The sequence below is a fragment of the Altererythrobacter litoralis genome (genome assembly GCF_036324225.1).
GTDB classification, from domain to species: Bacteria; Pseudomonadota; Alphaproteobacteria; order Sphingomonadales; family Sphingomonadaceae; genus Erythrobacter; species Erythrobacter litoralis_A.
Map to the genome: position 1 here is coordinate 1 of NZ_JAZDQV010000006.1, position 55,274 is coordinate 55,274.

The following is a 55,274-nucleotide window of genomic DNA, read 5'->3' on the forward strand; positions in this document are numbered from 1 at the left end:
TAAAACCCCTTACGAAGCCCTCCGCGAAAAGCTATGAAATGATGTCCGCCGTGTCTCGCCGGTCACCCGATGCTACAGTGACCGCTTTCCACCCAATCGGAGACATTCAAAGCAATAAGCGGATGTGTTGTTAGCGGACATGGGAAATCTCGCGCTCGCACGAGAACAGACCCAGCGATTGAAGCGGATCCGTATACCGGTTTCCAAGCGGAGAATCCTTGCGATTCACCCTGCCCTACTCATGTCGCAGATATGTTGCATGGAGCCACTGGAATTCTCCGGAACGCAACGAAAATTGGCAGAAAACCTTGCAACACCGTGCAACAAACTGCTTCAGGCACTCAAACCAGAAAACAACATAATATCTAATAAAATCGGATATATAGTTGGTAGCGGAGGAGGGACTCGACCCCCCGAAACGTGGAGTGTGATTTACCAAACACGCCATGCTACGGCCCAATAGCTGACGCCTCAGTCGGCAGCTCTTTTCTTGGCTCTCACTTGTGCCACGCAGCTTCGCTGCACTACACCGCAGCAATAGGAAAGAGGGACCATATCATGTTCAAGCGTCTAATCATCCTTGCAACTCCGCTCTTCATTGTGGCTTGCGTGACCGATCGCGATGCGACCACGCTCTCCGAAAGCGCAGCCGAAGGCAGGGCCTTTGCGCAGCAGAACTGCGCCGGTTGTCACGCTATTGATGATGGTGCTTCGCCCAATCCGAACGCCCCCAGCCTTCGTCGAGCGGCCCACCGTTTGCCGGACTGGGCGGTCGAGGCGTCATTTGAGCGTGGAGTCCAAGTCGGCCATACGATGGAAATGCCCGTCTTCGTATTTGAAAATGGCGATGTCGCTAATCTGCTCGCCTATCTCGAGACGCTTAGGGAAAAGGATTGAATGGTAGGCTTCGATTTGTCGGGCAGAGAGGCGCCGAACCAGCTTAGCATACCCCGCGGCTCGTTCTTGATCCGACATTCGAAAAGCTGTTCCCCCCGGAGGGGAGTGCACGCAATAGGTGGAATCGATGCTCGAGTTCGTATGCGCCGTTTTGATGTAGCCGCGGCTCGGCATCGCCCAGGCTTAGGGCGCGTTGAAAGCGCTGCAAATGACACAATATTGAGCGCCATGAAGCACCAATTAACCGTCTGGTATGATGGCGCTTGCCCTCTCTGCTTGCGAGAGATCGCCCTGATGCGGCGCCTGGACCGGCGCGATACAATCGAGTTTGTAGACGTTACACGCTCAGCAGCGGAGAACTGCCCGATCGATCAGGCGCAACTGCTCGAACGCTTTCATGCGAGCGAGGATGGCAAGCTGTTGTCCGGAGCCGAAGCCTTTGCCGCGATGTGGCGTGCGATACCGCTATTGCGCCCACTTGGACTGCTTGCGCGTAATCGAAGGGTGCTACAAGCGCTTGAGCTCCTCTATACCCTGTTCCTGCGGCATAGACCAAAGCTTCAACAATGGGTTGCTCGGCGGAAATAGTGCGTAATTGAGCGGGAAGCTTGATCTGGAAAATGGTAGCGGAGGAGGGACTCGAACCCCCGACACGCGGATTATGATTCCGCTGCTCTAACCACCTGAGCTACTCCGCCCCAAAGGGCATGCCGGGGCAAAAGCCCGCTCGGCAGGCGGCGCATTTAGGGCCGAGCTTCGCCCCGGTCAACCGCTATTGCCCCCGAAAGGCGCAGCGTTTCACAAACTCCCACGGCCCGCCGCGATAGATGTGCAGTTCCAGCGCCGGAAAGGCAAAGCCGCGCGGTTCGATCCTGTCGCGCAGATCGGCCTGCAGCGCCCTCGCCTCTTCCTTGCTCACCTTGTTCTGGATGGTGATGTGCAGCCGCGGCTCATGCAGGTCCTGGTCGGTCAGCGAGCCATGGAAATGGTCGGCTGTCCGCGCCCGCACTTCGAGCAATTGCGGGCTTTGCAGCGCGATGGCGGTTCCCTTGCCCAAATCCATCAGGCCCGCGATCCGGCCTTCGGGCGGCGGAAAATCCTTCGCAACGCGCGGCAGGAAGTCGCGCAATTCCTCGAACAGCGTCGGCGCGAAGGCATGGAACAGAGTGACATGCGCGTGCAAATGATTGCGCTCGGGCGGGAAATATGCGCGCCGCAGCGCATCGGCCCAAGCGAATATGTCGTCGGGCAATGCGGCTGTGACGATAAAGGGCGAACTTCCCATTGCCCGCGACTCCTGCCTGCTCACTTGTCGTTGCCCCACTTATCGAGCAGTCTGCCTGCGAGACAAGGGAGAGGGACATGAGAATCGCCATGCTTTGCGGCCTGTTGGCCGGTGTGTCACTTGCAGCAACGGCAAACGCGCAGGAAGGGGCCAAGCCCGCCTCCCCCGCGACGATCGAGGCCCTGCGCGCCGCTGCCGCCGAATTGCCGCCCGATGGTTCGCGCGACGCCGATTTCGCATCGCGCGGCTTCCTGACCACACGCGCCGATCCGCTGATCCGCAATGCGAAGGGCGATCCCGTGTGGGACCTCGATGCCTATGCCTTTGTCGACGGCGACGCCCCGCCCACGGTCCACCCCAGCCTTTGGCGCCACATGCGCTACCTAAGGCAACACGGCCTGTTCAAAGTGGCCGAGGGTGTCTGGCAGGTGCGCGGGTTCGACCTTTCGAACATGACCGTGGTGCGCGGCAAGACGGGCTGGATCCTGATCGACCCGCTCACGACGCAGGAAGTCGCCGCGGCGGCGCTGGAACTGGTCAATCAGACGCTGGGCGAGCGGCCGGTGAGCGCGGTGATCTACAGCCACAGCCATGCCGACCATTTCGGGGGTGTGCGCGGCGTCGCCAGTGCAGCGGATGTGGCCGCCGGGAAAATCGCGATCATCGCGCCCGAACATTTCATGGAAGAGGCCGCGTCCGAAAACGTGATGGCGGGCGGCGCGATGCAGCGGCGCGCCAATTTCCAGTTTGGCATGGGCCTGATGCCGGGGAACAGCGGCCAGATGGGCAGCGGCATCGGCTCTGCGGTCTCGCGCGGCACGATAACCTTGCTTGCGCCGAGCGACACGATCACCCGCACCGGCGAGAAGCGCACGGTGGACGGAGTCGACCTCGAATTCCAGATCGTATCGGGCAGCGAAGCCCCGTCTGAGCTCAACGTCTATGTCGCGCCCGCACGCACCTTCCTCACCGCCGAAATCGCGACCTGCACCCTGCACAACATCCTGACTCCGCGCGGGGCGAAGGTGCGCGATGCGCGCGCCTGGGCGCAATTCCTTGATGAAGCGGTGCAGCGCTTCGCTCCCAAGAGCGATGTCGTCATTTCCAGCCATTGCTGGCCCCATTTCGGCAACAAGGAAGGGACAAGCTGGCTCAGCGCGCAGCGTGACAACTACCGCTTCCTGCACGACCAGACGGTGCGCCTGATGAACCAGGGCGCCACCATGGCGGAAATCGCCGAGGCCGTCGCCCAGCCACCGCAGCTGGCGCAAGAATGGTCGACGCATGGATATTACGGCACCTACAGCCACAATTTGAAGGCGATCTACCAATACTACCTCGGCTGGTAAGACGCCGTACCAGCCAACCTCCATGCGCATCCGCCGGTTGCGCGGGCGCAGCGCATGATCGACGCGATGGGCGGCGCGGACCGGGTGATCGCGCTGGCGCGCAATGCCATGGCGAGCGGCGACTATCGCTGGTCATCCGACCTGCTGCAACAACTCGTCTTCGCCGCGCCCGACAATGCCGAGGCCGCATCGCTGCTGGCCGACAGCTATGAGCAGCAGGGCTACCAGTCCGAAAGCGCAATCTGGCGCAACCAGTTCCTGGTCGCCGCCAATGAGTTGCGCAACGGCAGGCCCTACGCTCCTTCAGCGCAGAGCCCAGACCTGATCGCAGCCGTGCCCACCAGCCTGCTGCTCGATTCGGCCGCAACGCGGTTCGATCCCGCCAAGTTCACCCGCGATCATGCCACGCTGCAGGTCAACCTAGTCGATCGCGGCGAGACCGCAGTGATCGAAGCCAATGGCAATGTGATGATCGGGCGCGTCGACGATGCGGCTTCTGCGCCCGATGTCACCATATCCGGCCCGCGCCAGTTCATGCTGGGGCTGCTGTTCCTGAAACTGCCGCTCGCGCAGTTGCAGGCTGCGGGGCTCAAAGTGGAAGGCGATGCAGCCGCGCTGCAAGCGATGCTCGATGCGCTCGATCCCCTTCCGGGGAGCTTCGATATCGTGAAGCCCTAGGCCGGCGAGGCTACGCTAGATCTCGCCGCGCGCGCGGCGGATCTGGCGCCATTTCGCAACATTGGCTTCATGCTCGGCATAGGTATCGGCGAAGGCGTGGCCTCCGCTGCCGTCGGCGACCATGTAGATCGCGCTGGTGCGCTCTGGATCGAGCACCGCCGCAATGCTTTCGCGCCCCGGATTGGTGATCGGCCCTTTGGGCAGGCCCGCCATCGAATAGGTGTTGTAATCATTGATCGCGTCGATCTCCGACCGGCGGATGCGCCGCCCGAGCGGCTTGCCCTTGGTGATCGGGTAAATGATCGTCGGGTCGGCCTGCAGCCGCATCCCGATCTTCAGCCGGTTCGAATAGAGCCCCGCCACCATGCGCCGTTCGGAGGGAACGCCGGTTTCTTTCTCGACCACCGAGGCAAGGATCAACGCTTCGCGCGGAGTGCTAACGGCTATGTCAGGCCGGCGCTTCTCCCATGCCTCGGCGAGATAGGCCGCCATCGCTGCCTGCATCCGGTCGAGCACCGCCTGCCGGCTTTCGCCGCGCTCGAAATCATAGGTGTCAGGCAGCACCGAACCCTCGGCTGGAACCGCAACTTCGCCGGTCAGCAAATCTTCGGCCATCAGCCGTTCGTGCACGAGAATCGAAGGCATGCCTTCGGGGATCGTGACGAAGCGGCGGATCACGTCGCCTTGCTGGAATGCGCGCAGCATGTCGGTCTGGCTCATGCCCGGCTCAAGCTGGAACTCGCCCGCCTGGATCGGAGTACTCCCGCCCAGCAGCCTCGCGCGCAGCACGAAACCGTCGGCCGAGCTGATCAGCCCTTCGTCCTCCAGCTTCTCCGCGATCGCGGTGAGCGAAGAACCCGAGGGGATAACAAAAGAGGTTTCCTCTTCGACGCTGGCAGAGCCGAAGAGGAGCGAAACCGCCAGTGCCCCGGCGATCAGCAGAGCTGCAATGGCCGCAACGAGGCAGCCGAGCCGTTTCACGTCAGTCGACCTGCTTCATCACCAGCGAAGCATTGGTGCCGCCAAAGCCGAAGCTGTTGTTGAGCACGGCGCGCACCTTGCGCTTCTTCGCCACCAGCGGGACCAGGTCGACACCTTCGGTGCCTTCGTCCGGATTCTGCAAATTGAGCGTCGGCGGGACGATCTGGTCGCGCATCGCAAGGATGCAGAAGATCGCCTCGACCGCACCGGCGCCTCCCAGAAGGTGGCCGATGGCTGACTTGGTCGAGCTCATCGACGCGCCCGAAAGATCGTCACCCAGCACGCGCTTTACCGCGGCGAGTTCGATCGTATCGGCCATGGTGGAAGTGCCATGCGCGTTCACATAGTCAATGTCGCCGCGGCCAAGCCCGGCTTTGCGCAGCGCCATTTCCATGGCTAGCTGCGCGCCCTTGCCTTCGGGGTGTGGCGCGGTGACGTGATAGGCGTCGCCCGACAGGCCATAGCCGACCACTTCGGCATAGATCTTCGCGCCGCGCGCCTTGGCATGCTCATATTCCTCGAGCACGACAACGCCTGCGCCTTCGCCCATCACGAAGCCGTCACGATCCTTGTCATAGGGGCGACTGGCTTCGGTCGGGCGATCATTCATGCTCATATTGAGCGCCTTCGCCTGAGCGAAGCCCGCCACGCCGAGCGGATTGATGGTCGATTCGGAACCGCCCGCCAGCATCACGTCGGCATCGCCGTCCTTGATCATGCGCGCAGCGTCACCGATCGAGTGTGCGCCGGTCGAACAGGCGGTCACCACCGCATGGTTCGGACCCATCAGCCCGTATTTGATCGAGACCTGGCCGCTGATCAGATTGATCAGGCGCCCGTGGACGAAGTGCGGCGACACGCGGCCCGGGCCGCGCTCGTGCAGATTGACCGATTCGAGTTCGATCCCCGGCAGGCCGCCGATGCCCGAACCGATCGAGCAGCCGGTGCGCAGCTTGAGATCGTCGTCCATATCGACGAGGCCGGCGTCTTCAAGCGCCTGGCCAGCGGCATCGACGCCGTACACGATGAAGGGATCGACCTGGCGCTGGACCTTGTGGTCGACGCGCTTGTTGGGGTCGAAGCCGTATTCGTGATCCGCCGGCTTCACTTCGCAGGCGATCTGGCACTTCTGGTCCGACGCGTCAAAGCGCGTGATCGGCCCCGCGCCGCTCTTGCCCGCGATCAGGTTCTGCCAGGTCGTTTCCACATCGCCGCCCAGCGGGGTGACGAGGCCAAGACCGGTTACGACAACACGACGCATTCGTTACTCTCCGAAAAATGACACAGGCCCGGCCCGCTGACGGGTCGGGCCTGTCCGTTACCGCCGCACAGGGCGACGGTCCCTAGCCACAAGGGTGTTAGCCCTTGTTCTCTTCGATATACTTGGTGGCGTCACCGACGGTGGTGATCTTCTCAGCCGCATCGTCGGGGATTTCCACGCCGAATTCTTCTTCGAACGCCATCACCAGTTCGACGATGTCGAGGCTGTCTGCGCCCAGATCGTCGATGAAGCTGGCTTCCTGGGTGACCTTGTCGGCCTCTACACCAAGGTGCTCGACAACAATCTTCTGCACGCGGTCGGCAGTATCGCTCATAATGATCCCTCTGTTCCTGGGGTTTTGAATATCGGCCTGCTAATGAACGGATTGGCACAGCGCAAGAGGCATAGGTGACCCGGCCTCCTGCGATACGCGTCGTCAATTCGTGCTTCCGGGCGCCTTCTCCGGTTCAACTACGCGCAAATGCAGTTCGCGCAGCTGCCTGGGTTCGGGACTGCTCGGCGCGCCCATCAGCAGGTCCTCGGCCTTCTGGTTCATCGGGAAGAGCGTGATTTCGCGCAGGTTCTGCGCGCCGCACAGCAGCATCACGATTCGATCGACACCGGCAGCCATCCCGCCATGCGGCGGCGCGCCGTACTGGAACGCGCGGTACATGCCGCCGAATCGCTCTTCCACATCGGCCTTCGACAGGCCGACGATCTCGAAGGCCTTCACCATCGTTTCGGGCTTGTGGTTACGGATTGAGCCCGATGCGATTTCATAGCCGTTGCAGACGAGGTCGTACTGATAGGCGTTAATCGTCAGCGGATCCTGCGTTTCCAGCGCTTCCAGCCCGCCCTGCGGCATTGAGAAGGGGTTGTGGCTGAAATCGACCTTCTTCTCGGTCTCGTCATATTCGTAGAACGGGAAATCGACGATCCAGGCCAGTTCGAAGCGATCCTTGTGGATCAGTTCGAGCTGTTCGCCCACGCGAATGCGCGCCGCGCCGGCCAGCTTGGCCGCGTCGGCTTCCTTGCCCGCTGCGAAGAAGCAGCCGTCGTTTTCGCCCAAGCCCAGCTCGGCATAGAGCGCTTCCATGCCTTCCTGCCCGTGGTTCTTGGCGATCGGGCCACCGAATTCGCCGCCCTTGCGGGTGACATAGCCAAGGCCGGCAAAGCCTTCCTTGCGCGCCCAGTCGTTCATGTCATCGAAGAACTTGCGGCTCTTCTCATGCGTGCCAGGCGCGGGGATCGCGCGGACGACACCGCCCGAACCGACGATCTTCTCGAACAGGCCGAAGCCCGACTGCTCGAAATGCTTCGACACGTCGGTTATGACCAGCGGGTTGCGCAGGTCCGGCTTGTCGCTGCCGTATTTCAGCATCGCTTCGGCATAGGGAATGCGCGGGAAGCTGCCCGAAGGTGTGACATGCCGCCCTTCGGCGAAAGCTTCGAACGTACCGGCAATCACCGGCTCCATCGTGTCCCACACCTCTTCCTGCGTGACGAAGCTCATCTCCAGGTCGAGCTGGTAGAACTCGCCCGGCAAGCGGTCGGCGCGCGGGTCTTCGTCGCGGAAGCACGGCGCGATTTGGAAATAGCGGTCGAAGCCCGCCACCATCAGCAGCTGCTTGTACTGCTGTGGGGCCTGCGGCAGCGCATAGAACTTGCCTGCGTGGATGCGGCTCGGCACCAGGAAGTCGCGTGCGCCCTCGGGCGAAGACGCGGTGAGGATCGGGGTCGAGAATTCGTTGAAGCCCGCCGCCTTCATCCGCTCGCGCATGTCGGCCACGACCGCGACGCGCGTCATGATATTCTTGTGCAGCGTCTCGCGCCGCAGGTCGAGGAAGCGGTATTTGAGGCGGATATCCTCAGGGTATTCCTGCTCACCCGCCACCGGCAGCGGCAGCTCCTCGGCCGCGCTTTGCACGATCACGCCTCGCGCAAACACTTCGATCGCGCCGGTCGAAAGATTGGCATTCACCGTCTCGGCACTGCGCGCCTTTACCATGCCATCGATCGTCACAACCGATTCGACTCGCGTAGCTTCGAGCACCGCCAGAGCGGGCGAATCCTCGTCCGCCACGATCTGGGTGATGCCATAATGATCGCGCAGGTCGACAAACAGCACCCCGCCGTGGTCGCGCTTTCGGTGAATCCAGCCCGAAAGGCGCACGGTTTCGCCGACCTGGGCTTCACCAAGCTGTGCGCAATTGTGGGTACGATAGGCGTGCATCTAAAATCTTTCCATTTTCGGGTGTATGGCGCTAAGGGCGCGCCCGACAAAAGGCGCGCGAACCCGTGTGCGGTATCAAGCGCGCGCTAACAGGGGAAGAGGGTGCTTTTGTCAAGGCTCCCGAACCAATCTGGGCCTCACGGCCCGAGGGCGGCACTCCGCCCGACACGAAGAAAAGACGAATGAAAATACATGATCTGATTACCACGACCGAGGCGCTGGAACAGCTGTGCACCCGCCTTGCCACTTCAGAGTTCGTCGTGGTCGACACCGAATTCATGCGCGAGAACACCTATTGGCCCGAACTGTGCCTGGTGCAGATCGCCAATGAGCAAGAGGCCGCGGCGATCGATCCGCTGGCCGACGGGATCGACCTTGCGCCGCTGCTCGAGCTGCTGACCGCCAATGAAGACGTGCTCAAAGTGTTCCATGCCGGCGGGCAGGATGTCGAAATCATCGTCAACCTGACCGGCAAGACGCCCTATCCCATTTTCGACACGCAGATCGCGATGATGGCGATCAGCCAGTCCGAACAGATCGGCTATGCCAACCTCGTCGAAAGCTGGCTGGGCCTGACCATCGACAAGGGCGCGCGCTTCACCGACTGGAGCCGGCGCCCGCTGACCGACCGGCAGATCGAATATGCCATCGGCGACGTGACGCACCTGTCGAAGATCTTCCCCAAGATCCTCAAGCGGCTGATCAAGACCGGGCGCGGCGCGTGGCTCGACGCGGAAATGGAAAAGCTCGGCGATCCGTCCAACTACCTGACCGATCCGGGCGAAGCCTGGCGGCGGATCCGCCAGCCGGGACGCAACCCGCAAGTCCTCGGTCGGCTGAAGGCGCTCGCCGCGTGGCGCGAAAGCGAAGCGCAGCACAAGAACATCCCGCGCGGCCGCATCATGCGCGATGAGACGCTGGCCGATATCGCCAGCCACCCGCCGCGCCAGCAGGCCGACCTTGCCAAGGTGCGCGGGCTGTCGAGCGCCTGGCGTGACAATGACATCGGCAAGCGGTTGATGAAGGTGCTGGAGAAGGCCGAGCCGCTCGACAAGGACAACATCCCGGAGAAGATGAAGCGCGGTGCCCCGCTGGGCAAGGAAGGCGTGCTCGTGGCCGATCTGCTCAAGCTGCTGCTCAAGATTCGCGCGCGCGAGATCGACGTGGCCGCGCGCCTGCTGACCCGCGCAGAGGAAATGGAAGCGCTCGCCGCCGGCGTGCGCGACCTGCCCGTGTTGCAAGGTTGGCGCTATGAGATCTTCGGCCGCGAAGCACTCGACCTGGTCGAAGGGAAGGTGGCTTTCGCGGTCAAGAATGGCAAGCTGACCATGACGCATATCGACGACGTGCAGGCAATCATGGAACAACCGCAGGCCGCGGAGTAAGCTGCGCCTCGTGAGCACCTACCTCCCCACGATCAAGCAGCTGCAATATCTCGTCGCGCTGCACGAGCACGGGCATTTCGGGCGCGCAGCGGAAAGCTGCTTTGTATCGCAATCGACGCTGTCGGCGGGCATCCGCGAGCTCGAATCGCTTCTGGGCGTGACTTTGGTCGAACGCAGCCGCCGCGTGGTGCGTTTCACCACGCTGGGCGAGCAAGTGGTGGAGAAAGCGCACCGCCTGCTGCGCGAGGCTGAGGAACTGTCCGACCTCGTGCAGGCCTCCGGCAAGCCGCTGGCGGGCACGGTCAAGATGAGCGTGATCCCCACGATCGCGCCCTTCCTGCTTCCGCGCATTTTGCCGCGCCTGCGCCGCGAGCGGCCGGAGCTGAAACTGCTGCTGCGCGAGGAGACCAGCCACGACGCAGTCGAATCGCTGCAGCACGGAAGGGTCGATTGCGTGTTGCTCGCCCTGCCTTTCACCACTGGCGAAGTGGAGATGGAGCACATTGCAGACGACCGGCTGTTTGTCGCTTTCCCCAAGGACGATCCGCGCGATCCGCCCGCCAGCATTCCCCCGGCGATGATCGATGAGGGACGGTTGCTGCTGCTCGAAGACGGGCATTGCCTGAAGGAGCACGCGCTGGCCGCCTGCAACCGCCCCGAACTGCGCGCTTCGGCCACCATGATCGGCACTTCGCTGCACACGCTGGTGCAGATGGTGAACAATGACCTGGGGCTGACGATGCTGCCTGAAATGGCGCTGGACGCAGGCATCCTAAACGGCACTGATGTAGTGGCGCGCCCGCTCAAATCCGCCAATGCCAAGCGCGAGATCGCGCTGATCTGGCGCAAGAACAGCCCGCGTTCCGAGGAATTCAAATTGCTGGCGGAAGAACTGCGAGCGGGCTAGTGGCCCTGCTTGCTCAAGCGCTGCAAGAGCGCGCGTTAGGCGGCTTTGAGCAGTTTCGCGTCGGCGAATTTCTGGATCTTCTTCGAGCGGCACCACCACCGACAGCGCGATGCCCACGAGCGAACAGAAGCCGATCCACAGAGCCATCCACGAGCCGCCCGCCATATACATGGCGTAAAGCACCGGCACCGCCATCACGGCACCACGCACTTCGTTGAAGATCAGGGCTACCCAGCCGATCTTCAGGAATGCGGCAAGCAAGGTGGAAAGTGTTGCGCTCATGGGGCCTGAATACCCCGCAAGACTTTCAAAATGGTTGATGCACGCCAGTATGGCTGCTGCTGCAGGCAACCGAAAAACGGACATAATGCCAACCTATCCGGGCGCACTGGCCCATCCGTGCGTGGCTACTCAATCCATGTGCTTGAGGCCCACGCGGAGGTAATCCCACCCCGTCATCAGCGTCAGGATCGCCGCGGCCCACAGCGTCGTAAGGCCGACGGTGTGGGGCACATTGGCGACGATGCCGCCGATGGTCATGGTCCAGTTGGGAAGTCCGCCGCCCAGGATCAAGCCGCCCAACGCCACAAGCTGGAAGGTCGTTTTCCACTTGGCCAGCGTGGTCACCGGAACCGAGACCTGCAGGCTGCCGAGGAATTCGCGCAGGCCCGAAACCGCGATCTCGCGGACGAGGATGATCAGGCCCGCAATCACATGCATGTCGCCGACATAGGGCCCACGCAGCACGCCCTGCGCGGTAAGGACGAGGATCACCGCCGCCACCATGATCTTGTCCGCAATCGGATCGAGAAAAATGCCGAGCTTCGACACCGCGCCGCTCGAACGGGCGAGATAGCCGTCGAAATAATCGGTGATCCCCATCAGGCAGTAGAGCCCGAAGGCGAGCAGATAACCCAGCTCCCAATCCGGCCACCACAGCAGGAAAGCCAGCAGTGGAATTGCGGCAATCCGCGACAGGGTGAGGAGATTGGGAAGAGTCAGCATCTTGTCGCCTTGTCTAGCGCTTCGGCGCACCGGGCAAAAGATGGCGCGCAGTCTTGTTCACTACGCCGCGCAGCCTTAGGGTTGGTGAACGGGAGCAGCAGCAAGGCAGATTGGATGACCACTTCAACGCAACTGCTGCGCCAGCGGCGCTTCCTTCCGCTCTTCTGCACCCAGTTGCTCAACGCCTTCAACGACAATCTCTACAAGACCGCGATGGTGCTGTTCGTGGTCTACAGCGTCTATAATGACGAAAGTTCCGAAGGGATGTTCAGCGCGGTCGCATCGGCGCTGTTCATTTTCCCCTTCTTCGTGCTGTCGGCGCTGGCCGGGCAATTGGCCGACATGCGCGACAAGGCGCGGATCATCCGGATCGTGAAGATGTGCGAGATCGGCCTGATGCTGATCGGCGCCAGCGGGCTATACCTCGCATGGCGCGGCATTGCGGTCGACACGCTGGCGATTCCGCTGTTGCTGCTGGCGCTGTTCCTCACCGGCGTGCAGTCGACTTTCCTCGGGCCGATCAAATACGCAATCCTGCCGCAGCACCTTGAGCGGAACGAAGTGCTGGCAGGGACCGGCCTCGTCGAAGCGGGGACCTATATCGCGATCCTGGCGGGAACGATCCTGGCCGGGTGGATCCCGGTCGAATGGGCGGCGGGCGGCATCATAATCACATCGGTGGTCGGTTACCTCACCAGCCGTCAGGTGCCCGCGGCGCCGCCGATCGCGAAGGTGGAAAAGCTCGACTGGCACATCATCCGCGCGTCGATCGCATTGGTGCGCAACACCATGAACGACCGCCAGATATATTACGCGATCCTGTCGATCAGCTTCTTCTGGACCATCGGCGCAGTGCTGTTCATCCAGTTCCCCCCGCTTGCAAAGAACACTCTGATGGCGAGCAAGGAAGTGGCTAGCCTGTTCCTCGTGATCTTCTCGGTCGGGGTCGCAATCGGATCGGTTTCGGTCAATGCCTTGCTCAAGGGCACTGTGTCAGCGCGCTATTCGCCCGCTTCCGTGATCGCGATGGGGATCTTCGTGGTGGCCTTCTATGTCGTGTGCCGCTTGTGGCAGGCCGACCAGCCGACCGAGCTGCTCACCGTCAGCGAATTCCTCTCATGGCCGCTCGCCAGCGTGATCATGCTCTGCCTGCTGGGAATAGCAGTGGCGGGCGGCATGTTCGTGGTGCCGCTTTACGCCTTTCTCACCACGCGCTGTTCGCCCGATGCAGCCGCGCGCACGATTGCCGCCAACAACATCATCAATTCGGGTGCGATGGTGGCAGGTTCGCTTGCAGCCATGGCGCTGAGCGCACTGGGCGTGCCAGTGGTCGAGCAATTGCTGTTGAGCGCGGCGATGTGCCTGTTTTCGGCATGGCTCGGGCAGCGGCTTCACCGCGCCGAGCTCGAAGCGGGGCCGCTTTAGGAAAAGAAGACCAGCGCCGCTGCGAAAGTGGCGAAGTAAACCGTGGCAAAGCCGCGCACGTCCTCGCGCGTCAGCTTCCACAGCACTTCGGCCGGAGCCTCATATTCATTGCTGCGGACATGTGCCGGCAACACCGCCCGGAAGGGGTGCCGTGCTCGCTCGTCGGTCAGGACCAGGTTTCTACGCATGCTGCTTCTTAACCCGATGCTAACCATCGTGCGCGGCAGAAATCCGCGCTGTCGCAGCGCGGGACATTAAGCATCACTGTTCATGCTGGGCTGTGGACAGATTGCCTCTCTTCGGCGGCCCAGCTAAGCGCATCAGCATGACTGCACGCCCCACTCCCGATGCCGCGAAACTGCTGGTCGACTGCCTGATCGAACAGGGCGCGGACCGCATCTTCACCGTCCCCGGCGAAAGCTTCCTGCAGGTGCTCGACGCGCTGCATGGCCGCGACGAGATCGAACTGGTCACTTGCCGGCAGGAAGGCGGCGTCGCCTTCATGGCCTGTGCCGACGGCACCATGACCGGGCGCCCCGGCATTGCCTTCGTCACGCGCGGCCCGGGTGCGACCAATGCCAGCATCGGCGTGCATGTGGCGCACCAGGATTCGCAGCCGATGATCCTGTTCGTGGGAGACGTCGACCGCTCGATGCGCGAGCGCGAAGGCTTCCAGGAAATCGACTTCCCCGCCTTCTTCGGGCCGATCTGCAAATGGGCCGCGCGGATCGACAGCGCCGACCGCATCCCAGAATTCGTTGCGCGGGCCTATGCCACCGCGATTTCCGGCCGCCCCGGCCCAGTGGTGTTGGCGCTTCCCGAAGACATGCTCAGCGATGCGACGCAAGCGACGCCCCGCCCCTTCGTCAGCCGCCCGGCGCAGGCTGCTTGCCCTAACGCGATGATGGCGCTCATGGCGATGATCGGCGATGCGGCCAGTCCGATTGCGATCATCGGTGGCGCCGGATGGAACCCGAAGGCGCGCGAGAACTTCCAGCGCTTCGCCGAACGGATCGGACTGCCGGTAGCGACCGCGTTTCGCAGGCAGGACGCCATATCGCCCTCTTCGCCGGTCTATGCCGGCAATCTCGGCTATGGCCCCAACCCCAAGCTGGTCGAACGCGTGAAACAGGCCGACCTCGTGCTCGCGATCGGCGCGCGGCTGGGCGAAGCGACCACCGATGGCTACAGCTTCCCTGCGCTCGACCGCGAGGACCAGTTGCTGGTCCACATCCATCCCGATCCGGAGGAGCTGCACCGCGTCTATCGCACCGATTTCTCCATGTGCTGCGCGATGGACGAATTCGCCGAAGCGGCGGCGCTGTGGGAAGACCGGTCGATCATTTCCTTCGATGCGGGCGCCGAAGCCCATGCCGAATGGGAAGCCTGGGCAACGCCCAAGCCCTCGCAATTCGCGCTCGACCTTGGGCAATGCGTCGCCTTCATGCGCGAGACTTTCCCGGCCGACACGATCATCTGCAACGGCGCGGGCAATTTCTCGGGCTGGTGGCACCGCTATTGGCGGTACGGTGGCTTCCCGACCCAGCTCGCCCCCACCTCGGGCGCGATGGGATATGGCGTGCCAGCCGCGGTGGCCGCGGCACGTCGCTTCCCGGACCGCACCGTAGTGGCGCTGGCCGGCGACGGCGATTTCCTGATGAACGGGCAGGAACTGGCAACCGCGGTCCAGCATGGGTGCGACATGATCGTGCTGGTGATCGACAATGGCGCATACGGCACAATCCGCATGCACCAGGAGCGCGAATTCCCCACCCGAGTTTCGGGCACGGAGCTCGCCAATCCGGACTTCGCGGCGCTGGGCGCGGCCTACGGCGCGTGGAGCGCGCGGGTGGAAACGACGGATCAGTTCAAGCAGGCGCTGTCCGAAGCGCAGGGCCTGCGCGGCCTGCGCCTGATCCATTGCGTGATCGAAGTCGAGCAGCTTGCCGCCAGCGGCGCAACCGTCAGCGGGCTGAGGTCGCGCTGATCAGCGCTTTGCCAGCCCGCCGCCAAGTTCGAGGATCACCTTCCATTCCTCAGGCGTGACCTCGGCCACCGAAAGCCTGCCCAGCCGGATCAGCTCGCACTCTGCCAGGCGCGGATCGGCCTTGATCTGCTGCAGCGTAACAGGCTGCTTGAGCTTTGCCTTGGGCTTGATCTTCACCGCCGCCCATTTGCCTTCGGGATCGGTCGGATCGGTGATGCCTTCGACCGAAATCGTGACCACGCCCACGATCTCCAGCCCTTCGCGCGAGTGATAGAAGAAGGCTTCCTCGCCCACCTTCATGGCAGCGAGGTTGTTTCTCGCGCGGTAATTGCGCACCCCGTCCCACGTGCCTTCCTTTTCGGCGACAAGATCATCCCAGCTGTATTTGAACGGTTCGGACTTCATCAGCCAATAGCGCGGCAATTTTCTGCTCCCTGCAATCCGGTGGAGGGCCTCCCTAACGCCCGCTTGCCGGTTTCGCCAGAGCCCGTGCGTAGGCCGCAATTAACCTGATCTTTAGCACAATCAGGGATAGCGGCGACGTGTGAGCAACTCAGGGGGCAGGCCTCAAACGCCTGAATCGAAGCCGAAGTGGTCTAATCAGAAAACCCGAAATCCCTGGGCAAGGCAGAGCGCGACCTTGTTGCGCTGGGGATCGCGGCTGCCGCGATCCTGCTTTTCGTCGCCACCGGCGGCTCGGTTTTGCAGAGCATCGTACGTTCGACCTTCGGGTCCGGCACCGGCCCCGATCACTTGCTGGTCAACGCCATGCTCCTGAATATTGCGCTGATCATCTTCGGCTGGCGGCGCTATCGCGACCTGACGAAGGAAATCGCGGAACGGCGCAAAGCGGAAGAGACTGCGCGCAAGCTCGCCGAAACCGACCCCCTGACCGAATGCCTGAACCGCCGAAGCATGGAACGCACCACCAATGAGTTGCGCCGGGTCAGCAATGACTATGGCCAGGCCGTCGCATTCGTCATGATCGACCTCGACAATTTCAAGCAGGTCAACGACATGAACGGCCACGGGATCGGCGACCGTGTGCTTACCTCGCTCGCGGAGCAATTGCGCCAATGCCTGCCCGGCGGGACGCCACTGGCGCGGCTCGGCGGCGACGAATTCGCCTTCGCCATATCCTATGACCCGTCGAATCCTGCTCGGGTCGACGACATTGTCAGCAAGCTGTTCGAAAGCGTTTGCGGCGGGATCGACCTCGACGGCACCACCATCCACTGCACCATGTCGATCGGGATTGCTTCGGACCATTCCAGCCAAAGCCGGAACGACGCGATTACCGACGGCGAGAAGCTGATGCATCGCGCCGACATCGCCATGTACCAGGCAAAGAAGAGCGGCAAAAACCGCCATTTCTGGTTCCAATCGACCGTGGAGAACGAGCTGCGCTTCCGCAACGAACTGGAAGCCGGGATACGCCGCGGCGTCCGCAATGGCGAGTTCGTGCCCTATTACGAACAGCAGATCGACCTCGACAGCGGCGAACTGGTCGGCTTCGAAATGCTGGCGCGCTGGAACACGCCCGACATGGGTGTGGTCAATCCGGAGATATTCATCCCGATCGCCGAGGAAATCGGCGTGATCGGCGAATTGTCGGAGCAGCTGATGGTGCAGGCCTTTGACGACGCAAAGGAATGGGACCCGAAGCTGACGCTTTCGGTCAACATCTCGCCCGTCCAGATGCGCGATCGCTGGTTCTCGCAGCGGCTGCTCAAGCTGCTGTTCGAGCACAATTTCCCCGCGCAGCGGCTTGAGATCGAGATCACTGAAACCTGCCTGCACGAGAATATCGGCCTGGTGCGTTCGATGATATCGAGCCTGCGCAACCAGGGCGTGAAGGTGAGCCTGGATGACTTCGGCACTGGCTACGCCAGCCTGTCGCAGCTTCGCACCTTGCCCTTCGACCGGATCAAGATCGACCGCAGCTTCGTTCGTGAGTTGAACTACAGGGATAGCAGCAAGATCGTCGATGCGATCGTGTCGCTCGGCAACGGGCTGGAAATGCCCATCACAGCCGAAGGGATCGAGAACGAGGCGATCCTCGAAACGCTGCGCCGGATGGGGCAGCTCAAGGGCCAGGGCTATCTCTATGGCCATCCCGAGCCTGCCGTCCGGGTGATTGAGCGCCTGCGCGGACAGGGGCGGCTAAGCAAGGCTGGAGAAAACCGCAATGACAGCGGCGCTGTCACTGACGAGCTTGCCGACCAACGGCGCGCATAGGCCGGAGCCCAGGGCCTGACCCCATCAACTCTGCGAAATGCTGGACGCCGAAGCCCGGCGCGCATAGAGCGCGCATCGACATGCGCGTCCCCTTCACCAAGATGCACGGCCTCGGCAATGATTTCATTGTCCTCGACGGGCGGGAAACGGCCCTGCCCGCGATCTCGGGACGTATCGCGGCTGCATTGGCCGATCGCCGCGAGGGTATCGGCTGCGACCAGTTGATCCTGCTCGAACCCGCGCCTGATGTTTCCGCCGATTTCCGCATGCGCATCTTCAATGCCGACGGCGGCGAAGTCGAAGCTTGCGGTAATGCCAGCCGCGCCGTGGCGCTGCTTCATGGAAGGCCAGCCAGGGTGCTTACCGATGGCGGCGTGATCGCGCTCGAACCCGCCATTGGCGGCGCCCGCGTAGACATGGGCGTGCCCCGTTTCGGCTGGGACGAGATCCCCCTCGCCTATGCGATGGATACGCTCTCCATGCCGGTCGGCTGGGAAGAGCTTGAGAACCCCTCGGCAGTGAATGTCGGCAACCCGCATTTGATCTTCTTCGTCAGCGATTGCGACGCAGTGGAACTCGACAGGCTCGGTCCCGAGATCGAGCGAGACCCGCTGTTCCCCCAGCGGGTCAATGTGAACGTCGCGACGATCGAAGCGCCCGGTCGCATCCGCTTGCGCGTGTGGGAACGCGGCGCGGGGCTTACGCGCGCCTGCGGTACCGGTGCCTGCGCCACTGCGGTTGCGGCGGCCCGCCGTGGCCTCACCGGCCGCGATGTGACGGTTACCCTGCCCGGCGGCCCGCTCGATATCTCATGGCGCGATGACGGCCGCATATTGATGACCGGCCCCGCCACCGAGAGCTTTCGCGGCAGCTTCGAGTGGGAGGACTACGCCAAGGGCGAAGCCGAATGAGCGGGCCCGAAGTGATTTCGCTCGGCTGCCGGCTCAACCTTGCCGAAAGCGACCGCATTCGTGGGATGTTGGGCAATTCGGACGAGATCGTTGTAATAAACAGCTGCGCGGTCACTGCCGAGGCCGTCCGCCAGACGCGGCAGGCGATCCGCCGGGCACGGCGCGCGCGCCCCGACGTGCGCTTGCTGGTGACCGGCTGCGCAGCCGAGATCGAGCACGCCCAGCTCGCCGCAATGCCCGAAGTCGACGGGCTGATCGCCAATCACGCCAAACTTGATCCGCGCGCTTGGAACCTTTCGGTTGAGGCCCCGCAGGTGGCCCGCAGCCGCACCCGCGCCTTCATCGCGGTGCAGAATGGCTGCGACCATGCCTGCACCTTCTGCGTAATCCCGCAAGGGCGCGGGCCGAGCCGCTCGCTCACCATTGACCAGGTGCTGCGCGAAGTCGAAGCGCATCTTGCGCAGGGCGCGGCCGAAGTGGTGCTGACCGGCGTCGACGTCACCAGCTGGGGCCATGACCTGCCCGACAAGCCGCCCCTGGGAAGCCTCGTTGCAAGCATCCTGGACCGCTTTCCCGAGCTCACACGACTTCGCATGTCTTCGCTCGATGGCATTGAAGTCGATGAAGAATTGGTCAAACTCTTCGTAAGCGAGCAACGCCTGATGCCGCATCTGCACCTGTCGTTGCAGCACGGCCATGACTTGATCCTCAAGCGCATGAAGCGGCGCCACCTGCGCCACCACGCGATCGAACTGGTCGGGCGCCTGAAGCAGACTCGCCCCGATCTGGCAGTCGGTGCGGATTTGATCGCAGGCTTCCCGACCGAAAGCGAGGAGCACCACCAGGCGAACCTTTCGATCATCCGCGAACTCGATATCGTCCACGGCCATGTCTTCCCCTATTCGCCCCGCCCCGGCACGCCAGCCGCGCGCATGCCCCAACTCGACCCAGCAACGATCCGCCAGCGCGCCATCGAATTGCGCGAAGCGGTGAGCGATGTGCGCCGCGCATGGATTGAAGCGCATGTAGGGTTAGAGCTTTCGGTGCTCGCCGAAGCCGACGGGACCGGCTATGCACCCGATTTTGCGCGTGTGGCGGTGCCCGAAGGCACGCCGGCCGGTCGGATCGTTCGGGTCCGGCCAACGCAGATAAAGGAAGGACTGCTCGTATGAGCGAGGCGGATGCGCCCAAGAAATCCTGGGCCGATCGGCTGTTCGGCGGGTTCCGCAAGACCTCCGAACGGTTGAGCGAGAACCTCACCAGCGTGGTCAGCACGGCCAAGCTGGACGATGCGACGCTCGACAGCGTCGAAGATGCGCTGATCATGTCCGATCTCGGCCCATCGGCTGCCGCGCGCATTCGCGAGCGGCTGAAGGAAAAGCGCTTCGGGCTGGAGATCAGCGAGCGCGAACTCAAGGAAGCCGTCGCCGAAGAAATCGCCGAAATCCTGCGCCCGGTGGCCAAGCCGCTCGAAATCACCGCTTTCCCGCGCCCGCAAGTGATCCTGGTGATCGGCGTCAATGGCAGCGGCAAAACGACCACCATCGCCAAACTCGCGCATCTGTTCCAGGAAGACGATTACGGCGTGATGCTTGCGGCAGGCGACACTTTCCGCGCCGCGGCGATCGGCCAGCTCGCGACCTGGGCCGAGCGGATCAACGTGCCGATCGTGCGCGGCCCCGAAGGCGGCGATCCCGCCAGCATCGTGTTCGATGCAGTGAAAGCGGCGACCGACAAGGGGATCGACGCGCTGATCGTCGACACCGCCGGCAGGCTCCAGAACAAGCGCGAACTGATGGACGAGCTAGCCAAGATCCGCCGCGTGCTCGGCCGCCTCAACCCGGAGGCGCCGCATGACGTGGTGCTGGTGCTCGATGCCACCAATGGCCAGAACGCGCTGAGCCAGATCGACGTGTTCAAGGAAGTGGCGGGCGTCACCGGCCTGATCATGACCAAGCTCGACGGCACGGCGCGCGGCGGCGTGCTGGTGGCGGCAGCCGAGCAATATGGCCTTCCGATCCACGCAATTGGCGTGGGCGAGAAAATCGATGACTTGCGCCCGTTCGACCCGGATCTGGTCGCGCGCGTGATTGCAGGTGTGGCTTGATCACCTGCACAGCATTTCCGTTCGTGGTGAGCCTGTCGAACCACGAATGTCGCGCAAGGTTCGCCCTTCGGCAGGCTCAGGACGAACGGATAGGTAATGACTGAAAAGGAAACCAAGAAAGCCGGCAGCAGCTGGATCAACGTGGCGGTCGATTACGGCCCGCTGCTGGTGTTCCTTGGCGTCTATCGCTGGTTCGCGCCCGAACAGGCCGAACCGATCGGCGAACTCGCCGCAGTGATCAAGGGCACGATGGCCTTCATGGTCGCCGCCGTGGTTGCTCTCGCGGTTTCCAAATGGCGGCTGGGCAAGGTCTCGCCCATGTTGTGGTTCTCGACCGCGCTGATCGTGGGCTTTGGCGCGCTGACGGTGTTCTTCGGCGACCCGGTGTTCGTCCAGCTCAAGCCCACCATCATCTACACCGTGTTCGGCGTAGCCCTGCTGGTCGGCGTGTGGCGCAAGCGCGCGCTGCTGCAGATCCTTCTCGAAGCGGCGTTCGAAGGGCTGTCGCAGGAAGGCTGGCTCAAGCTCTCGCGCAATTGGGGCGTGTTCTTCCTGCTGCTTGCGCTGCTCAACGAGGGGATGCGCGCGAACATGACCTTCGAAGGCTGGCTGTGGGCCAAGCTGTGGGTGTTCCTGCCGCTGACCTTACTGTTCACCTTCAGCCAGATTCCGATGCTGCTGAAGCACGGCCTCACCATCGAAGGCGTCGATGAGGAAACGCGCAATCCTCCACCGGCCTGAATAATCCGGGCTTGCCAACCCCTTCAATTGTGACCAGTGTCCGCGAGGAGCGGACGGGGGCGAACCGCCTTGCGCTCCTCAGGGCCTTCAAAGGGGGATAACGATGGCAAAACTCTTCGGAAATCTTCATCTCGTGCTGGCGATCGGCCTGGTCGCCGCGCTCGCGCTGATGTTCGGCTTTGACGCTTATGCGACGGTCGATTCCAACTCGGTCGCACGCTGGCTGCACCTCTTCTTCGGGGTGCTGTGGATCGGCCTGCTCTATTACCTGAACTTCGTCCAGGTTCCCACAATGCCCGCCATCCCGGCGGAGCAGAAAGGGGCGATCACCGGGCATATCGCACCCAAGGTGCTGTTCTTCTTCCGCTGGGCCGCGCTGCTCACGGTAGTGACCGGCCTGTGGATCTCGATGGTGAGCGGCTACATGGTCGACGCCTTGACCTTCCGCGGCGAAGGCGCGGTCGATTTGATCGGCGCAGGCATGTGGATGGCACTGGTGATGGCCTTCAACGTGTGGTTCATCATCTGGCCCGCGCAGAAGAAGGTACTGGGCATCGTGGAAGCGAGCGCCGAGGAAAAGGCCGCTGCCGCACCGCGCGCATTGATCGCGAGCCGCCTCAACACGCTGCTCTCGATCCCGATGATGTATGCGATGGTGAGCGCGAATTTGGGCTGACCGGCCCGGATCGGCTTACGCCAGGAAAAGAGGCGCTCCGGGCAACCGGGGCGCCTCTTTCTTTGCCAGTTCGTGATGGTCCGAAACCAATCCGGTTTTCCTACATGGCTGCGATCTGGTAAGAGCACAGTGCTCTTTGCCATTGTCGCATCGCACTAACGCTCCATCCCTCGTATCGTCATTGCGAGGAAGCGCAGCCGACGTTGCAATCCACCTTGGCTCGCGTGTGCATGGATTGCTTCGCTACGCTCGCAATGACGAGCCGAGAGTTTTCTTCTTTAGGACTATGTCGCATGTGTCGCATCGGACCGCAAAACGATGCGCAGTAATGAGCGGCTTTGCGCCGCAAGCAGAGGTCAGATCTCGACCTGGCTCCCCAGCTCAACCACACGGTTCGTCGGCAGCTTGAAGAAGTCCATCGCGGTTGCCGAATTGCGCAGCATCCATGCGAAGACCTTCTCGCGCCAGATCGCCATGCCGGGCTTTTCTGAAGGCAGCAGCGTCTGTCGGCTCAGGAAGAAGCTGGTCTGCATCATGTCGAATTCGCCGCCACACTTCTTCATCTGCTTGAGGCCGGCAGGCACGTCGGTCGCTTCCATGAATCCGTAATGCAGGATCGCGCGATAGAAGCCGTCACCCAGATCGTGATATTCGCACCGCTCGCCCGGATCGACATAGGGCACTTCGGCGATGTCGACCGTCAGGATCACCACGCGTTCGTGCAGCACTTTGTTGTGCTTGATATTGTGCAGCAGCGCCGAGGGCACCCCAGCCGTGCTCGAAGCCATGAAGATCGCCGTGCCGGGCACGCGCAGCGCCGAATTCTTCGCGGACTTGGCGAAGATCTCCATCGGCAGCGCCACTTCGCTCATCCGGTCGCGCATCAGCTTGCGCCCGCGCGCCCATGTAGTGAGCAGCGTGAAGGCGATGAGGCCCACCACCAGTGGGAACCAGCCACCATCGGGCACCTTGGTGAGGTTGGCCGCGAAATAGGCGCCGTCGACGATCAGGAACAGCAATACGAGCGGCGCAGCATACCACCACTTCCACTTCCACACGCCGACCAGCAGCACCGCCATCAGCAGCGTGTCGATCGTGACCGCGCCTGTCACCGCGATGCCATAGGCCGAAGCGAGGTTGGACGAGTTTTGGAACGTCAGCACCAGCACGATCACCGCGATCATCAGCGCCCAATTGACGATCGGAATGTAGATCTGCCCGCCTTCGGTCTCGCTGGTGTGGCGGATCGAAAGACGCGGGATATAGCCCATCTGGATCGCCTGGTGGGTGATCGAGAAGGCGCCGGAGATCACCGCCTGGCTGGCGATGAAAGTGGCCGCCGTGGCAAGGAACACCAGCGGCAGGCGCCATTCCTCGGCCGCAAGGAAGAAGAACGGATTGCGAATAGCCTCTTCGGCAATTTCCTCGGGCAAGCCGACGATCATCGCGCCCTGCCCAAAATAGTTGAGCAGGAGGCAGGGCATGACGAAGCCGAACCACGACAGCCGCATCGGACCGCGCCCGAAATGGCCCATGTCGGAATAGAGCGCCTCTGCACCGGTTACAGCGAGCACCACCGAGCCGAGCGCGAGGAAGGCGAACCAGCCGTCGAGAATGAAGAAATTGATCGCGTACCAGGGGTTGAGCGCCCACAGGATTTCCGGCGTCTGCACGATCTGCCAGATGCCCATCCCCGCGATGACGGTGAAATAGACGATCATCACCGGAGCGAACAGCGCCCCGACCTTGGCCGTTCCTCGCTTCTGCAGGATGAACAGGAACACCAGCAGGCCCAGCGCGATCGGAATGACGAAGGGGTCCATCCGGTGGTCGACGACCGTGAGGCCCTCGACCGCGGACAGCACGGAGATCGCGGGCGTGATCATGCTGTCGCCATAGAACAGCGATGTCGCAAACACGCCGAGCAGCACCGCCACCCAACTGTATTTCGTCTTGCCGATGCTGCGCGAGATCAGCGCCACCAAGGCAAGGCTGCCGCCCTGCCCCTTGTTGTCGGCCCACATCAGGATCGTGACATACTGGATCGCGACGACCAGCGTCATCGACCAGAAGATCAGGCTGACGACGCCCAACACATGCAAATCGTCGATCGGCAGGTGGTGCGCGCCGCGAAAGGTTTCACGGAACGCATAGAGCGGGCTGGTGCCGATATCGCCGAAAACGATGCCAATCGCCCCAACCGCCAAGGCAGCCTTCGACGCGCTATGCCCCTTGCCAGGGACGCCGTGAGGCTGGTGCACTGGGGTTGATGCTTCGCTCATAGTCAAAGGATTTCCCGATTGTCCCCGGTACTGCCCGAGCGCCCGAAAAGCGCCGCTCCAAATGGCTGCCGCAAACGTCCCGACAGCAAAACGCCGGCGCCCTTAGCACCGCCATATGCCCGCTGCAAGTCGCGCCTCAGGGGCGCTCCTCCATCGCGGGTGCAGCGGGCGCAGTGCGCTGTGTTTCCATCATTTGCCGCATGCGCTCCATCTGAGCAATCAATTCGTCGAGCCCTGCAATGCGAAACGCCAAATCCTCGCGCCAGGGTGCGTCCGCAGGCGAGCGCTCAAGCAGTTCCACCCACACCTTGCGCGCCTCAACCGGCTTGCCCGCGCGAAGGCAAGCCATGCCGAGGAAATAGCCCGCGCCCGGATGCGCCGGAAACGCATCTTGCGCGCGCTCGAAGGCATAGAGCGCAGGCGGCGTGAGTTGCCCGTCGGCATGCTCTACCAACGCGATCGCCAGTGCCAGCCACCCTTCGGCATCGCCAGGATTGGCATCGACGCCCTGCCGCAGCAGCGCAGCGGCCTCGGCATAGCGGCCCTGCCGCGCAAAACCGTCGGACATCACCAAGTAATGCGGCGGAGGCGTTCCATCGTCGAACAGGCCACGACGCGCCGAGACCAGCGCTTCGCCCGATTGCGCGGCCTTGGTCACGGCCTGCTTGGGAGCAGCCGGAAGGCCCGGTGAACCATGCACGCCGTAGCCGGCCAGGCCGAACATCAGCACTGCGCCGAACAGCATCCACCCCTGCCGCGGCAAGCGCAGCACCAGTATCGCCGTGAGCATGGCGAACAAGCCCAACAACAGGATCGGCACCCACACCATCAGACGTCCGCCTCATCGTATACTTCGCCAGACCCGCCTTCCGGACGCCGGCCGATGCGCTTCCACAAGATTGCGCCGGCAACCAGCAGCAGCAAAAGCGGGATCGCAAACAGCGGCCAGGCCGAAGCAGTCATGCGCGGCTCGTAGCTGACGTAGTCGCCATAGCGGTCGACCAGCCACTGGCGGATCGCCTCTGGATCTTCGCCAGCGGCGATGCGGGTGCGGACCTGGTGGCGCATGTCACCTGCCATCGGGGCATCGCTGTCGGCAATCGACTGGCTCTGGCACTTGAGGCAACGTAGCGTGTGCATAAGCGCCATCGCCTTGGCTTCCTGCGCGGGATCCTCAAGCTGCTGATAGGCGTAGGGCGCCGGAGGGAGCGAATCCTGTGCCGCAAGCGGCAGAGCCAGCAAGGCGGCCAGGAACAGCGCCAGCGCCCTCATTGGCCCGCCTCGCGGAGCTTCTCGATCAGTTCGGGTACGTTCTCCGCACGCACATCGCCGATATGCTGGTGGCGAATGATCCCCTGCCCGTCGATCACGAAGGTTTCGGGCACGCCCGACGAACCGATTTCGAGCTGGATCGCGGAGATGTCATCGGCCCCGATGCGCGAATAGGGATTGCCATGCGTCTCAAGGAACCGGTCGACATCCTGCTGCTTGTCGCGGATCGCGACGCCGACAATCTCGACTCCGGCTTCGCGCAGCGCTTCGAGATGCGGCGCTTCGGCGATGCAAGGCAGGCACCAACTCGCCCAGATGTTGAGCAACTTCGGCTTGCCGTCGCGGAAATCGGCGGTCGACACGCCCGGAAGCGCGCTGCTCGCCGGTTTCAATTCGAACTCGGGCAATGGCTTGCCGATCATGGTCGAATGGATGAACTCGTCCTTCGGCTGGCTCAGTTGGTAACCGGCCAGCCCGACGAAGAAAGCGAACAGCAGCAGCGGAACCCACAGCGTCCAGCGCATCACACGATCTCCCCGTTTGCGGCGGGAGTGGAAGCATCGGCCCGCAGTGCCGCCATTTCCTCGCGTTCCTCGGCTTCGCGCCGGTCGGCGTGGCGACGGCGCAGGTCGCCGACCAGCCGCCCGATGATCGCCAATGTACCGCCAAGGCAGATCAGCAACCCGCCGAACCAGATCAGTGTGACCAGCGGTTTCCACCACAGCCTCAGCTGCCAACGGCCATCGTCGGCCTGATTGCCCACCACGGCGTAAAGCTGGCCGTCCCAGCGCGTGAGCAAGGCGCTCTCGGTCGTTTCCTGCGCCGGTGCCCAGAAGCTGCGCGATTGCGGGGTAAGCACATGCAGCTTGCCCTCTCCGCGCTGGGCGCTGATTCGCGCTTCCATTGCAGTCCAATTGGGCCCGGCAACGGGTTCCACGCCTTCAAGCGTGATCCGGAATCCGCCAAGCTCGGTGGTTCCGCCCGGTGCAACCGCGACCAGCTTCTCCTTTGTGAAGGCGCTTTCGCTTGCCATGCCCAACAGCGAAACAGCTACGCCGAAATGGGCGAGCACCATGCCCCATGTCGCCAATGGAACGCGCAGGATGTTGCGCCCGCGCAGCGGCATGAAACTCGCGACGCCCAGCCCCACCGCCACGGCAAGGCCGAGCAGTGGCAATATGCCGATGTCACTCTTCGCCAGCACAGTGAACAGCGCCGTGGTGACGATCAGCGCAATGAAGATCGCTATCGGCGCGCGCACCCGCTCGATATCGTCCTCGCGCCAGCGCAGCAACGGCCCCACCGCCATCACCAACAGCATCGGGATAGTGAAGATCGCCCCAACCGGGTTGAAATAGGGCGGGCCGACCGAAACGCGCACATCGAACGCTTCGGTGAGCAACGGATAGAGCGTGCCGAGCAGCACGATTCCGAGAATGGCCGAGAGCATCACATTGTTGAACACCAGCGCGCCTTCACGGCTGGTCGCGGCGAAGCGCTGCCCTTCGGAAACCGTGCTGGCGCGCAAGGCGAAGAGCAACAGGGCGCCGCCGATGTAGATTGTCAGAAGTGCAAGGATGAACGAACCGCGTTCGGGATCGACCGCAAAAGCGTGGACGCTGGTGAGGATGCCCGAACGCACCAGGAAAGTGCCGAGCATGCTCATCGAGAAGGCCACGACACCCAGCATGATTGTCCATGCGCGCAAGGCATCGCGCGCTGCCAGCACGCTGGCCGAATGGAGCAGAGCGGTCGCCGCCAGCCATGGCATGAGCGATGCGTTCTCGACCGGATCCCAGAACCACCAGCCGCCCCAACCGAGCTCGTAATAGGCCCAATAGGAACCGGCAGTGATCCCCATCGTCAGGAACACCCAGGCGCCCAGCACCCAGGGCCGCATCACGCGGGCGAATTCGGGAGTCACTTGCCGCGTCACCAGCGCGCCTACCGCGAAGCTGAACGCGACCGACAGCCCGACATAGCCCATGTAGAGCGTGGGCGGGTGGAAGGCCAAGCCGATGTCCTGCAACAGCGGGTTGAGGCCGTTGCCTTCAGGCACGGGCACGGGCAGCCGCTCGAACGGGTTCGAGCTGAGCAGCAGGAAGGCGTAGAAGCCCAGTGCGACAAAGCCCTGCGCCGCCAATGTCGCCTGCATGGTTTTTTCGGGCAGGCGCTTCTCGATCCAGGCGATCAGGGCGCCCGCCAGCGCCATCACCGTGACCCACAGCAGCATCGAGCCTTCGTGGTTGCCCCACGCACCCGACAGCTTGAAGATCATCGGCTTCATCGAATGCGAATTGGCAGCCACCAGCTTCACCGAAAGATCGGTAATCGCGAAGACCCACAGCAGCATTCCGAAGCTGAACAGCGCCAGGAAGCCCTGCAGCATCGCCGCCGGTCGAACCAGCGCGGCAAGAGGAGCGTAGGGATCGCGCTGGGCGATTGCGCCGCCTGCGAGCTGGAGTACCGCGAGCGCTGCGGCCATCCACAGCGCGGCAAGGCCTAGTTCAGCGCTCATTCGTAGCCGACCACGGTGTCCTGCGGGCCGGGTTCACTCTGGTGTTCGGCCATGTCCTGCAATTCGCGCGGCACGTAATTCTCGTCATGCTTGGCCAGCAGGTGATCGGCGACGAAGACGCCGTCGGCGCCGAGGCTTCCCTCTGCCACCACGCCCGAGCCCTCGACGAACAGGTCAGGCAGGATGCCGGTGTAGCGTACCGGCACGCGCGCATCGCCCTTGTCGGTGACGACGAAGGCGACCGTCACCCCGTCTTCCAACGTCTCGATTGACCCTTCCGCCACCATGCCGCCGAGCCGTACTGCCTGCCCCACAGCGGGCGGGTCCGCCATCATCTGATCGGGCAGGTAAAAATAGTTCGCCTGGTTGCGCAGTGCCCATGCCGCCAGCAGCCCGGCAGCGATGATCGCCACCAGCGCCAGGCTCACGAGCACCAACCGCTGGTGCTTGGGCTTGATCGAACTCATTTTCTTTTCACCTTGTCTCGGCGCGCTTCCGCCCGGCGCATGTCCCACCATGCCCATGCGACCATCGCGAATGTCCCGAACATCCCAACGGCATAGGCCGCGACTACGAAATCCCATTGGTCGAGTGCTTCGCGCATCACGCAGCCTCCAGCGCCATCCGGCGCAAGCGCGCCTCGGCCTGCACTTCCGCCAGCAAGGCACGCATCCGCGCCAGAACTACTCCGCCGAACAGCAGCGAAAAACCGAGCACGGCCACCATCAAGGGGACAAGGAATGCGGGATCGATCGCGCTCTTGCCCATGGTGATGCTGGGCGGCTGGTGCAGCGAATTCCACCACACGACCGAACGGTTGATGATGGGGATATTGATCGCCCCGACCAGCCCGAAGATCGCCGCGATACGCGGCGAAACACCCTCGCGCGCCACAGCCTGCGACAAGGCGATATAGCCGAAGTAGAGAAACAGCAGCACCAGCATGCTGGTGAGGCGTCCGTCCCATTCCCACCAGGTTCCCCAGGTCGGGCGGCCCCAGATCGAGCCGGTGGCAAGGCAAATCGCGGTAAAGACCATACCCGGTACCGCTGCCGCGCGCGCGGCTATCGCCGCCAGCGGATGCTTCCACACGAGATAGGCCAGGCTCGAAATCGCGATCGCGCTCCATCCGCCCATGCCGAGCCACGCGGCGGGAACATGGATGAACAGGATGCGCACTGTGTCGCCCATCAACCGGTCGGGCGGAACCTTGAACAGGCCCCACCACAGGCCGCCGGCAACCAGCACCATACCCGACACCAGCAATAGCGGTGTCAGCCAGTTCGCAAGCTTCAGGAAACGCGTCGGATTGGCAAAGCCATGCATGAAAGAACGGGTCCTTTTGCGGAGGGTATTACAGTGCCCCCCGCTCCCTGCAAGACTGCAAAAACCTCAAGTGTCGGTTGCGTTCAACGCCCGATCAGGCGCTGCGCCATCCGGTCGGCGACCTCGGCCGGGGTTGCGCCAGTGGCTGCGCTTTCCTGCCACACAGCTTCGAGCCGATCGGGAATGCGATCGATCCTAGCGTTGATTTCGTCATCCCCTGCACTGTCGATATGGCGCAGCACGCTGATGATACCGCCCGCGTTGATGACATAGTCAGGCGCATAGAGAATGCCGCGATCGACCAGCAGGCGGCCCTCGCTGCCGGTTGCGAGCTGGTTGTTGGCACCGCCGGCAACCGCCTTGGCCTTGATCGAAGCGATCGATTCCTCGGTCAGGATCGCGCCAAGCGCACAGGGGCTGACGATATCGGCATCGGCGGAAAGGACCGCTTCGGTACTGACCGAGATACCGCCCAGCTCTTCGGCCAGTGCCGCGGCGCGGGCTGCGTCGATATCGGCCAGGATCAGTTCGGCGCCCGCTTCGGCGAGATAGCGGGCGAGACCGCCGCCAACGCTGCCGACGCCCTGGATCGCCACGCGGACGCCCTTCATGTCATCGGTGCCCAGCGCGCGCTTGGCAGCCGCCTTGACGCCGAGATAAACGCCGCGCGCAGTATAGGGACCGGGATCGCCGCCGCCCTGCCCGGGCAGGCCTGCGACGTGTGTGGTGCGCTGCGACAGGCTGACCATGTCGGCTTCGCTCATGCCCACATCCTGCGCGGTGATATACTGGCCGCCAAGCCCGTCGACCGCACGTGCGAAGGCGGCCAGCATCTCGGGCGTCTTCGTGCGGTTCGAATCGGCGAGGATAACCGCCTTGCCGCCACCAGCGGGGAGGCCGGCCATGGCGTTTTTGTAGCTCATTCCGCGGCTCAGGCGCAGCGCATCGCGCATACCAGCCGAAGGTTCGACATAGTGCCAGAATCGCGTCCCGCCCGCAGCCGGGCCAAGGTGGGTCGAATGAATGGCGATAATCGCGGAAAGCCCCGAGGCCGCATCGCGCACGAACACTACCTGCTCGTGATCGTCAAAATCGGGTTGGTTCCAGAAAGCCGTCATTGCCCATCCTTTGTTGGGCGGCCTTTTTGACAGCACTGACAGGGAGAAAATGGGGCGATCGACGGGGTTCGAACCCGCGACCTCCGGTACCACAAACCGGCGCTCTAACCAACTGAGCTACGATCGCCACATGCCCCGTCCCGCATCCGCAAGTCGAGCCGCGCAAGCGGGGCTGATACGCGCTGCCGCGGCGTGGTCAAGGCCAGCCGCAACGGGCGCGAGCCTGTTGCATAGCTTGGCCCGTTTTGGAAGCGAAAACTTCGCAATCGCAAGCGCCACGCAAGATTATTTCGCGCTTTGCCGAATGCGCCAGACTGGCTATCGTGACGCCGATGTCCCGACCCGGCGAATCTTCGGCTGAACGTCTGCTCCGGCACACAGCAATGCAGCGCGTTCCGAGTCCCCGGCTGGAGCTTTTTCAGTGCCGCGATTTCCTGCCTGACGACTTGCGACAAGAACTGACTGCGCTGATCGAAACCAACCGCCGCCCCAGCACCATCGCCGATGACAATGGCGACCGTTATTTCCGGACCAGCGAGACCTGCGATCTGGATGCGGGTGAACCCGCAGTCCAGCGGCTGGAAACAATGTTGGCCGATCTGTCAGGTATCGAGCCCGCATATGGCGAACCGATCCAGGGCCAACGATACGAACTGGGGCAGGAGTTCAAACCGCACACTGACTATTTCGCGCCCGAGGGGGCGGATTTCGCGAAGTTCTGCTCTGTCGCGGGCCAGCGGACCTGGACTTTCATGATCTATCTCAATGACGTCGAGGCAGGCGGTGCGACAAGGTTCAAAGTGATCGGAAAGACCTTCCAACCCGAAGCCGGCAAACTTCTTTGCTGGAACAACCGGCGGCCGGACGGCAGCGTCAACCCGAACACGCTCCATCACGGGATGAAGGTGCGCAAAGGCCTGAAATATGTGATAACCAAATGGTATCGTGAAAAGGAATGGGGATGGGAATGACCGACTGCAGCGACATCGCGACGCAACTCAAGGCGCGACTTGCGGACTTGCTTGAGCGCACCGAAGTGATCGAAGACGATTTGCGCCATCCGCTCGATGCCGATTGGGAAGAGCAAGCGGTCGACCTTGCCGATGACGAAGCGCTCGAAGGCGTGGACGATGTGCTGCGTTCGGAGATCCAGCAGATCAGGCTCGCTCTGCTGCGGATCGAGAACGGAACCTACGGCACCTGTGCAATCTGTGGCGAGCCGATATCCTTGGAGCGGCTCAAGGCTCGTCCGATCGCCACGCGCTGCATCAAATGCGCATAGGCGTCGCTGCCTGATGCGAAGACGGGGCTAAAATGAAAAAGGCGGCCCCGTCGGACCGCCCTTCCCTTCGCGGCCTTGCGACCGCTTAGCTTGTACAATCGCTTACTTCTTGAGCGTAAGCCCGCCGAAGCGCTTGTTGAAGGCAGCAACGCGACCACCTTCGGAAACCTGCTGACGGCCGCCGGTCCAGGCCGGGTGGCTGGTGGGGTCGATTTCGAGCGCCAGGACGTCGCCTTCGCTGCCCCAGGTCGAACGGGTCTGGAATTCGGTGCCATCGGTCATCTTGACCGTGATCATGTGGTAGTCGGGATGCCCTTCGGCCTTCATGTCAAATATCCTTTGTAGCGTTGCGCCGGTTCCGACCGGCGGTGCTGTGATCTCGGAAAGCGGCGCCACTAGCGGCAAACGCCGGGCAATGCAACCACTCTCGGTGGCTCAATTGCTCCCGGCCTCGTCGCCACCAGCCTTGGCCGGCGCCACCAGCTTGGCATATTCGGCCAGCTTGCGTTCCTGCGCGGCAAGGTCGCCAGCGCTTGACGCCTTCCGCAGCGCATCAACCAACAAGGTCCGGTCATAGGGCTCCATGGTTACGCCACCTTCATTCGGGAACCGATACTGCGTGCTGTAAATCTGGGGCTGGCCGATGCTCTGGAGATAGCGATCGAGCGTGGCCGCCGCGATCCATTGCGCATCCCTGTGCCCAAGGGCAGCAGCACGTACAGCCAGCACATGCGCCAGCAGGTAGTCGCGCGGTTCGTTGCCGTGCTGGAAGATGAAAGCAGCTCCGAAGTAATCGGCCCCAGTCTTCAACTCGCCTGCCTCGAACAGCTCGCGTATGTGCATGCGCCGCTGCTCGTCGGCCCGCGCTGCTGCCTCGTGATCATCTGTATCTGCCATGCGCTGCGACTGGTCTGCCGCGAACATGGCCGCCACTTCGGCGTTGTCCTGCGGCACCTCCTGCGCAGTCGCAGGGGCAGCGATTGCCAGTGCCAAGGCGATGGCAAAGCCAAAACCTCTTTTCATGTTGCGTCCCTAATTTTCTGTTATTCGGCAGGCGTTCAATCGGAGGGCGGATCCGCGATCATCGCCGTGAATTCGCACTCGGTGGTGGTCTTGCCTTCGACGCTGGCGCGCCCCTTGAACTTGTAGACCCGGCTGCGCTTCTGGAGGAACTCGACTTCAAGGTCGAGCAGGCAACCCGGCGTCACGGGCGAGCGGAACTTGGCGCCGTCGATCCCCATGAAGAACACCAGCTTGCCGGTGCCCGCAAGCTCGAGCGTCTCGATGCCCAGGATCGCCGCAGCCTGCGCCAGCGCCTCGATCTGGAGCACACCCGGCATGATCGGTGCCCCGGGAAAGTGCCCCTGGAAGAAGTCTTCGTTGAAGGAGACCGCTTTCACCGCATGGATGCGTACACCAAGTTCGATCGACCTGACCCGATCTACCAGCAGCAACGGATAGCGGTGCGGCAGGGCTTTGAGGATCCGCTGGATGTCATAGGCGCCTACGCCCGTCGCTTCACTCATGGCCCTGCCCCCTTTTTTCGTTCTTAGCGGCCGCTCGGCGCCTGCGGGTTCGGCTGCTGCGCCGCCTGTTGCTGCGCCTGGATAGCCTGCGCCGCCATAAGTGTCTGCTGGATCTGCTGATAGATCGCGACCGCATTGCGGGTCGGGCGCCAGTTCTGCGGCGGGACGATCGCCACCGAAGGCACCTTCGCATTGACCGCAGCGGTAACTTGTTGCGTGATATTGGCTTGCTGCGGCGCATAGACCACGACGTCGGGCGTCAGCACCACCTGGATGCGCAGCTGCTGCACCACTTCCTCAAGCGCCGGGCGGTACTGCGCCAGGATCTGTTCGATCGCATAGACGCGAGCAGCCTCGACCTGGTCGGTCAGCTGGGCAACTTCCTGTTCGATTGCCTGCAAGCGCGTCGCCTGCGGCGAATTTTGAGCAGCCTGCTGCTCGGCTTCGTCGAGCTGGTTGTCCTTGTTGGTATCGAGCTGCTGCAGCAGCGTCTGGCTTTCCTGCTGGCGAGCCTGGATCGTGTCCAGCTGCGGCTTATAGGTCGTCGCGATCTGCTGGTAAGCCGTCGTGAAAGCGTTCGAATTGATGACCACGGCCGGCGCATTCACCGTCGCAATGTTGCCCTGCACCTGGGCTGCTGCGGGAACGGCAACCAGTGCCGCCGTCGAAAGGCTCGCTGCCGCGAGCAAGGACGAGATAAGTTTCATCAGAATTGAGTTCCTACGTTGAACGAGAAGCTTTTGGTGTCATCGCCCGGCTCCTTGCGGAGCACGCGGGAGAAGTCGATCCGGAAGGGACCGAATGGCGAATTCCAGTTGACCCCGATGCCGATCGAAACGCGCGGCATTGCCGAGTCGCCCAGGAAGATTTCCTTGAAGCGGCTGTTCGGGATGATCGAAGCCGTATTGGCGGTGATGCCATCGGCGGCCAGCGGATTGGTCGTGATGACATTCGAGAACGTGCCATCGGTATTCGCAACCCGCTCGATATACAGCAGGTTTCCATCCGTGTCGCGCTGCTGGAGCCCATTCGGGTTATCCTGCAGCTGAGGCCTGGTGACGGAGAAGAGCGCGCCCGCATCGACGAAGATCGACGGCCGCAGGCCCATTTCGCGAGCGCCGGTGCCGAGCGGAATCTCAAGCTCTGCGCGTCCGAGATAATACATGCGGCCACCCAGCGCATCGTCGATCACACGCTTGCGATCGGTGATCAACACGGGATCGCCATTCTCGTCATCGACATATTGCTGGCGCAGCACGCGCGGGCCTACGCCGCGAATGTCGAAGCCGCGAATCTGCGGCTCGCCAAGCTGGAAGCGATCGGTCAGGATCACGCCGTCGGTGCCAGGCTCCTCATTGCCGCCAAGCGAATGGATGGCGCCGCCTTCTGCCGCGACCGAGAAGATGAACCCGCTGCCCATCGGCCAATATCTGGCGGCCTTGCCGCGAACACGGGCATATTTCACCGAACCGCCGAGGCCGGCGAACTCCGTGATCAGCGACATATTGCTGCCGCGGGTCGGGCGCAGGCGGCTATCGAGCGAATTGTACACGAGGCTGACCCCGAGGATCGAACTCGTACGCTTGCCCACTGCCTCGCACAGATAGCGCCCGGCATAGAGCGGCTCGCAAGTGCGGATGCCGTCGCCGTCGAAGTCGGAGAAATAGACGTTCGGATCGAGGCTGATGTCGTCGAAGTTCAGCGTGTAGCTACCGATCAGAGAGATATATTCGGTGAGCGGCACACCTGCGCGCAGCGAGAAACCTGTCGTCGATTGCTCGAAGGTGCGGTTGCGGTTGCTGCTGTAGTAATTGAAGCTGTTGAAGTCGCGGCGGTAAATGTCGAGCCCGGCCGAAATGTTCCTGTCGAACAGGTAAGGCTCGGTGAAGCTGACCGACGCTGCGCGGCTGTAGCGCGACCAGTTGACGCTGAAGCCAACCGTTTGGCCCCGACCGCGGAAGTTGCGCTGGCGGATCGACGCCGAAAGGATGAAACGCTCGAGCGACGAGAAGCCAGCCGACAGCTGGAGTTCGCCGGTCGGCTGTTCTTCCACATTGGCTTCGAGCACGATGCGGTCAGGTTGGCTACCTTCGGCCTGGGCAACTTCGAAGTTCTCCTGGAAATAGCCAAGCGAGTTGATGCGTGCCGTGGTGCGCTTCACCTGAAGCGAGTTGAACGCGTCGCCTTCGGCAATACGGAATTCGCGCCGGACCACCTTGTCCTGCGTCAGCGTATTGCCGTTGACGTCGACACGCTCGACATAGACGCGCGGTGCATCGCGGATCACGAAATTGACCTTCATGGTCAGGTCTTCGCGGCTGCGGTCGAAGCGCGGCTGCACCTCTAAGAAAGCATAGCCGAAAGTGCCCGCGAGCTCGGTCATCTGCTCGACCGTGTCTTCGACCATCTTGGCATCGTACCAGTCACCCGCCTTCATCGGCAGGTTCTCCGTCATACGGTCGCTGTCGAAGTCGCGCAGCTGGCTTTCGACCGAGACGTCACCGAATTTGTAGCGATCACCTTCTTCGACCACGTAAGTGATGATGAAGTCGCGCTTGTCCGGCGTGAGTTCGGCCACCGCCGATACGACGCGGAAGTCGGCATAGCCCTCGGTAAGGTAGAACTGGCGCAGCTTCTGCTGGTCGAAGGCCAGCCGGTCCGGGTCATAGCTGGTGTTGGAGCTGAAGAAGCGGTGCCAGCGCGCCTGCTTCGTCACCATTTCGCTACGCAGTTCACCATCGGAAAACTCTTCGTTGCCGATGATGTTAATCTGGCGAACCTTGGACTTGGGCCCTTCGTTGATCTCGAAAACGATGTCGACGCGATTTTGCGGCAGCTGCACCATCTTGGGCTCTACCGTGGCGGCGAAACGGCCTTGGCGCTTGTAGAGTTCGATAATGCGGGCAACGTCGGCGCGCACCTTGGAGCGGGTAAAGATCTGACGCGCCGAAAGCTTGATTTCGGGCACGATCTTGTCGTTCTTGAGCCGCTTGTTGCCTTCGAGAATAATGCGGTTGATCACCGGGTTCTCGGTGACGTTGATCACCACGTTTCCGGCATCGTTGCGGATCGAGAAGTTCGAAAACAGCTCAGTCGCGCCAAGGTCCTTCAGCGCAGCGTCGGCTGCGGTCGAGGTATATTCCTCGCCAACGCGCAGGCGAATGTAGCTTAGGATCGTCTGCGCCTCGAGCCGCTCGGCACCAACCACGGTGATCGAGCGGATCGTTTCGCTAACGGCAGGCGGCTGAGGCTGTGCTTCCTGCTGCGCATCGCCTTCCTCGGCAGTTTGCGCGAAAGCGGGCACGGGCAAGCCGGCCAGCATGGTGGTCCCCAGCAGCAATGCGGCCAGTCGACCGGCGGGAACAGCTTCGCCAGCACGCGCCCTGATACGTCCACTCATATTTGCAAGCTTCCCGTCCAACTCTCTATTCTTCACGCGCCGCCCCCGGGACCCGGCAAGACGCGGGACTGGCAGCATTCCCGCCGCCTGTGCCCGATGCCGGGTTGGCAATCAAGCGGCGCCTGCCGCCAATTGCCACCCAACGGTGCCCTTTCCCCGACTAACTCCCGAAAATCGGCAGCGAGACGATGTCATTCACCGTTACGACGACCATCAGCATCAGCACGAGAGCCACGCCGGTACGGTACGCCCATTCCTGGCCGCGCGGGCCGACCGGCTTCCGGCGGACTGCTTCTGCCGCGTAGAATGCCAGGTGCCCGCCGTCGAGTGCGGGAATTGGCAAGAGGTTGATGAATGCCAAGTTAATTGAGATCAGCGCGGCGAAACTCACCAGCGCCAGTGGCCCCAGGCTCATCTGCTCGCCCGAATATTTCGCGATCTTGATCGGCCCGCCGAGTTCCTTGATCGAACGGTCGCCGATGATGATCTGCTTGATCCCGGTGACCATCATTTCCATCAGGCCGATGCTCTGGTCGAACGCGAGCGTGACCGATTCAACCGGCCCCACTGGGACGAATTCGGGCTCCTGCGAATAAACGCCGAGGCGACCAATCCGTGACTCATTCCCGAAGCGGTCGCTTTCGATGCTTTCACCGATCACCACAGGGAGGGTTCGCTCAGTCCCGTCGCGCTCAAAGGTTATGTCGACCTCGCGGCCCGGGTACATCATCACAATCGGGCCGATGTCGGCAAAATCCTCGATCTTCTCGCGGTCGATCGCCTTGATCAAATCGCCTTCGCGCAGGCCGGCATCGCGCGCCGCGGAGCCTTCGGCGAAACTGCCAATCTCATTATGCGCCTCAACCTTGCCATAAGCGAAGTTGAACGCAGCAAAGATAGCTACAGCCAGCAGCAGATTGGTCATCGGGCCGGCAAGCACGATCAGCGCACGCTGCCACAGCGGCTTGCACTGGAAGGTATCGAATTCGATCGGAGCATCGGGATTCGGCATGCTCGCCGGGTTCATGTCGCCCTTGAACTGGACGTATCCGCCCAATGGTATCGCGGCGAGCTTCCAGCGCGTGCCGCGCCGGTCAGTCCAGCCGGTCAACTCCTTGCCGAAACCGATCGAAAAGGCATCGGCCTTCACGCCGAACCAGCGCCCAACCAGGTAATGGCCCAGTTCGTGCACCGTCACCAACGGCCCCAACACCAGCAGGAAGCCGACGATCCACATCCAAACAGGCGGTGTTTCAATCAATTATGCATGCTCCAGCATTTCGCTCGCAAACACCCGCGCCTCGTGATCGACGCCAAGGACATCGTCGAGGCTGGCAGGTGCCGGCGCGCTATAGCGGCTCAATGTGCTTTCGACCACTGCCGCAATGCGGGTGAACGCGATCTGACCGGCCAGGAAAGCCGCTACGGCCACCTCATTGGCAGCATTAAGCGTCGCGGGCGCCCCTGCCCCGGCCTCGATCGCTTCGCGTGCCAACCGGGTCGCGGGAAAGCGCTGCTCGTCCGGCGGGAAGAAGCTAAGCTCGCCGATCGCAGCCAAATCGAGCGGCGCCATCGGCGTATCCATGCGCTGCGGCCAGGCAAGGCACGACGCGATGGGGACGCGCATGTCCGAGGGGCCCAACTGCGCTAAGGTCGAACGGTCACGATATTCCACCATCGAGTGGATCACGCTCTGCGGATGCACCACGATCTTCAGGCGATCCAGCCCGACCGGGAACAGGTGGTGCGCCTCGATATACTCAAGGCCCTTGTTCATCATGGTGGCGCTGTCGACGCTGATCTTCGCGCCCATGTCCCAATTGGGATGCGCCACAGCCTGTTCAGGGGTAGCGACCTCAAGCTGTTCCTGCGTCCATGTGCGGAACGGCCCGCCACTCGCCGTAAGCGTGATCTGCGCCACATCTTCGATCCTGTTGCCCTGCAGGCACTGGAAGATTGCATTGTGTTCGCTGTCGACCGGAAGCAGCGTCGCTTCGTGCCGGGCGACGGCCGCAGTCATCACATCTCCGGCGGATACAAGTGCTTCCTTGTTGGCGAGCGCGACGGTGCCGCCGCGCTCGATCGCGGCCATCACCGGTGCAAGCCCGGCGCAACCGACTATTGCCGCCACGGTGATGTCCACCGGGCGGGCGGCGGCCTCGCACAAGGCGGCGCAGCCACCTGCCGCCTCGATCCCGCTGCCAGCCAGCGCCCCGCGGAGTTCGGGCAGTCGGCTCTCATCACTTAGGACCGCAAGTTTGGCATCGAATTCACGCGCAAACTCGGCCAGCTTTGCCGCGCTGCCGTTTGCCGTAAGCACTTCTACCCGCCAGGCGTCGCGATTGCGGCGGATCAGGTCGAGCGTCTGCTCGCCCACCGATCCAGTCGCGCCAAGGATCGAAATGCTGCGCGTCATCAGGGATGCATTCCCCAAAGCAATGCACCGATGATGGCCACGGGCAGCAGCCCGTCGAAGCGGTCGAACACGCCGCCATGGCCAGGGATAAGCTGCGAACTGTCTTTCATGCCTGCGCGGCGCTTGAGCCAGCTTTCGAAGAAATCGCCTGTCTGCGCGACAACGGCCAACATGGCCCCGATCGCAAAGGCGATGAACAGCATCGGGCGCATCGCCAGTTCGCCAGTATTCCAGGCAAACGTCCCTGCAGACACGATTCCGGCAGCGAGCATGCCGCCGCCAAGCCCCGCCCAGGTCTTGGACGGGCTAATCTTGGGGGCGATCTTCGGCCCACCGATCGCGCGCCCACTGAAATAGGCTCCGGTATCGGTTGCGACGACGATGGCCACTATCCCCAACACCACTCCCAGTGGCAGGGACGCGAGCGAGATCACTGCAATCGCTACATAGGCGGTGCCGAAGACGGTCCCGGCGATCCGGTTGAGCGGCTTCTCGGTTGCGCGCAGCACCAGCCGCGCGAATTCGGCGAGGCACAGAGCCCCTACCAGGATGGCAAAGCCGCGCCACCACCAGCCGCCAAGCCTCAGCGCCGTTCCGGCAACGGCCAGCATCACGATTGCGGAAACGACCCGCACCGGCAGGTCGGAATTCTTCTTTACCGGGGCTTCACCGTCCACCAAAGCGCCGCTCCCTCTGAGCAAAATCGTCGAGCGCCTGTTGCAGCATCTCCGGTGTGAAATCGGGCCACAGCGTGTCAACGAACAGCATTTCCGCATAGGCTGACTGCCACAGCAGGAAATTCGAAAGGCGGATCTCGCCGCTGGTGCGGATCAACAGGTCGAGCGGCGGCAAGTCGGCAGTGTCGAGCTGCGCGGCGATGCTCTCCGTTGTGATTTCACCGATTGCCGCAGCCTTGGCGGCAGCACGCACAATCTCTTGCTGCGAACCATAGTTCAGCGCCACCGCCAGGGTCTGCTTGCCCTTGGCGGTCTGCGCCAGTGCGTCTTTCAACATGCCGACGATGTCGGGCGCCAGCCCCTGCCAGTCGCCGATGATCTTGAGGCGCACGTTGTTCGCCACGAACTCGGGCAGGTCCGATTTGATGAACTTGCGCATCAAATTCATCAAATCATCTACTTCGTCCTCGGACCGCTTCCAGTTCTCCGACGAAAAGGCGTAGAGCGTAAGGCATTCGAGCCCCATAGGTTCGAGGCCACGAACCAGCCGCCGCACCGCTTCGACCCCGTGCTGGTGACCGAGGGACCGGGGAAGCCCGCGTCTCTTGGCCCAACGACCGTTGCCATCCATGATGATGGCGACATGCCGGGCGCGCGCTGTATCCTTGGCGCTATCGCCGACCATCAATCCTCTCCAGGGATCCCGCCTATCACTGGGTCAGGATTTCCTTCACCTTCGCCGCCACTGCAGCGTCCGTTTCTGCGACGTGGGAATCGGTCAGTTTCTGGACTTCATCCTCGGACCGCTTGCGATCGTCCTCCGAGATGTCCTTCTTCTTCTCGTCTTCCTTCAGCGCTTCCATGCCGTCACGGCGCACGTTGCGGATGGCAATCTTTGCCTTCTCGCCATATTCGCCGGCCAGCTTAGCAAGGTCCTTGCGGCGCTCTTCGGTCAGGTCCGGCAAGGGCAAACGCAAAGTCTGGCCGTCGATCATCGGGTTGAGGCCGAGGTTAGCCTTGGCGATGCCCTTTTCCACGGCGATCAAGTTTGACTTGTCCCACACCTGCACGCTGAGCATCCGCGGCTCGGGCGCGGACACGGTCGCGACCTGGTTGAGCGGCATCATCGCGCCGTAGACTTCGACCACCACAGGATCGAGCAGGCTGGTGTTGGCGCGGCCGGTGCGCAAGCCCGAAAGATCGCCCTTCAGGCTCTCCACGGCGCCCTTCATACGGCGCTCGATATCGGCTTTGTCGTATTTGGCCATGGGTCAGGCTTCCTCTTGTTTCTTCAATTACTTGTCTTGAATTACTTGTCTTGCACGATCGTCTGGACGCCTTCCCCCGAGAGCACACGGGCAAGGTTGCCCTTCTCGCGGATCGAGAAGACCACGATCGGGATCTCATTGTCGCGGCAAAGCGCCACGGCAGAGGCATCCATCACCTTGAGATTATCTGCGAGAACCTTGTCATAAGTCACTGTTTCAAAACGTTTTGCATCAGGATTGCGTTTCGGATCGCTGTCATAGACGCCATCGACGCTGGTACCCTTGAGCAGCGCGTCGCATTTCATTTCCGCTGCACGCAATGCCGCGCCGCTGTCGGTGGTGAAATAGGGGCTGCCGACTCCGGCGGCGAAGATCACCACGCGCCCCTTTTCGAGATGGCGTTCGGCGCGGCGGCGGATCACCGGCTCGCACACCTGGTCCATCTGGATCGCGCTCTGCACGCGAGTGTGAACGCCAAGCTGTTCGAGCGCATTCTGCATCGCCAGGGCGTTCATTACGGTCGCGAGCATGCCCATGTAATCGGCCTGCGCCCGGTCCATGCCCTGCGCAGCACCGGCCATGCCACGGAATATATTGCCGCCGCCGATCACCAGGCAGATTTCGAGCCCGGTATCCTTCGCCGCTTTCACTTCCTTGGCCAGTTCGGCCACAAAAGCCGGGTCGATGCCGAATTGCTGGTCCCCCATCAGCACCTCGCCCGAGAGCTTCAGCAGGATGCGTTTGACAGGTGGCAGGCTCATGCGAGTTTCCGGGTCCGAGTTTTCAAGAGATTGGCACAGGCCTTAGCGAGCCTTGCCATGACTCGCAAAGGGAAAGCTGCTCCATGCGCAACGCAAAACGGCCGCCGAGCCGAAGCCCGACGGCCGCACATCGCAAATCGCAAATCGCAAAATATCGCTTAGCCGGCGACGGCAGCAGCCACTTCGGCCGCGAAGTCGCTGACTTCCTTTTCGATGCCTTCGCCGAGCTGGAAGCGGACATAGTCCTTCAGCGCGATCGCGCTACCGGCATCCTTGCCGGCCTTGGCAACCGCATCGGCAACCGTCAGCTTGTTGTCCATCACAAAAGCCTGGCTGAGCAGCGCGTTTTCCTTGGCGAACTTCTTCACCGCGCCTTCAACCATCTTTTCCTGCACGTCGGCAGGCTTGCCGCTTTCGGCAGCCTTTTCGGCGGCGATCTTGCGCTCGCGCTCGATCACTTCGGGATCGAGGCCGTCGGCGTCGAGCGCCTGCGGGAACATCGAGGCGATGTGCATGGCCAGCTGCTTGCCGAGCGGCTCGAGCACGTCGGCCGAAGCCGCGCTTTCAAGCGCAACCAGCACGCCGATCTTGCCCAGGCCATCAGCAGCCGCATTGTGGACGTAAGGCACGATCAGGCCTTCGCTCACCGCAACGCTCTTCATGCGGCGAACCTGCTGGTTCTCGCCGATGGTCGCAACGTTGTCCGTCAGCTTTTCAGCCACGGTGCCGCCATCGGGATAGGCAGCGCCTTTGAGCGCTTCGACGTCGTCCACGCCCAAGCCCAGCGCAACCGAAGTGGTCTTGCGAACGAAGTCCTGGAACTTGTCGTTCTTGGCAACGAAGTCCGTTTCCGAGTTCACTTCGACGGCAACGCCCTTGGTGCCGGCAACGGCAACGCCAACGAGGCCCTCGGCAGCGGTGCGGCTCGACTTCTTCTGTGCGGTGGCGAGGCCCTTCGCACGCAGCGCGTCGATCGCGGCTTCGATATCGCCATTCGCTTCTTCAAGCGCCTTCTTGGCGTCCATCATGCCCGCGCCGGTCTTTTCGCGCAGGGCCTTCACATCAGCGGCAGTGAATGCAGCCATGGTGATTTCCTTTTCAAAATGATTGGACACCGGACCCAGGGAGATGGCCCGGTGCGCTAGTTCCTGTTTGTGACGGGCCGGGTGCGGCCCATCGCCATTGGATCAGGCGTCGACTTCTGCCGGCGGCTGTTCCATCGCGCCAACGTCGGCGCCGCTGTCGGTCACTGCACCGCCGCGGCCGGCAATCGCCGCACCGGCGATGGCGTCGCAATAGAGGCGCACGGCGCGAGCAGCGTCGTCATTTCCCGGGATCGGGAAAGCGATACCGGTCGGGTCGACATTGGTGTCGAGCACTGCGATCACGGGGATGCCGAGAACGGCGGCTTCCTTGATCGCCAGGTCTTCCTTGTTCGCGTCGATCACGAACATCACGTCGGGGATGCCGCCCATGTCGCGGATGCCGCCAAGCGACATTTCGAGCTTCTCGCGTTCGCGAGTGAGCTGCAGCACTTCCTTCTTGGTGAAGCCGCTGGTGTCGCCCGAAAGCTGCTCTTCAAGCGTCTTGAGGCGCTTGATCGAACCCGAAATCGTCTTCCAGTTGGTGAGCATGCCGCCCAGCCAGCGGTGGTTGACGAAGTGCTGGCCCGACTGGCGCGCAGCCTGCGCGATCGGATCCTGAGCCTGGCGCTTGGTGCCGACGAACAGTACCTTGCCGCCTGCACGGACGGTCTGCTCGACGAAGTCCAGTGCGCGCGCCATCAGCGGCACGGTCTGCGACAGGTCGATGATGTGAACACCGTTGCGGGCGCCGAAGATATACGGCTTCATCCGCGGGTTCCAGCGGTGGGTCTGGTGGCCGAAGTGTGCTCCAGCCTCGATCAATTGCTGCATGGTGACGGTAGGAGCCGCCATAAATAAATTCCTTTCCGGTTATGCCTCTGGAAAGCTGGAACCTCGTTGCGGTCATTCCCGCGAGAGGCACCGGTATGTGCGCCTTCCATGTGGATTTGCCCGCATTGATGGAAACGACATGCTTCCTGCTTTGCGAACGCCGCGCGCCCTAGCGGCGGAATCCCGAAAAATCCAGCCCGATTCGCGAAATTTCTATTCCTCGGGGAATTTCCCGCTTGACGATCCAGAACAAATAAGGAACTACATGCTGGAACAAACGTGGTACATCGCTTTGCAAACCCTCACAAGGTGAATGCAGTGGCGCTAAACCGGGGAGTTAGAACCATGCTGAGCTATTTGCTGATCGCCTTGTTCCTTGTGGCCGCCCTCGCCGCCGCTGTCTCTCTGGCCGACAGTGCCCTGCGGTTCCGCCACGCATGGAAAGCTGCACAGCGCGAACTGGCGAATGTGCGTAATGTGCCTGTGGGTGCCAGCGCCGGTGCAGTTGTGATGCTGCGCCCGGCCGCGCTGGCCAGCCAGCCGACGCGCACTACGGCTCTCGCCGCTGCTGCCTGATCTTGCCGTAGCGCATCAGCGCAAGCGGCATCAGCGCAAGATAGATCGCGCAAATCCCTGCGAGCGTCCACCATGGCTCTTGCAACAGCGCGCCGAAAGCCAAAGCGAATATGGCAATCACCTCAAGCCTGATGCTTCGCCGCGGCCGGATCGATTTCCAGCTGAAGGTCGCGATGTTGGAGATCATCAGCACGCCGACCGCCGCCAGCCAAATCGCCACGAAAACCGGATTGCGGAATTCCTCAATGCCAGTCGCGGTCCAGAGGTAGAACGGCACGAAGGCGAGGCCCGCACCAACCGGCGCGGGCACTCCGGTCAGGAATCCTGCGGATTTGTGCGGTTGGTCGTCGGTATCGATCTGCGCATTGAAGCGCGCAAGCCGCAGCGCGCAGCAAATCGCGAAGGCGAGCGATGCGAACCAGCCAAGGCGCGGCAGGTCCTGGATCGACCAGAGATAAAGGATCAGCGCGGGCGCTACACCGAAGGAAAGCGAATCCGCCAGGCTGTCGAGCTCCGCCCCGAAGCGCGACTGAGCCTTCAGAAGCCGCGCAATGCGCCCGTCGATCCCGTCGAGCAGGCCCGCCAGAATAATCGCATAGACCGCGAGGTTCCAATCGCCCGACATGGCGAAACGGATTCCCGTGAGGCCGGAAGCCAGCGCCGCAGCGGTAATCGCATTGGGAAGCATCGCACGAAGCGACAGCCCGCCCGCATGCTTACCCACGGGCAGCTCGTCCTCGGCCGCCTTGGGCCCGACCCGCGGCGCGCCTTCCGCCGCGCCATCCTCGCGCGGCGCCTCAGTCACTGCGCGATGCCTTCGAGCAGCTTCTGGCTGCCGAGTTCGGCCAGGATCGTCTCACCCGCCACGATCTTCTGCCCCATCAGCACCTTGGGATCAGTGCCCGCGGGCAGGTAGACGTCAACCCTGCTGCCGAAACGGATCAAGCCGACCCGCTGGCCCACGGCCACGATGTCGCCCGGCTTGACGAAAGGCACGATGCGCCGCGCCACCAGCCCCGCGATTTGCGTGAAGCCGATCTTCAACCCGTCCTGCCGCTCGATCAGGAAATGCTGGCGCTCGTTCTCTTCGCTCGCCTTGTCGAGGTCGGCGTTCATGAACTTGCCCGGGATATAGACCAGGCGCTGCACCGTACCGCTGATCGGCGCGCGATTGATGTGCACGTCGAACACGCTCATGAAAATCGAGATACGCGTAACCGGTCCATCTGGCAGCCCCGGCGCCCCCGAACCGTCGTCGATCCGCAGCTCTTCGGGCGGTTCGACCTGTATGATCATCGAAACGAGGCCGTCAGCCGGGGCCACGATCACATTGTCGCCCTGCGGCACCACGCGTTCGGGATCGCGGAAGAAAGCGAACACGCCTGCCGACAGCAACAGCATCGGCCAGCCGACGATTTCCCAATCGAGCAAGATGAGTGGAATCAGGCTAAGCCCGATCGCGATCAGACCGAACTTGCGCCCTTCGGGGTGGATCGAGGGCCAGCTCCAGCTGACTTCGCCGCGACCCTTATTATCTAGTAATTGACCTGCCATGCCCCGCATCTAGGGCCTGTGGCGGGGCGCTGCAAGCGAAGCCTGTCGGCTGTGCTCAGGCCGTCTTCCGCACGAAGACGGTGCCCGCCGAATAGCCCGCACCGAAGCTACAGATCAGCCCGGTGTCCCCCGGCGCCAGATCTTCGCTGTGCTGGTGGAAGGCGATGATCGAGCCAGCGCTGGAGGTGTTGGCATAGGTATCGAGCACAGTCGGGCTTTCGTCCTCATTCGCTTCATGGCCCAGCACGCGGTGCGAAATCAGCCGGTTCATCCCCGCATTCGCCTGGTGCAGCCACAGCCGCCGCAGCGATTGCGGCTCGATCCCGAGCCGCCCCGCTTCGTCGACGATCATCTGCGCGACCATCGGCACCACTTCCTTGAATACCTTGCGGCCTTCCTGGACGAACAGCTTGTCTGCGGTTCCCGCAGTCTCGGGATGCGCGCGATTGAGGAAGCCGAAATTGTTGCGGATGTTGTTAGAGAAGACCGTCTTCAGCTTCGTGCCCAAAATGTCCCAATGCTCCGCCGGGGCGATCGCCGCGTCCTCCACCAGCACGGCCGTGGCGACATCGCCGAAGATGAAGTGGCTGTCGCGGTCGCGCCAGTTGAGATGGCCCGAAGTGATTTCGGGGCTCACCACCAGCGCACTTTTCGCATTGCCCGCACGGATATAGTCTGCCGCGGTCTGGATGCCGAAAGTGGCAGAAGAACATGCGACGTTCATGTCGAAACCGAAACCGTCGATGCCCAGTTCGTTCTGGATCTCGATCGCCATCGCCGGATAGGCGCGCTGCATGTTCGAGGCTGCGCACAACACCGCATCGACATCTGCCGGATCGCGGCCAGCGCGCTCCAGCGCCTGCCGCGCCGCCTTCACGCCAATTTCCGCCATGATCGAAAGCTCGTCATTGCTGCGTTCGTCCCAGCGCGGCGCCATGATCGCCGGATCCAGCACCGGCTCCTTGGCCATCACGTGGCGCGCCTTGATCCCGCTCGCTTTCTCGATGAATTCGACCGAGCTCGGCTGCAGCGGATCCAGCTCGCCCGCCGCGATCTCTGCGGCATGCTCGGCATTGAAGCGCTCGACATAGGCGTTGAAGCTGGCGACCAGCTCTTCATTGGTGATCACGTCATCCGGCGTGAACAGGCCGGTCGACGAGATGACGGGGCGGTGGGTCATTTCCATGTTCGCGTGGTTAATCCCGCAGGCGGAGATCGGCAAGGCGCGAACGCACGCCTGGTGGTTTTGCGAGGAACGTAATGTACCAGGCTGGAAGGTGGTGGCAGGGCTGGATTCGAACCGCAAAAATAACGCTTTGATATCAATCCTGTTCTTGGAACTAATTCAGGCCTTTCCCCACACTCTCCCCCACATTTTCGTCCATTTAACGGTGGTTCGGTTCAGCGTTTTGTCCAAAAAGCTGAATAAATGGGCGGTTCGCGCAACGCCTGAGTGCAGCATAATGACACGTGCTGATACTGTCCAATTGCGAGTTGGCGGCCTGGTCAGTTCAATCCCCTATGCCGCTCAACCAGCCTATGCAAACTGGCTGTCGTGATGCGCGTTGCCTTGCCGATCTTGACCGATTCGAGTTCGCCTCTGGAGATCAGCTCATAGAGCTTTGTGCGCCCGACACCGATCATGCGGGCAGCGTCATTGACCCTGACGCAGATCGGCTCGACGGGGAGCTGGCCGCTCATTCGGCCGGTTCCTTTTCACGGTAGTGAACAGGATCAGCGATCCAGCGATTGATAGCTGACTCATGCCAGCCCGCCCCATGGACGCTGATCTTCACCTGCGACGGGAAAGTGCCTTCGGCGATCTTACGGTAGATAGTGGAACGGGAGAGACCGGTGCGGTCGAGCACGGTCTTCAGGCGGATGATGCGTTCGGTATTCGACATTGGGCGTTCTCACTTTGACATTGGCAGCCCCTCTACGGAACATAGTGAGGACTTTTCGACGCAACGCAAGAGGTCGAACGAGCGGGAGTTGAGACGAATCCATAGCGATTTGAGTTACTTGAAACGATTCCGGATGGTTAGAGACTTTGGAGGATAAACGACATAGCCAGCTTCAGCTCTGAACATTATTCTGCGTTGGCCTGATACTGCGACAGCCTTGCGCGAATGAGCGCATGCGACGACGGATTCCCGTTCCACCGGTGCCGGATTTCGCGCGAATCGAGTTCAGAATCCGCCGCAATGGCGACCGTTGCCGATTTCGAGTTTGCATAAGGCGAGAGATTTATTTCCTGCCTAACCTGACCACCCGAAATGGCCGAATCTGGGCTGATTGGAGACTGGCGGCTTCCGGGGTGATACAGGCCGAAAGCCGCCATTCCGGAAGCGACCCACAAGCGGACGCCGCCACGACGCATTGCCGATTGTAAACTGTATGACCGAATACCCTAATGTTTTAGTGCGACAGCCCCGGCAGAGAATCGTGAGACAACCGAAGCGAGTTGCTCGGGCGCTTCGATATGTAGATTATGACCCAGTCCGTCGAAAGGTCGCCAAGCTCCACCCGTTTGCAGCGCAAGCGTCCTTGCCGCTTCATGGGAGACCGATTGGTCCTTCGTGCCGCTCACGTGTAGTGTCGGAACCAGTATGTCGTCATACAGCCCATTCAACATACGCAAGCCATCAACTGTGTATTGCCTGCGAAGATAAACGAGGAATGCCCAGCGGCTCCCTCTAACATTGTGCGCCTTACTTATGAATTCCGCATGCTGTTCAGAGAAAGTCTCGCTGAAATTTGACTGCGAACCGAGTAACAACTCTCCCACTCCGGGAATAAGCAGCGCAAAGTGCGTAGGATCAATCGCATTTCCCGTTCCAATCGTTACCAGCCCTGTTGCCCGGCTTGGGTTATCTACTGCCGTAACCGTTGCGACCACACCTCCAACCGAATGCCCAACTAATACGGCCTGCTCAATTTCAAGCGCATCTAGCAACTCAATGGCTTGTCTTGACCAAATATCGTATCCGTAGGTCAGACCAAAACCGCGATCAGAAAAGCCATTCCCATAGTAGTCAAACCCTATGACACGGTGGTCTCGAGCGAGCGCACTGGCAAAGCCTTCTTGCCAATCGGCAATACCACGTCCGCTGCCATGAAACAGCAAGACGACAGGAGCATCTCGCGGTCCCATATCGATGTAGTGAGTTTTTCCCGAAGGCAGTTCGACAAACTCGGCTCCCGGCCAAGCTTGGTGCGTCATCGAATCCTCTCTAACCCAAGCGAGCGACGATCCGATGAACCAAGCCGCGAGCAGAGAGAATACGAGGTACCTTGCCCAGCTTTTTGCGTCGTACCGACCAATGGAATCGAACATTTTCTTGAGCATTCAGTCCGACAATTTTTTCCGAAATGTCGATCGGGTTTGGCCGATTGAAATGTGCATCAAAGTTCCAGAAGCCCAATCAAACAGGGCTCATGAGGCTGCCAGCATTTTGACAGTCTAGTCCTGACCTGTCGCCAAATGGCATGGCTTGTATCCTCAGCGATTCAAAATGGGCAATGAGAATTTGCCACTCATTCCGATAAAAGCCGTCCAGCCGTTTACGACCCATTGGCGGATGTCCGATAACTCACCTTACCTTCGAGAGCGTTGAAATTGCGGTCAATCCGCCTGGTGCGGGATGTTCAATTCGCAAGATGTACGGTGCCTGCTTGCGAACCCAAAAAGTCCAGTTCTCGTCAGGTATTGATACCTTGACTGCCTCCAGTCTCTCGTCATCAAACTCAACATATTCGCGACCCTCAATTCTAAACGTCACGTAACGCGCGGATTTCCGATCTGGAGATACGGTGGGTAGTTTAAATTCGGTTTGCGCTTTGAACGGAAAGCTCATTGCCAAGGTCCCCCAAAGCGACAGCTCCCAGACATCGTGTTCAAACTCCGCATCGATCCTACGCATATTTCCGGTTGGAGAACTGATTAGCAACTGATCAGCACGTTTTTCGAAATAGTCCACATGCATGACGCCGGAAAGTGTCGGACCAAACCTCTGATCGAGGATCCTAGGCCTTAGGCTGCTTCGATCTGCCACGATAGTGCGCTTTAGATCGGCAACGCCTTCAGCCGTATATCTCACTACCGTTCGAGTAAGATGGTCATCGTCCACGACAACCTCGTCAGTCCATTTTCCCCCATCGGCTAAATTTCCATCGGCATCACGATAGTTGATCGTAAACTCCGCTGTATGAGCTTCAATGAAGCTAGCGTCGATTGGAACGGCGAAGCCTTCATCAGCTAGCAGCGGTGACGCAAGTGCCAAAGCGGGCCACCCAAGAGCGCCGAGAACGGAATTCCTCATCAATTATCTCCGCAAATCCTTTTCCACGATCTGCTAAATGCACCAGGCCGGAGTGTCGTCGAGGGGTCGACGAAGATACTATCACCATCGTTGAAATGTCGTACTGAGGCATGGAAAGACGACTAAAGCCAAAATTTTTACCTTTCGGCCATCGACCCATTTGCGGACGTTCGTGGTCACACTAACTAACACCTCAACATAAGACGCACCCGTCCAAGATCTTGGTTCCTGAAGTTGGACATTCGTCGTGCTAGTCCGTCTTATAATAGTATTCCCACATATTAACGAGGCTAGCGGTTAGTTTGGATCACAAGCTAACGATCGCGTGGCCATCTCTAATTGGCATTGGCACGAATCCGCCATCGCCGTACGAGAAGAATGGTGCCAAGACCCAGCATGAATATCATGACAAACCACCGAACCGTCGGACGACTGGCAATTGCCTTGGCGCTTAGCCACCAGCCGGGCGATTCCGTGTCCAGGGCGAATGCGACCAGTTCATCGCCGGATGTCGTTCCGATGAAACTGTGTCCGCCCGCCGCGATCACGACATATTGCCGACCCTTCCAGACGTATGTCATGGGGTTTGCCTGACCGCCTGCAGGCAATCTTCCGCGCCAAAGTTCGCGCCCGTCAGCCATGTCGAACGCTCGCAAGTAATTGTCCATAGCCGCGCCAATGAACAATACCCCCCCGTTCGTCGTTATCGGTCCGCCAATAGTGCCCGTGCCTTCGGGGAGAAAGAGGTCGCCGAACGGTACAAAGTCTTCGAGCGTACCGAGCGGTCTTTCCCAAAGGATACGGCCTGTTTTGTAATCGACTGCATGAAGCTTGCCAAATGGCGGTGAGTTGCAAGGTGCACCAAACGGCGATGCCAGCAAGTCGCGTTCCAGCAGGTATGGCGTTCCGCCTTGAAAGGCAGGTTCCCTATCGAATACGTCCATGGGCTTGATTCCGGGTCTCTGCGACCGCGGGACCAGCCGCACGAATCCTGCAGCATTGTTGGTGTTCACGAACAGGATCTGCGAGCGCTCGTCAAAAGATCCTCCGCCCCAGTTCACTCCGCCGCTGACGAAGGGGAAAAGGATCGAGCCCTCGATACTGGGAGGGGTAAATAACCCCTCGTATCTATGTTCCTGGATCTGCCGTCTGCATGCGGCACGATCAATCGGCGTTACACCCCATGCATCCTCGGGGGTAAGGCCAAACGGCACCAATGCCTCGGGAAATGTGGGAAAAGGCTGCGTCGGCGAATACCACTCGCCCGGAACATCACCTTTTGGAACGGCGCGTTCTTCAACCGGAAAGACCGGCTGGCCAGTGTCGCGATCAAGAGTGAAGGTCAAGCCCATCTTGGTCGGTTGTATGACGACGTCGCGCGCCTGCCCGCCAAGTCGGATGGTGGCAAGGATGGGCTGCGCAGACACATCATAATCCCACAGGTCATGATGCACAGTCTGAAAGTGCCATTGCACTTTGCCAGTCGCCGCATCGAGCGCCACGACAGAATTGGCATAGCGGTTGTCACCAGGGCGCAAACCGCCATAATGATCCACGCTTGGGCTTGATGTGGGCAGGAAAACCAAACCCCGGGCAGGATCAACAGACATCAGCGACCAGACATTGGCCTGACCGGCAATTTCAGCAGATTGCCCATGCCATGAAGCGCGAGCGGGATCGCTCTGGTCGCGTGGGACGGGATCGAATGTCCAGCGCCGCGCGCCTGTGCGCACATCAAATGCCCTGACAGCCCCGCTGGGTGCCGTCTGTCGCATGCCATCGCCTATGGCCGAACCGACGATCACGGTCTCTTTCGCTATGACCGGTGGAGACGTGATCTGGACTTCGCCAGGATAAATGAGAGGCTTTCCCGGATCGATGGTCACTATCCCTTCGCGACCGAAGGAGCGGCATGTCCGACCGGTACGAGCATCGATAGCGACGAGTTTCAGATCGTTGGTGCCCATCAGGATACGTTCCCGGCACGGGCTGTTGTCTGCCCAAGCCTGCGTATCTCTCCAATAGGCCAAGCCCCGGCAGGCATATCCATTGCCGGCAGGCTCGATATCGCGCAGCTTGTGGCGGTAGCGCCACAATTGCCTTCCCGTACCTGGATCGAGCGAAATGACATCGTTGAAAGGGGTGCAGAAAATCAGCTGGTTCGCCACCAGTATCGGCGTTGCCTGGAATTTCCATTTGAGCCTGCGCTTTTGCGAAGAGGAAGCGTCTCCCGTCGAATAAGACCATGCGCGAACGAGGCGAGCAACATTTGCCGGAGTGATCTGATCTGCAGTGCTGCTTTTTCTTCCGCCAGTATCACCGCCTACATGTGGCCATCCCTGCGCATTGGCGGCACCTGCGAGGATCGCCGCCATCCCGAATGTCAGGGCTGCCCACCTCATCGGTCACGTCGCGTAGCTAGTAGAAGATTGAATGGGCGACCCGCTTTCCCGGACCCCGGCAACAGCGGGCGAGCCTCAGTTGCGAATCCCGCCAGCTCCAGCCCTGCAATGACTTCTTCGAGATCAGGAAACCGATAGACTTCTGATGGAAAGGTCTCGACTGCCACGTGATCGCGCGAGTCCCTGAATACCAGCGCCAGGGTTCCGCCCGGCCGGATAACTCGGGACAGCTCGGACAAGACGGGCTGAACTTCAGCCCAAAAGTAAATCACGTGAACACAAAGTACCTTGTCAAACGTGCCATCCCCGAAGGACAGCTGTTCCGCCTTGGCAACCTGGATATCTACGCGTCGTTCCCTGATGGCCCGCGCATTATGTCCCCGTGCCAATCGTACCATGAGGTGCGACGGATCAACTCCTGTCACATGATCGGAGTGATGGGCCAGCATTGCCACCGCTCGACCATGACCACATCCGAGATCGAGGACCCGATCATCGCGATCGCATTTAAGCGCCGCAATTGCCGCTTGATTTGTCTTTCGTGTCTCGCGAGCCATCACTTGCGCCACGATCCATCCAAGCAGTCCGCTGGGGTGGCCTGACTGGCGGGCGATCGAAAGAGGTTTACCCATTGTCATCACTCCTTCTTCCTGCGGCTAGGCGAAGTCCTGCGACATAGATCGGGATGAAGCCTAGCACGGCACCCGCAAACCCAATCGTATACTGGTTCAATCCGTCTATCGGACTACCCGGAATGATGAACCCGAACCCGATGATCAGGGTCGGAACGACATGAAGGGCCAGCGGAATCAACAAGCTGATCTTCCTGCGCATCCCGGAGCGCTCAGGCTGGCTCACGACCAACTCCGGTTTCGCCTTCGCTGCTCGATTTCATGGTGCGCGAATTGCGGACCAGCCAGGGCCAAATGAACGGGGTCAGTATCTGGCTGAACACGTTCCGAGGCACCGGATCGAAGCTCACGCCAACATCTGCGATGCCCTCCTTCGGCTGGCGATAAAAGGTGCCAAACAAGTGGTCGTTCCAAAGCGTGATCGGCGAGAGGTTGCACAGCCGGTATTGGTCGGCTTTCGCATGGTGCAGCCAGTGGGTGTTCGGGGTAACGAGCACCGCATCCAGCCAGGCAGGGATGCGGGTTTTTACATTCCAGTGGTTCTGCCCGCCCAGGCCGTTTCCAATAGCGGCGATCCACCAGACGATTTCGGCACCCGCCCCGAATATGACGAATGGCGCGCTTACGAGCCCTGCGCGCAACACCGACTCTATGAAGTGCAGCCTTCCTCCCTTGAAGACATGCATCAACGGAGGATTATGGTGCAGGACGTGGATCGGCCAGGCCCATTTCCATTGGTGATAGGCGCGATGCTTCCAGTAATCGCCGAAATCGTAGATCACGATTGCCAGCGCCAGTTGCAGGACGAACGGCCATGTAGTCGGCCAGATCGCCCAGACCGTTCCCTGCACGCTTGACGTAAACAGCGTCACCAACAGTATTGTCAGAATGGTTTTTCCAATCTGACCGCCAAAATCGAGCAGGATGCCGTGGACAATGTCATTGAAGACCTGTCGGTCCTTTAACCAACTCCAGTCGAGACGCGCCGGCATGACAATTTCCAACACGGCGATGATGGTCATATGGACGATCGTTACTGACAGCAGCGCGATGCCGGGAGCAACGCCAGCATCTAGCGCACTCGCGAAACTGCCAAGAAAGGCAATCAACAGGACCGGATAGACTGTATACTCGAGCAATCTTCGAATGGTTTGCTTGAAGTTCAATTGCACCAGCATGCTCGCCCCTGATCAGATTGGAGGATATCGATCTTTCGGAGTGGTCATAAAGGTTTGATTGACGGCTGGCTCAGCGTTTCCAAAAGAATCAGTTCAATTTCAAAACTGACGCAGTTTTTTCAGAATCGTTTGGTGTAAACTCATCTTGTCGCATTCGATGGTAAGGCGAATGTCTGCACTTGGGTCGCATCAAGAAAGTAAGACTTCCATGATTTTGACCCGGGACCTGAAAGCCAGCAGTCGGCCCAGAAGCCGACGCGAAGGTGCCTATTTGGAACGGCCGCTTTCCACGCCAATAGCGGACGCCAGCCCTGGAAAAGCTGGCGCCCTGTAGCGGTCAGATCTCGGTCTTCTCAGCGAGCGTGAGGGCGTCTTCGATGTCGACGCCAAAATAGCGAACGGTGTTTTCGATCTTGGAATGGCCCAGAAGAATCTGAATCGCTCGGATATTCCCAGTTGCCTTGTAGATGATTGAAGCCATCGTTCGTCGAAGCGAGTGAGTGCCATACTCCTCTGGTCGCAATCCGATCGCCTCGACCCACTCATCAACCAATCGGGCATATTGGCGTGTGCTTAGATGACGAGTGTGATCGACGTGGCTCGGAAACACAAAGTCCTCGACTGAGCCGCCTCTAAGCTCGAGCCAGGCGAAAAGACTGGCTCTGGCATCTTGCGCAATCTCAAACTGAACTGGCTTGCCGGTCTTGCGCTGGGTGATGGCTGCTCGCTTTCGAATATCTGGACCTGATACCAAGTCACCGATCTTGAGCTCGACGAGATCA

The 55,274-nt window shown here is 61.5% G+C and carries 57 protein-coding genes, 2 tRNA genes and 1 pseudogene (1 of these 60 running past the window's edge); 17 read left to right on the forward strand and 43 right to left on the reverse strand.

Features of this window, described 5'->3' with window-relative positions; translation table 11 throughout:
- The first annotated feature begins 558 nt into the window (after window positions 1-558).
- Together VRS74_RS07240 and VRS74_RS07245 are read left to right on the forward strand one after the other, a co-directional pair.
- Entirely contained in the window at window positions 559-897 is a 339-nt protein-coding gene (locus VRS74_RS07240) for a c-type cytochrome (RefSeq protein WP_354144582.1), read from the forward strand.
- A 228-nt stretch (window positions 898-1,125) separates the two neighbouring features.
- The gene (locus VRS74_RS07245; RefSeq protein WP_354144583.1) at window positions 1,126-1,485 is read left to right on the forward strand and encodes a thiol-disulfide oxidoreductase DCC family protein; all 360 of its coding nucleotides are present in this window, start codon (window positions 1,126-1,128) and stop codon (window positions 1,483-1,485) included.
- A 33-nt stretch (window positions 1,486-1,518) separates the two neighbouring features.
- Here VRS74_RS07245 and VRS74_RS07250 read toward each other — a convergent pair.
- Both VRS74_RS07250 and VRS74_RS07255 read right to left on the reverse strand, forming a co-directional pair.
- Window positions 1,519-1,595: transfer RNA gene (locus tag VRS74_RS07250), tRNA-Met, on the reverse strand.
- 74 nt (window positions 1,596-1,669) lie between these two features.
- Window positions 1,670-2,182 carry a 2'-5' RNA ligase family protein gene (locus tag VRS74_RS07255; protein ID WP_354144584.1) on the reverse strand — a complete coding sequence of 171 codons (513 nt, stop codon included), beginning with the start codon at window positions 2,180-2,182 and terminating at the stop codon, window positions 1,670-1,672.
- Between the two features lie 374 nt (window positions 2,183-2,556).
- Between VRS74_RS07255 and VRS74_RS07260 the strand changes: the two are divergent.
- Window positions 2,557-3,807 (forward strand): annotated as a pseudogene (locus tag VRS74_RS07260) (alkyl/aryl-sulfatase); the annotation flags it as partial.
- Window positions 3,808-4,209 (forward strand): alkyl sulfatase C-terminal domain-containing protein, encoded by a 402-nt coding sequence (locus tag VRS74_RS07265; protein ID WP_354144753.1) that lies wholly within the window; start codon window positions 3,808-3,810, stop codon window positions 4,207-4,209.
- 15 nt (window positions 4,210-4,224) lie between these two features.
- Here the strand turns inward: VRS74_RS07265 and mltG are convergent, their stop codons facing one another.
- From mltG to aspS, 4 genes are all read right to left on the reverse strand, one after another.
- Window positions 4,225-5,190 (reverse strand): endolytic transglycosylase MltG, encoded by a 966-nt coding sequence (mltG, locus tag VRS74_RS07270; RefSeq protein WP_354144585.1) that lies wholly within the window; start codon window positions 5,188-5,190, stop codon window positions 4,225-4,227.
- Between the two features lies 1 nt (window position 5,191).
- Window positions 5,192-6,451 (reverse strand): beta-ketoacyl-ACP synthase II, encoded by a 1,260-nt coding sequence (fabF, locus tag VRS74_RS07275; protein WP_354144586.1) that lies wholly within the window; start codon window positions 6,449-6,451, stop codon window positions 5,192-5,194.
- 97 nt (window positions 6,452-6,548) lie between these two features.
- Complete coding sequence (locus VRS74_RS07280; protein WP_354144587.1) at window positions 6,549-6,785, reverse strand: acyl carrier protein; 237 nt, start codon at window positions 6,783-6,785, stop codon at window positions 6,549-6,551.
- 102 nt (window positions 6,786-6,887) lie between these two features.
- Window positions 6,888-8,684, reverse strand: coding sequence for an aspartate--tRNA ligase (aspS, locus tag VRS74_RS07285; RefSeq protein WP_354144588.1), 1,797 nt, complete (start codon window positions 8,682-8,684; stop codon window positions 6,888-6,890).
- Window positions 8,685-8,866: 182 nt separating this feature from the next.
- On the opposite strand from aspS, the gene rnd reads away from it, so the two are divergent.
- Together rnd and VRS74_RS07295 are read left to right on the forward strand one after the other, a co-directional pair.
- Window positions 8,867-10,069, forward strand: coding sequence for a ribonuclease D (rnd, locus tag VRS74_RS07290; protein WP_354144589.1), 1,203 nt, complete (start codon window positions 8,867-8,869; stop codon window positions 10,067-10,069).
- A gap of 10 nt (window positions 10,070-10,079) precedes the next feature.
- On the forward strand, window positions 10,080-10,976 hold the full coding sequence (locus VRS74_RS07295) for a hydrogen peroxide-inducible genes activator (RefSeq protein WP_354144590.1): 897 nt from the start codon (window positions 10,080-10,082) through the stop codon (window positions 10,974-10,976).
- A 411-nt stretch (window positions 10,977-11,387) separates the two neighbouring features.
- Here the strand turns inward: VRS74_RS07295 and pgsA are convergent, their stop codons facing one another.
- Entirely contained in the window at window positions 11,388-11,981 is a 594-nt protein-coding gene (gene pgsA, locus VRS74_RS07300; protein ID WP_354144591.1) for a CDP-diacylglycerol--glycerol-3-phosphate 3-phosphatidyltransferase, read from the reverse strand.
- 114 nt (window positions 11,982-12,095) lie between these two features.
- Between pgsA and VRS74_RS07305 the strand changes: the two genes are divergently transcribed.
- A complete protein-coding gene (locus VRS74_RS07305) occupies window positions 12,096-13,406 on the forward strand; it encodes an MFS transporter (RefSeq protein ID WP_354144592.1) in 1,311 nt (436 codons plus the stop codon).
- Here VRS74_RS07305 and VRS74_RS07310 read toward each other — a convergent pair.
- Window positions 13,403-13,594, reverse strand: a complete 192-nt coding sequence (locus VRS74_RS07310) for a hypothetical protein (RefSeq protein WP_354144593.1) — start codon at window positions 13,592-13,594, stop codon at window positions 13,403-13,405. The genes VRS74_RS07305 and VRS74_RS07310 overlap by 4 nt on opposite strands.
- A 137-nt stretch (window positions 13,595-13,731) precedes the next feature.
- Between VRS74_RS07310 and VRS74_RS07315 the strand changes: the two genes are divergently transcribed.
- Window positions 13,732-15,393, forward strand: a complete 1,662-nt coding sequence (locus tag VRS74_RS07315; RefSeq protein ID WP_354144594.1) for a thiamine pyrophosphate-binding protein — start codon at window positions 13,732-13,734, stop codon at window positions 15,391-15,393.
- Here VRS74_RS07315 and VRS74_RS07320 read toward each other — a convergent pair whose 3' ends face one another.
- Window positions 15,394-15,798, reverse strand: coding sequence for an EVE domain-containing protein (locus VRS74_RS07320; RefSeq protein WP_354144595.1), 405 nt, complete (start codon window positions 15,796-15,798; stop codon window positions 15,394-15,396).
- A gap of 297 nt (window positions 15,799-16,095) precedes the next feature.
- Between VRS74_RS07320 and VRS74_RS07325 the strand changes: the two genes are divergently transcribed.
- The 6 genes from VRS74_RS07325 to VRS74_RS07350 all read left to right on the forward strand — a co-directional run bounded on the left by VRS74_RS07325 (window position 16,096) and on the right by VRS74_RS07350 (window position 22,066).
- On the forward strand, window positions 16,096-17,631 hold the full coding sequence (locus tag VRS74_RS07325) for a putative bifunctional diguanylate cyclase/phosphodiesterase (protein WP_354144596.1): 1,536 nt from the start codon (window positions 16,096-16,098) through the stop codon (window positions 17,629-17,631).
- Window positions 17,632-17,711: 80 nt separating this feature from the next.
- Window positions 17,712-18,542 (forward strand): diaminopimelate epimerase, encoded by an 831-nt coding sequence (dapF, locus tag VRS74_RS07330; RefSeq protein WP_354144597.1) that lies wholly within the window; start codon window positions 17,712-17,714, stop codon window positions 18,540-18,542.
- A complete protein-coding gene (locus VRS74_RS07335) occupies window positions 18,539-19,714 on the forward strand; it encodes a MiaB/RimO family radical SAM methylthiotransferase (protein ID WP_354144598.1) in 1,176 nt (391 codons plus the stop codon). Before dapF ends, VRS74_RS07335 begins: the two co-directional genes overlap by 4 nt.
- Complete coding sequence (gene ftsY, locus VRS74_RS07340) at window positions 19,711-20,649, forward strand: signal recognition particle-docking protein FtsY (protein WP_354144599.1); 939 nt, start codon at window positions 19,711-19,713, stop codon at window positions 20,647-20,649. The genes VRS74_RS07335 and ftsY overlap by 4 nt, the downstream gene beginning before the upstream one ends.
- Window positions 20,650-20,745: 96 nt before the next feature.
- Window positions 20,746-21,390 carry an inner membrane-spanning protein YciB gene (locus VRS74_RS07345; protein ID WP_354144600.1) on the forward strand — a complete coding sequence of 215 codons (645 nt, stop codon included), beginning with the start codon at window positions 20,746-20,748 and terminating at the stop codon, window positions 21,388-21,390.
- A 103-nt stretch (window positions 21,391-21,493) separates the two neighbouring features.
- On the forward strand, window positions 21,494-22,066 hold the full coding sequence (locus VRS74_RS07350; RefSeq protein WP_354144601.1) for a urate hydroxylase PuuD: 573 nt from the start codon (window positions 21,494-21,496) through the stop codon (window positions 22,064-22,066).
- A 356-nt stretch (window positions 22,067-22,422) separates the two neighbouring features.
- Here VRS74_RS07350 and VRS74_RS07355 read toward each other — a convergent pair whose 3' ends face one another.
- From VRS74_RS07355 to VRS74_RS07400, 10 genes are all read right to left on the reverse strand, one after another.
- Entirely contained in the window at window positions 22,423-24,348 is a 1,926-nt protein-coding gene (locus tag VRS74_RS07355; RefSeq protein WP_354144602.1) for a potassium transporter Kup, read from the reverse strand.
- A gap of 136 nt (window positions 24,349-24,484) precedes the next feature.
- Window positions 24,485-25,177 (reverse strand): tetratricopeptide repeat protein, encoded by a 693-nt coding sequence (locus VRS74_RS07360; protein WP_354144603.1) that lies wholly within the window; start codon window positions 25,175-25,177, stop codon window positions 24,485-24,487.
- Window positions 25,177-25,620, reverse strand: a complete 444-nt coding sequence (locus VRS74_RS07365) for a cytochrome c-type biogenesis protein (protein WP_354144604.1) — start codon at window positions 25,618-25,620, stop codon at window positions 25,177-25,179. The genes VRS74_RS07360 and VRS74_RS07365 overlap by 1 nt, the downstream gene beginning before the upstream one ends.
- Window positions 25,617-26,144: a DsbE family thiol:disulfide interchange protein gene (locus tag VRS74_RS07370; RefSeq protein ID WP_354144605.1), complete on the reverse strand. Its 528-nt coding sequence runs from the start codon at window positions 26,142-26,144 to the stop codon at window positions 25,617-25,619. The genes VRS74_RS07365 and VRS74_RS07370 overlap by 4 nt, the downstream gene beginning before the upstream one ends.
- The gene (locus VRS74_RS07375; RefSeq protein WP_354144606.1) at window positions 26,144-28,138 is read right to left on the reverse strand and encodes a heme lyase CcmF/NrfE family subunit; all 1,995 of its coding nucleotides are present in this window, start codon (window positions 28,136-28,138) and stop codon (window positions 26,144-26,146) included. Before VRS74_RS07375 ends, VRS74_RS07370 begins: the two co-directional genes overlap by 1 nt.
- Window positions 28,135-28,605 carry a cytochrome c maturation protein CcmE gene (gene ccmE / locus VRS74_RS07380; RefSeq protein ID WP_354144607.1) on the reverse strand — a complete coding sequence of 157 codons (471 nt, stop codon included), beginning with the start codon at window positions 28,603-28,605 and terminating at the stop codon, window positions 28,135-28,137. The genes VRS74_RS07375 and ccmE overlap by 4 nt, the downstream gene beginning before the upstream one ends.
- Window positions 28,602-28,742, reverse strand: a complete 141-nt coding sequence (locus VRS74_RS07385) for a hypothetical protein (protein ID WP_354144608.1) — start codon at window positions 28,740-28,742, stop codon at window positions 28,602-28,604. The genes ccmE and VRS74_RS07385 overlap by 4 nt, the downstream gene beginning before the upstream one ends.
- Window positions 28,742-29,464, reverse strand: coding sequence for a heme ABC transporter permease CcmC (gene ccmC / locus VRS74_RS07390; protein ID WP_354144609.1), 723 nt, complete (start codon window positions 29,462-29,464; stop codon window positions 28,742-28,744). Before ccmC ends, VRS74_RS07385 begins: the two co-directional genes overlap by 1 nt.
- An 83-nt stretch (window positions 29,465-29,547) precedes the next feature.
- Window positions 29,548-30,582: a Leu/Phe/Val dehydrogenase gene (locus VRS74_RS07395; protein WP_354144610.1), complete on the reverse strand. Its 1,035-nt coding sequence runs from the start codon at window positions 30,580-30,582 to the stop codon at window positions 29,548-29,550.
- Window positions 30,583-30,632: 50 nt separating this feature from the next.
- Window positions 30,633-30,709 (reverse strand) — tRNA-His (locus tag VRS74_RS07400).
- A gap of 205 nt (window positions 30,710-30,914) precedes the next feature.
- On the opposite strand from VRS74_RS07400, the gene VRS74_RS07405 reads away from it, so the two are divergent.
- Both VRS74_RS07405 and VRS74_RS07410 read left to right on the forward strand, forming a co-directional pair.
- Window positions 30,915-31,553, forward strand: a complete 639-nt coding sequence (locus VRS74_RS07405; protein WP_354144611.1) for a prolyl hydroxylase family protein — start codon at window positions 30,915-30,917, stop codon at window positions 31,551-31,553.
- A complete protein-coding gene (locus tag VRS74_RS07410; protein WP_354144612.1) occupies window positions 31,550-31,864 on the forward strand; it encodes a TraR/DksA family transcriptional regulator in 315 nt (104 codons plus the stop codon). The genes VRS74_RS07405 and VRS74_RS07410 overlap by 4 nt, the downstream gene beginning before the upstream one ends.
- Before the next feature lie 102 nt (window positions 31,865-31,966).
- Here VRS74_RS07410 and rpmE read toward each other — a convergent pair whose 3' ends face one another.
- The 13 genes from rpmE to rpsB form a co-directional block, all read right to left on the reverse strand.
- Window positions 31,967-32,191 carry a 50S ribosomal protein L31 gene (gene rpmE / locus VRS74_RS07415; protein ID WP_354144613.1) on the reverse strand — a complete coding sequence of 75 codons (225 nt, stop codon included), beginning with the start codon at window positions 32,189-32,191 and terminating at the stop codon, window positions 31,967-31,969.
- Between the two features lie 108 nt (window positions 32,192-32,299).
- A complete protein-coding gene (locus tag VRS74_RS07420; protein WP_354144614.1) occupies window positions 32,300-32,887 on the reverse strand; it encodes a hypothetical protein in 588 nt (195 codons plus the stop codon).
- 35 nt (window positions 32,888-32,922) lie between these two features.
- The gene (gene fabZ, locus VRS74_RS07425; protein ID WP_354144615.1) at window positions 32,923-33,390 is read right to left on the reverse strand and encodes a 3-hydroxyacyl-ACP dehydratase FabZ; all 468 of its coding nucleotides are present in this window, start codon (window positions 33,388-33,390) and stop codon (window positions 32,923-32,925) included.
- Window positions 33,391-33,413: 23 nt separating this feature from the next.
- Window positions 33,414-34,097, reverse strand: a complete 684-nt coding sequence (locus VRS74_RS07430) for an OmpH/Skp family outer membrane protein (protein WP_354144616.1) — start codon at window positions 34,095-34,097, stop codon at window positions 33,414-33,416.
- Window positions 34,097-36,790: an outer membrane protein assembly factor BamA gene (bamA, locus tag VRS74_RS07435; protein WP_354144617.1), complete on the reverse strand. Its 2,694-nt coding sequence runs from the start codon at window positions 36,788-36,790 to the stop codon at window positions 34,097-34,099. The genes VRS74_RS07430 and bamA overlap by 1 nt, the downstream gene beginning before the upstream one ends.
- A gap of 160 nt (window positions 36,791-36,950) precedes the next feature.
- Window positions 36,951-38,027, reverse strand: a complete 1,077-nt coding sequence (gene rseP, locus VRS74_RS07440; protein WP_354144618.1) for an RIP metalloprotease RseP — start codon at window positions 38,025-38,027, stop codon at window positions 36,951-36,953.
- 24 nt (window positions 38,028-38,051) lie between these two features.
- Window positions 38,052-39,206 (reverse strand): 1-deoxy-D-xylulose-5-phosphate reductoisomerase, encoded by a 1,155-nt coding sequence (dxr, locus tag VRS74_RS07445; RefSeq protein WP_354144619.1) that lies wholly within the window; start codon window positions 39,204-39,206, stop codon window positions 38,052-38,054.
- Window positions 39,206-39,883 carry a phosphatidate cytidylyltransferase gene (locus VRS74_RS07450; RefSeq protein WP_354144620.1) on the reverse strand — a complete coding sequence of 226 codons (678 nt, stop codon included), beginning with the start codon at window positions 39,881-39,883 and terminating at the stop codon, window positions 39,206-39,208. Before VRS74_RS07450 ends, dxr begins: the two co-directional genes overlap by 1 nt.
- Window positions 39,873-40,568, reverse strand: coding sequence for a polyprenyl diphosphate synthase (uppS, locus tag VRS74_RS07455; protein WP_354144621.1), 696 nt, complete (start codon window positions 40,566-40,568; stop codon window positions 39,873-39,875). Before uppS ends, VRS74_RS07450 begins: the two co-directional genes overlap by 11 nt.
- Window positions 40,569-40,593: 25 nt before the next feature.
- Window positions 40,594-41,151 carry a ribosome recycling factor gene (gene frr / locus VRS74_RS07460; protein ID WP_354144622.1) on the reverse strand — a complete coding sequence of 186 codons (558 nt, stop codon included), beginning with the start codon at window positions 41,149-41,151 and terminating at the stop codon, window positions 40,594-40,596.
- A 41-nt stretch (window positions 41,152-41,192) separates the two neighbouring features.
- A complete protein-coding gene (pyrH, locus tag VRS74_RS07465) occupies window positions 41,193-41,912 on the reverse strand; it encodes a UMP kinase (RefSeq protein WP_354144623.1) in 720 nt (239 codons plus the stop codon).
- Between the two features lie 158 nt (window positions 41,913-42,070).
- Complete coding sequence (tsf, locus tag VRS74_RS07470; protein WP_354144624.1) at window positions 42,071-42,997, reverse strand: translation elongation factor Ts; 927 nt, start codon at window positions 42,995-42,997, stop codon at window positions 42,071-42,073.
- Between the two features lie 102 nt (window positions 42,998-43,099).
- A complete protein-coding gene (gene rpsB, locus VRS74_RS07475) occupies window positions 43,100-43,849 on the reverse strand; it encodes a 30S ribosomal protein S2 (protein ID WP_354144625.1) in 750 nt (249 codons plus the stop codon).
- A 324-nt stretch (window positions 43,850-44,173) separates the two neighbouring features.
- Between rpsB and VRS74_RS07480 the strand changes: the two genes are divergently transcribed.
- Complete coding sequence (locus VRS74_RS07480; RefSeq protein ID WP_354144626.1) at window positions 44,174-44,404, forward strand: hypothetical protein; 231 nt, start codon at window positions 44,174-44,176, stop codon at window positions 44,402-44,404.
- On the opposite strand, the gene pssA is transcribed toward VRS74_RS07480, so the two are convergent.
- The 11 genes from pssA to VRS74_RS07535 all read right to left on the reverse strand — a co-directional run.
- A complete protein-coding gene (pssA, locus tag VRS74_RS07485; protein ID WP_354144754.1) occupies window positions 44,379-45,134 on the reverse strand; it encodes a CDP-diacylglycerol--serine O-phosphatidyltransferase in 756 nt (251 codons plus the stop codon). The two genes, VRS74_RS07480 and pssA, sit on opposite strands and share 26 nt — an antisense overlap.
- Before the next feature lie 71 nt (window positions 45,135-45,205).
- Window positions 45,206-45,958 (reverse strand): phosphatidylserine decarboxylase, encoded by a 753-nt coding sequence (locus VRS74_RS07490; protein WP_354144627.1) that lies wholly within the window; start codon window positions 45,956-45,958, stop codon window positions 45,206-45,208.
- A gap of 55 nt (window positions 45,959-46,013) precedes the next feature.
- On the reverse strand, window positions 46,014-47,138 hold the full coding sequence (locus VRS74_RS07495) for a beta-ketoacyl-ACP synthase III (protein WP_354144755.1): 1,125 nt from the start codon (window positions 47,136-47,138) through the stop codon (window positions 46,014-46,016).
- Between the two features lie 326 nt (window positions 47,139-47,464).
- On the reverse strand, window positions 47,465-47,659 hold the full coding sequence (locus VRS74_RS07500) for a helix-turn-helix domain-containing protein (protein WP_354144628.1): 195 nt from the start codon (window positions 47,657-47,659) through the stop codon (window positions 47,465-47,467).
- A complete protein-coding gene (locus VRS74_RS07505; RefSeq protein ID WP_354144629.1) occupies window positions 47,656-47,862 on the reverse strand; it encodes a helix-turn-helix transcriptional regulator in 207 nt (68 codons plus the stop codon). Before VRS74_RS07505 ends, VRS74_RS07500 begins: the two co-directional genes overlap by 4 nt.
- 506 nt (window positions 47,863-48,368) lie before the next feature.
- Window positions 48,369-49,307: an alpha/beta fold hydrolase gene (locus VRS74_RS07510; RefSeq protein ID WP_354144630.1), complete on the reverse strand. Its 939-nt coding sequence runs from the start codon at window positions 49,305-49,307 to the stop codon at window positions 48,369-48,371.
- Between the two features lie 244 nt (window positions 49,308-49,551).
- Complete coding sequence (locus tag VRS74_RS07515) at window positions 49,552-50,280, reverse strand: DUF3108 domain-containing protein (protein WP_354144631.1); 729 nt, start codon at window positions 50,278-50,280, stop codon at window positions 49,552-49,554.
- 335 nt (window positions 50,281-50,615) lie between these two features.
- Window positions 50,616-52,655 carry a pyrroloquinoline quinone-dependent dehydrogenase gene (locus VRS74_RS07520; protein ID WP_354144632.1) on the reverse strand — a complete coding sequence of 680 codons (2,040 nt, stop codon included), beginning with the start codon at window positions 52,653-52,655 and terminating at the stop codon, window positions 50,616-50,618.
- Between the two features lie 23 nt (window positions 52,656-52,678).
- A complete protein-coding gene (locus tag VRS74_RS07525) occupies window positions 52,679-53,314 on the reverse strand; it encodes a class I SAM-dependent methyltransferase (protein WP_354144633.1) in 636 nt (211 codons plus the stop codon).
- A 212-nt stretch (window positions 53,315-53,526) separates the two neighbouring features.
- A complete protein-coding gene (locus VRS74_RS07530; protein WP_354144634.1) occupies window positions 53,527-54,492 on the reverse strand; it encodes a sterol desaturase family protein in 966 nt (321 codons plus the stop codon).
- A 337-nt stretch (window positions 54,493-54,829) separates the two neighbouring features.
- Window positions 54,830-55,274, reverse strand: the 3' portion of a protein-coding gene (locus tag VRS74_RS07535) for a tyrosine-type recombinase/integrase (RefSeq protein WP_354144756.1). The gene runs 188 nt beyond the window's last position; only the last 445 of its 633 coding nucleotides appear in the window; its start codon lies off the right edge, out of view; it ends in the stop codon at window positions 54,830-54,832.

Bases quoted from the DNA above. Each gene is read 5' to 3' on its own strand.
- VRS74_RS07240 (WP_354144582.1), top strand. From the start codon at position 559: ATGTTCAAGCGTCTAATCATCCTTGCAACTCCGCTCTTCATTGTGGCT.
- VRS74_RS07245 (WP_354144583.1), top strand. From the start codon at position 1,126: ATGAAGCACCAATTAACCGTCTGGTATGATGGCGCTTGCCCTCTCTGC.
- VRS74_RS07255 (WP_354144584.1), bottom strand. From the start codon at position 2,182: ATGGGAAGTTCGCCCTTTATCGTCACAGCCGCATTGCCCGACGACATA.
- fabF (WP_354144586.1), bottom strand. From the start codon at position 6,451: ATGCGTCGTGTTGTCGTAACCGGTCTTGGCCTCGTCACCCCGCTGGGC.
- VRS74_RS07280 (WP_354144587.1), bottom strand. From the start codon at position 6,785: ATGAGCGATACTGCCGACCGCGTGCAGAAGATTGTTGTCGAGCACCTT.
- aspS (WP_354144588.1), bottom strand. From the start codon at position 8,684: ATGCACGCCTATCGTACCCACAATTGCGCACAGCTTGGTGAAGCCCAG.
- rnd (WP_354144589.1), top strand. From the start codon at position 8,867: ATGAAAATACATGATCTGATTACCACGACCGAGGCGCTGGAACAGCTG.
- pgsA (WP_354144591.1), bottom strand. From the start codon at position 11,981: ATGCTGACTCTTCCCAATCTCCTCACCCTGTCGCGGATTGCCGCAATT.
- VRS74_RS07305 (WP_354144592.1), top strand. From the start codon at position 12,096: ATGACCACTTCAACGCAACTGCTGCGCCAGCGGCGCTTCCTTCCGCTC.
- VRS74_RS07310 (WP_354144593.1), bottom strand. From the start codon at position 13,594: ATGCGTAGAAACCTGGTCCTGACCGACGAGCGAGCACGGCACCCCTTC.
- VRS74_RS07315 (WP_354144594.1), top strand. From the start codon at position 13,732: ATGACTGCACGCCCCACTCCCGATGCCGCGAAACTGCTGGTCGACTGC.
- VRS74_RS07320 (WP_354144595.1), bottom strand. From the start codon at position 15,798: ATGAAGTCCGAACCGTTCAAATACAGCTGGGATGATCTTGTCGCCGAA.
- dapF (WP_354144597.1), top strand. From the start codon at position 17,712: ATGCGCGTCCCCTTCACCAAGATGCACGGCCTCGGCAATGATTTCATT.
- VRS74_RS07335 (WP_354144598.1), top strand. From the start codon at position 18,539: ATGAGCGGGCCCGAAGTGATTTCGCTCGGCTGCCGGCTCAACCTTGCC.
- ftsY (WP_354144599.1), top strand. From the start codon at position 19,711: ATGAGCGAGGCGGATGCGCCCAAGAAATCCTGGGCCGATCGGCTGTTC.
- VRS74_RS07345 (WP_354144600.1), top strand. From the start codon at position 20,746: ATGACTGAAAAGGAAACCAAGAAAGCCGGCAGCAGCTGGATCAACGTG.
- VRS74_RS07350 (WP_354144601.1), top strand. From the start codon at position 21,494: ATGGCAAAACTCTTCGGAAATCTTCATCTCGTGCTGGCGATCGGCCTG.
- VRS74_RS07355 (WP_354144602.1), bottom strand. From the start codon at position 24,348: ATGAGCGAAGCATCAACCCCAGTGCACCAGCCTCACGGCGTCCCTGGC.
- VRS74_RS07360 (WP_354144603.1), bottom strand. From the start codon at position 25,177: ATGGTGTGGGTGCCGATCCTGTTGTTGGGCTTGTTCGCCATGCTCACG.
- VRS74_RS07365 (WP_354144604.1), bottom strand. From the start codon at position 25,620: ATGAGGGCGCTGGCGCTGTTCCTGGCCGCCTTGCTGGCTCTGCCGCTT.
- VRS74_RS07370 (WP_354144605.1), bottom strand. From the start codon at position 26,144: ATGCGCTGGACGCTGTGGGTTCCGCTGCTGCTGTTCGCTTTCTTCGTC.
- VRS74_RS07375 (WP_354144606.1), bottom strand. From the start codon at position 28,138: ATGAGCGCTGAACTAGGCCTTGCCGCGCTGTGGATGGCCGCAGCGCTC.
- ccmE (WP_354144607.1), bottom strand. From the start codon at position 28,605: ATGAGTTCGATCAAGCCCAAGCACCAGCGGTTGGTGCTCGTGAGCCTG.
- VRS74_RS07385 (WP_354144608.1), bottom strand. From the start codon at position 28,742: ATGCGCGAAGCACTCGACCAATGGGATTTCGTAGTCGCGGCCTATGCC.
- ccmC (WP_354144609.1), bottom strand. From the start codon at position 29,464: ATGCATGGCTTTGCCAATCCGACGCGTTTCCTGAAGCTTGCGAACTGG.
- VRS74_RS07395 (WP_354144610.1), bottom strand. From the start codon at position 30,582: ATGACGGCTTTCTGGAACCAACCCGATTTTGACGATCACGAGCAGGTA.
- VRS74_RS07405 (WP_354144611.1), top strand. From the start codon at position 30,915: ATGTCCCGACCCGGCGAATCTTCGGCTGAACGTCTGCTCCGGCACACA.
- VRS74_RS07410 (WP_354144612.1), top strand. From the start codon at position 31,550: ATGACCGACTGCAGCGACATCGCGACGCAACTCAAGGCGCGACTTGCG.
- rpmE (WP_354144613.1), bottom strand. From the start codon at position 32,191: ATGAAGGCCGAAGGGCATCCCGACTACCACATGATCACGGTCAAGATG.
- VRS74_RS07420 (WP_354144614.1), bottom strand. From the start codon at position 32,887: ATGAAAAGAGGTTTTGGCTTTGCCATCGCCTTGGCACTGGCAATCGCT.
- fabZ (WP_354144615.1), bottom strand. From the start codon at position 33,390: ATGAGTGAAGCGACGGGCGTAGGCGCCTATGACATCCAGCGGATCCTC.
- VRS74_RS07430 (WP_354144616.1), bottom strand. From the start codon at position 34,097: ATGAAACTTATCTCGTCCTTGCTCGCGGCAGCGAGCCTTTCGACGGCG.
- bamA (WP_354144617.1), bottom strand. From the start codon at position 36,790: ATGAGTGGACGTATCAGGGCGCGTGCTGGCGAAGCTGTTCCCGCCGGT.
- rseP (WP_354144618.1), bottom strand. From the start codon at position 38,027: ATGTGGATCGTCGGCTTCCTGCTGGTGTTGGGGCCGTTGGTGACGGTG.
- dxr (WP_354144619.1), bottom strand. From the start codon at position 39,206: ATGACGCGCAGCATTTCGATCCTTGGCGCGACTGGATCGGTGGGCGAG.
- uppS (WP_354144621.1), bottom strand. From the start codon at position 40,568: ATGGTCGGCGATAGCGCCAAGGATACAGCGCGCGCCCGGCATGTCGCC.
- frr (WP_354144622.1), bottom strand. From the start codon at position 41,151: ATGGCCAAATACGACAAAGCCGATATCGAGCGCCGTATGAAGGGCGCC.
- pyrH (WP_354144623.1), bottom strand. From the start codon at position 41,912: ATGAGCCTGCCACCTGTCAAACGCATCCTGCTGAAGCTCTCGGGCGAG.
- tsf (WP_354144624.1), bottom strand. From the start codon at position 42,997: ATGGCTGCATTCACTGCCGCTGATGTGAAGGCCCTGCGCGAAAAGACC.
- rpsB (WP_354144625.1), bottom strand. From the start codon at position 43,849: ATGGCGGCTCCTACCGTCACCATGCAGCAATTGATCGAGGCTGGAGCA.
- VRS74_RS07480 (WP_354144626.1), top strand. From the start codon at position 44,174: ATGCTGAGCTATTTGCTGATCGCCTTGTTCCTTGTGGCCGCCCTCGCC.
- VRS74_RS07490 (WP_354144627.1), bottom strand. From the start codon at position 45,958: ATGGCAGGTCAATTACTAGATAATAAGGGTCGCGGCGAAGTCAGCTGG.
- VRS74_RS07495 (WP_354144755.1), bottom strand. From the start codon at position 47,138: ATGACCCACCGCCCCGTCATCTCGTCGACCGGCCTGTTCACGCCGGAT.
- VRS74_RS07500 (WP_354144628.1), bottom strand. From the start codon at position 47,659: ATGAGCGGCCAGCTCCCCGTCGAGCCGATCTGCGTCAGGGTCAATGAC.
- VRS74_RS07505 (WP_354144629.1), bottom strand. From the start codon at position 47,862: ATGTCGAATACCGAACGCATCATCCGCCTGAAGACCGTGCTCGACCGC.
- VRS74_RS07510 (WP_354144630.1), bottom strand. From the start codon at position 49,307: ATGCTCAAGAAAATGTTCGATTCCATTGGTCGGTACGACGCAAAAAGC.
- VRS74_RS07515 (WP_354144631.1), bottom strand. From the start codon at position 50,280: ATGAGGAATTCCGTTCTCGGCGCTCTTGGGTGGCCCGCTTTGGCACTT.
- VRS74_RS07520 (WP_354144632.1), bottom strand. From the start codon at position 52,655: ATGGCGGCGATCCTCGCAGGTGCCGCCAATGCGCAGGGATGGCCACAT.
- VRS74_RS07525 (WP_354144633.1), bottom strand. From the start codon at position 53,314: ATGGGTAAACCTCTTTCGATCGCCCGCCAGTCAGGCCACCCCAGCGGA.
- VRS74_RS07530 (WP_354144634.1), bottom strand. From the start codon at position 54,492: ATGCTGGTGCAATTGAACTTCAAGCAAACCATTCGAAGATTGCTCGAG.